The organism is Paraburkholderia piptadeniae, assembly GCF_900007165.1.
GTDB lineage: Bacteria > Pseudomonadota > Gammaproteobacteria > Burkholderiales > Burkholderiaceae > Paraburkholderia > Paraburkholderia piptadeniae.
Genome location: NZ_CYGY02000038.1, coordinates 57,672 through 112,170 on the forward strand (window position 1 = coordinate 57,672; position 54,499 = coordinate 112,170).

Sequence of the window (54,499 nt, forward strand, 5' to 3'; positions counted from 1 at the left end):
GCGCGGCGGCACGAATGCAGCCGCGAACTTTTTCGACGGGACCGCCCCTTTTCCGATTAAATCGAGCGGTGACAAGGATGCGCGCCTCCAGGCGAACGGCTATGTGAACCTGGCGGGCGTGAAGATCGGCGGGGGATGGCTGGGCCGTCGGGTGGAGTCGGGCGGAAGCGGAGGCGACGTCCGCTCCAATCTGTTCTACGTCGGCGCGCAGTACTACGTGACGCCCACGTTCGCAGTCGATGGAGAAGCGTATCGCGTCATCGTCCAGCAGCAGGATGCGCGTGCAACCATGGCGAGTTTGCGCGCGTCATCGTCCAGCAGCAGGATGCGCGTGCAACCATGGCGAGTTTGCGCGCGACTTACTTCCTGTCGAAGCGGACTGCGGTGTACGGTAATGTCGCGTATCTGTGGAATAGCGCGCACGCTCGCTATTCCGTTAGCGCGGGCGGCGGCGGCACGACACCCGCGGCGGGCGTGGGGCAACTCGGCGCGATCGTGGGCATCCGGCATTCCTTCTGATCTGGCGCGGCGTGCGGAACGCCGCGATACGTCGGATACCATCGACTCGACGTATCGCGGCGGTTGACGACGGGGGCACTCCGTGACTCGCCGTGTCGTCTGCCGTAGTCAATCGGTCAGGAATCGAATCCGAGGAAACTGGAAAAGCCTTGGACAGGCTCACGCGCCATATCGAGACTGTTTAGCGCCGACCTTTCGTCCGCGAACCCAAGACTCATGCCGCAGACAACGTCGAAACCCGCAGGAAATCCCAAGTGCGTCGATATGACGTCCTGATAGCGCGCGAATGAAACCTGCGGACACGTATTCAAACCGACGGCGCTCGCTGCAATCATCACGGTTTGAATAAAGATGCCGCAATCGAGCCAGCTGTACTTGCTTAGAGAAGAATCGACGGCAAATATCAGGCCGACGGGTGCGCCGAAAAAATCGAAGTTCCTTGCCGTCGCACGAGCACGCTCCTGGATGTCCGTCTTCGAAATCCCTAGCGCGCCGTAATACGTCGCGCCAAACGCTTCCTGCCTCGTTCGCATGGCATCGGGCAACGGGTCGGGCAAGTGTCGCAATGGCGGATGGCGATCTTCAATTTGGGCTCGCCTCAATGCATCGCTAAGCGACAACTTATCTTCGCCCGCCAATACATAGACCCGCCAGGGCTGTGTATTCGAGTTACTGGGCGCGGATCGTGCGACATCGAGAATCTGTTCGATAACGTGACGTGAAATGGCATCCGGCTTGAAGCATCTGACGGCGCGACGCGATCTGATGACTGCGTCGACGATGGATGCGTTCGGATGAGAGTGGCGGTCGAGTTCCATGAGTAGATCGTGCTTGCCAGGTTCATTGCGATGATGACATATCGAATGCATTGATCGCTGTGAAATCTGTGCAAGCCAGAAATGAATGCGGCAGGGGCGGACGTAACGCGATGCGGCCGAACTGCTCGGCGACGGCCGCCAGTAGACCGGGCATCTCACTGCAACGAGCGCACGGGAGTCTGCTTACGGCTCACTCGTGCGCACGAGCCTTCCCGTTCAGGTGGACAGAATCGTGACGAGTGCCACAGCGGAATCGCCGGCCAGTTGGCCACCGTTGTTTTCGGCGAGCGCCACCTTCGCGCCAGGGCGTTGCCGCGCGCCTGCTGTGCCGCGCAGCTGCCGCGTGAGCTCGACGATCTGCGCAACGCCCGTCGCGCCGACGGGATGGCCCCGCGACAGCAGACCTCCGCTGGGATTGACCGACACGCGGCCGCCGATACCCGTATCGCCGGAGCGGATCAGCCGTGGCGCATCGCCGGGCGCGCACAGGCCAAGGTTTTCGTAGTGGATGAGTTCAGCGGGCGCGGACGCATCGTGCAACTCGACGACGTGTACATCCGATGGACCGATGCCCGCTTCTTCATAGGCGGCATTCGCCGCGCGGACCGCGACGAGTTCGCCCGACCCGTCGGCCTTCGCGACAGACGGGGACGTTCGTTGAAATTTCGATGCAGGACGTAGCCGCGTGGTGCGCGCTGTTTGCGTCGGGCACTCCCGCGCCTCGCGGAATCGTTGTCTTGTGTATCGACGGCCATGTGTGGCTCGAGAGCGACGAGCGTCTCGCGGCGGATGCCCTCGTCGAGTGCGCGAAGCGGGCGCGGTGCGCTTCGCCGACACGAACGTCCGCCGTCGCCGCGCTGGCCGATGCTGGCGTACGCGCCGTGCCGATCGCGCGCGTGCACGAACTCATCGCAGACGGCGATTTTCTCGCGGATGTGCTGAGCGTCGCGCGCGACGCCAATGGCACCTTCTGGCCGGTCCTGAAGATGCCGTATCGGCTTTCGGACACGCCGGCCCGCATTTGCAACGTACCGGGCGAACCACGCTCCCCGATGGTATCGGCCGCATGCGGGAGCCTGACGTAGGTTCTCCATGACACGAATCGCTGACCGGCTCGCTTGTCGAATGCGTGACAACGTGCATGTGCCGAAATGCAGCTTGCTGGTTCATCGCGGCATCGGCAGGTCCAGCCGCCACGTCAGATTGCGGCGGGCGCGCGTTTCGCAGCGAGCATGGAAAAAGTCCGTGAGATAGATGCGGGGACGTGCCAGCAGGCCGCCCAGGATGTTCCGTTCGTGCAGGTCGTACGCGCGATCGTCGAGGTCCGGACGCTCTGCACGCAGGCGTCCCCCATCCCGGCAAAAGCGGCTGCGCGAAGCGCCGAGCACTGCGAGGTCGATATCGCACGCGAAACGTTCGTCCAGTCCGTCCGGCACACGCGTATGCCGCGTCGCGAGAATCATGTCGCAAATGCGCTCACCCGCCGCGATACGGCCGTCCGCCCATTGCCGGAACCAGTTCGTGCTGCGTTGCTCGTTGTCCCGCGCGCCGGGCGTGTAGATCACGTCGTGGCACCACAATGCAAGCTCGACGGCATCGGGATGCGGAATCTCGTCGCGCGCCCGGTCGAGATCGCGCAAGCAGCGGCGCACATGCAGCAACGTGTGGTAATGACGCGCGGGTTCCGCGTAGCGCTGCGCGAGGTCGGCGCAAACGGCCTCGGCACGCGCGCCGCCGCTGCGTGACCACAATTCGATGAAGCGCGCCTGCGTCTGCGTCATTCCGTTCGATTCCCGTCATGTGCCGATGCGCACTCTTTCGGCGCGGCGCGCAACGCGGCGTCGCCGTCCTGTGCTGAGCGCGTCGCGATGTTCAAAGAAACTCCCTGCGAATGTCGATGCTCGATCGTTGCCCGATGTTGCGGTAGTGATGCATGAGCCACATATCCGCCTCGTGCCGCCCCTTGTCGTGCAGCCCGCACAGGAAATCCCAATCGGCGTTGTACTTGCTGGACACGCTCAGCGTGCACATCGCGTCGTCGGATCGAATCGAATGGATCAGCATTTCCTTCATCTCGCCGCGCTCGATCTTGCCTTGCTGGATCAGCTCGGTCACGAATGCGACCGCTCGCATTTCGCGCATCAGCGACGAGTTGAAGCTGATTTCGTTGATGCGATTGAGAATCTCGGCGGCCGAGGTCGGCACGCCCCGGCGAACGAGCGGATTGATGTGGACGATCACGATGTCGCGCGTATTGCAGTTGTAGATCAGCGGGTAGATGGCAGGGTTGCCCATGTAGCCGCCATCCCAGTAGTGCTCGCCGTCGATGGAGATTGCCTGGAACAGCGTCGGCACGCACGCGGACGCGAGCACGGCGTCCACACAGACGTCGTCGCCCGTGAAGAGGCGGATCTTCCCGGTCTCCACGTTGGTCGCGCACAGGAAGAGACGAATAGGGCAGTGCTTTCGCAACGCGGCGAAGTCGACCTGGCTTTCGAGCACCTCGCGCAGCGGATTCAGATTGTTTGGATTGAACTGGTAGGGCGAGAAGATGCGCAGCATCATGTCGGCAAACGCGTAGAGCGGCGAATGGTCGAGTCCGAAGCTATGCGTCCCTTTCAGCCAGGGCATCCAGCGCAGCGGGTTGTAGCGGTCGGCGGAATGCGAGACGGCGCGCCAGAAGTCGTGCAGCGCCTGGCGTGCCCCGTCCGCGCCGCCTTTCGACAACCCGTACGCGAGCACGGTGGCATTCATCGCGCCGGCGCTGGTTGCACTCACGCCCTCGATCGTCAGACGGTCGTCCTCGAGCAGCCGGTCGAGCACGCCCCACGTATACGCGCCGTGCATCCCGCCGCCCTGCAACGCCAGCGCGACCGGCTTGCGCGCGTCGTCGCCTTGAGCTCTTGTGTTCTTCGTCGTCATTTTCTGTCTCGTCGATCGCTGCGGAACGTATTGCGCATCCGGCGCGGTGCGCCAGCCAGTCTCGCGCCGATGCGCCGCTCGACAGCCGGCGAGATCGGCTCGATCAAGGCCCGATCAAGGCCCGATCAAGGCCCGGTCAGGCCCGTCATCCTGCACCCGACGCCAGTGCATCGAGCAATGCTTTGGCCTCTCGCATATCGGCGGTGTCGAATCCCTCCGACAAGCCGTCGTACACCTGGGACAACACCTGCCGCGCGTCGGCCGCCTTGCCCTCGTCCTGCCACAGACGGGCGAGGCTCGACGCGGCGCGCAACTCGAGCGATCTCGCGCCCAGACGGCGAGACACGTCGAGCGCCTTGCGAAAACAGTGTTCGGCTTCGTCGCGGCGAGCCGATGCGCGATCGCCGTCACTCTTCGCTCCGAGCAACAGGCTGCCCTTGATCCGATGCAGTTCCGCCTCGTACCAATGCTCGCCTGACTTTTCGACGATCGCCATTGCTTCTTCGAGTGCTCCGAGGCCGCTCTTCGTGTCACCCGCGCGCCGGTAGCTGTCGGCAAGGAGCGCCAGAAAATACGGGCGATGGTCTTCGCCACCGGCGGCGCGATCGGCGGCGAGGCCTTGCCGCATCTGGGCGATCCCATCGTCGATATCTCCCAGCTCGCTCAACACCCAGCCGCGGAAAATGGTTCCCCACGCGAGCCAGTAGGCCAATCCCTGTTCGGTCGAGAGCGTGATGACGGCTTCGGCATGCTCGCGGGCCAGCGGCGATTCGCGCCTAAGCTGATGCAATTCGGCAGCGTAGGCGAGGGCGAATGCGAGATTCGGGCCGTAGGCGAGCTTATGCGCAAGGACAAGCGCCTCCTGGCAGCGCTTGCGGGCCTGATCTGGGCATCCCTGAAGCCACAAGGTCAGGGCGAGGAAGTTCAGCGCACGGATGCCGGGGTCCACGCCGTGCGAGAAGGAATGAGCCTGATGCTGCTCCGGATCGTAGATCGCAAGCGCCTGTTCGGTATGGTTGCGGGCGTCGTCGAGGTTCCCCTGCAGGAACTGGCACGCGCCGAGAGCGCCATGCGCCTCGACGAGCAGGGCAGGGTCGTTTGCATGCCGCGCCACGTCGAGCATCTGCTTGCCCAGTTCGCGCGCCGTCGCGTATTCACCGTGCGTCATGAAATGGATTCGCAGGCCCAGTTGCGCCGCGAAGCGCTGCGCCGCGTCGCCTGTCTGCTCGCACAACGCGAGCGCGCGGGTATAGGCCGCAGCGACTTCCGGCGAGCCGTAACCTCGCACGGACATCAACGCCGGCCCCAATGACAGCCGCAGCGCCAGTTCCCTTTGCCTGCGCTCCGGCGTGTCGGGCAGACGTTCGAGCAACGTCAGCGCCGCTTCCAGGTGATGCATCGCATCGAGATGTGCGGCATGGCGGAGCGCCAGTTGCGCGGCGCGATGCAGATACTCGACGGCCTTCGGAAGGTTTCCGCTCAAGCTGTAGTGATGCGCCAGTTCGCTGCTGTAATCGGCGATGCTGGCGGGAAACAGCGCCTCGATCGCCTGCGCGGTTCGCTCGTGCAGCGCGCTGCGCCGCTCGGTGAGCAGCGAGTGCCCGGCAACTTCCTGCGTGAGGGCGTGCTTGAACGAATAATCCACTTCCGGAAACGCGGGCCGCTCGTAAATGAACTCCGCGGCTTCCAGATGAGAGAGAAGCTGGCGCAGATCGTCGTCCGCACGCGCGATCTGGTCGCCGCAGATGAGCCGCACCAGGCTGAACGAAAATTCCTTGCCGATCACGGCGAGCGTCTGCAGCAGTTCCTTCTCGGCGACGGGGAGCCGATCGATACGGCCCGCAAGCACGCCTTCGACGGTCGTCGGAATATGCAACGTCGCGGGAGGGCGCTCGATCCGGTAGCGGCCGGGCTCGCCGAGCAGCGATTTTTCCTCCGCGAGCGTCTGGACCACTTCCTCCATGAAGAACGGATTGCCTTCCGTCTTCTCCAGGATCAGCTGCTTGAGCGGCGCGAGGCCAGGATCATCGCCGAGCAGCGCTGCAAGCAGTCCCTGTGCTTCGGCGGGACCAAGAGGCTCGAGCCGTAGCCGGGTGTACTGATTCTCGTGTTGCCAGCCAGGCCGGTACTCGGGCCGATAGTTCACGAGAAGCAGAATCCGCGTTTTCGGCACGCGTTCGATCAGGTAGGCGAGGAAGGCTTCCGTTTCGCTGTCCAGCCATTGCAGGTCCTCGAACAGCAGCTCGATCGGCTGGTCCTGGCTCTCGCGCGCGAGAAGCTGCGTGATCGCGTCGAAGGTCCGGTCGCGACGGATCTTGGCGTCCATCTCCTCCAGTGCCGAACCGGGTTCGCCGATGCCCAGCAGAAAGAGCAGGTAAGGCACGAGATCCTCGAAGCTGCGCTGGAGTATGAGCGCCTTGCCCATCATCTTTTCGCGACATCGACGCTCGTCGTCCCGCGCGGTGATCTGGAAGTAGTTCTTCAGGAGTTCGATCAGCGGCAAATTGGCAAAGGCCTTGCCATGCGATACCGAGAACGTTTCGAGCACCAGGCAGCCGTGTCGCGAACGCTCTTTGAATTCATGGAACAGCCGCGACTTCCCGACACCGGCTTCACCGACCACGCCGACGACCTGCCCGCGCCCCTCTCGGGTCATCTCGAGCGCCTTGTTCAGGTGCTCCATTTCGACCTCGCGGCCGACAAACCGGGCCAGTCCGCGATGCGCTGCCAATTGCAGGCGCGTGCGCAGTGCGCCGGGGCCGAGGACTTCGTACACCGACAGCGGCGCGCGAATGCCCTTCAGTTGGGTAGCCCCCAATGCCTTGAACTCGAAATAACCTTCGGCCAGCTTGTGGGTCGACTCGCTGACCAGAATCGACGTGGGGGCGGCGATCCCTTCCATGCGCGACGCAATGTGGATCGTATGCCCGACGGGGTCGTAATCGGTGTGCAGGTCATCGGTGCGGATCGAACGCACGACGACTTCGCCCGTATGGACGCCGACGCGGATCTGCAGCGGAATGCCTTTCTCCAGACGGATACGGTCGGCGTGGCGGCGCATCGCCGCCTGCATGCGCAGCGCCGCGAAGAGTGCGCGCTGCGGATGGTCCTCATGGGCGATCGGCGCGCCGAACAGCGCGAGGATGCCGTCACCGAGCGACTTCGCCACATAGCCTTCATAGTAGTGAACGGCCTCCATCATCAGCGCGACGACGGGTTCGATCAGGCGATGCGCCTCCTCCGGGTCCAGATCGTGGATCAACGCGGTGGAGCCGGCCATGTCCGCGAACAGCGCGGTGACGGTCTTGCGCTCGCCGGCCGTTTCGCCCCGCGCGTCCATCGCCGCCTGCTCGGCCAGGATACGTTCGGCGAGGTGGTGCGGCGTGTAATGGATAGGCGCCGGGGACGGCGACGAGACAGACTGCGGGCGCGGGACAGGCGGCGCGGATGCATCGGTTAGCGGCGCGCCGCATGCATTGCAGAATCTGGCTGAAGGACTCGCCTCATGGCCGCAGCGCGGACATGCGCGCGACAGCATGGCCCCGCACGCCTCGCAGAATTGCGCCCCGGTGAGGTTTTCGAATCCGCAGTTTGCGCAGCGCATACTCCCTTCCCATGCCGAGCGCCATTATTTGAAGATTATGCTCCTCGTCCGTTTGCGGCAAATCCCGGTTGAACCGCAAACGCGGGTGAACTGCGCAGTCGGAGTCGAGGCGCGGGGAGGGAGGTCCAACGTGCTGAATGAACGGCACGCCGGTGTGTCGATCGAGAGGGTATTGCAGGGAAAGAAGTCACGGTTCGCGCAGGCGTCGACGATCTGTACCCGGACGTGAAGTGACGATCGCCGTGCCGCGTGGTGCGACGGGGCGCTGGCTGACCTGCGCCCCGCGACCAGTCGATCAATTGCCGCGATACATCGGGTTGGCGTTATCGGCCATGGACGGGCCACCCGACTCATAGCTAACGGGCTCGCCCCCGCCGACACCACTATGGCGTTCGTCCATCATGCGTCCCTGGTCTTCTTCCACGGCCAACGTTTGAGCGCTTTGTCCGCGTTGCGATGCAGGTGCGCCGGCATCGGGGCGATAGTACGGCGCGGGGCCGTAGCCGCTCGCGAAGGCGGGCGCGGCCAGCGAGGCGGAGCTTGCAATCAGCAGAGTGGCGATAAGTTTCGTCTTCATGGGTAGTCCTATATTAATAATTGAATGCCCGAATGCAACCGGATCAGGATCATTGGGGCGCGCTATTCAACGTTGATGGAATGATGTAAAGACCCGCCGCGCGCAGACAGAGAGGCTCGAACGAACAAGACCATCGCGGGAATCCAGTCAATGTTGCTGACGCCGCAGCGAAAGCACGGAATCGGTCGTTGTCGCGTCCATCGCTGCAAATGCACGGGTTGTGCCAAACCGGACCGATAAGGCTCGTGAACGACCGCAAGCCCAGAAAAACAAAAAGGTTTCGGGCTCGACCGCAACCTCTTCCGGCGAACCCGAGGCGCGACGATGTCCGGCTGCCAGCTAACACTTCCCAGTTCGCTGTCTGATCTGATCCAACAGAGCCCGCTTGCGTCCACGCGTTGGCGGATTCGACTCAGTGAGCGTTTTTTCGTGGGGTCGTGATGCGACAGAACAGATTTGGAAAAGACCGATACACCGAGGCTCGTATGCCGAGTAAATTTGGACCGCTAAACTTAGGATAACTTCACGCGAGAGTTTTAAAAACAAAGAATCAATTCAGCCAAAAAAGCATACCAAAATCAATAAGCGACTTTTGAATCTGGGATTGATTTGATCTGTCGGGAATGGACGTTTCAAGCCCCTCGGGGACCTCTCGCCTTACGGGCCGCTAACTTGAAAGCCGCGTCGGAGAAGGCGGTCGCGGCAGATCTTCGTATGACAAAACACGCTCTATCATCGATGTGGTTCTAATGCATTATTTTCATGCCGTATCGTCCCGAATTCCGATTTAACATTTGGGTCCCGGCCTGAGCTACCGGATTCGCAGGTCCGGAATAAAAGAGACTGGAACGAACTACTGAAATATCAAGCGGCGTTTGCATCAATGGGTAATTAATGCTTGCAGGCAACGTTTAATCCAGAGAATACGGAGCGAGACAAACATGCTGAGCCCTCACGAATTCGCTACTCTCATGCTGGTCAAGGCCGCGCACGAACAGATCGACTTTAGTCGCGAAGAACTGGATACGCTTCTGGAGCGGCAGCTGGTAGCGCTGGAAAGATTGGCATCCGGAGTGCAGCGTCCTCGTCTTACCATCCACGGGGTTTCGGTCCTTCAGGCCGTTACCCGAAAACACTAAGTTCGCGCGGACCCGGAACCCTATCCGCGGAATCATCTCGCAAGGCCTTAGGGGCAGGTGTATCGCCGTTCGTCGTACGCGTGATGTGTTCCGAAGATGGGCGACGAACGAATCAATCTCGCTTCACCGCCTGAAAACACCCGTCATGCGCGTGCCACTTCCGGCGCGCATCATTGGTTTGCGTATGTCATCCGCAGTGTGACGCTCGACTCGGACATTCGAACTGGCGCAGAACTCGTTGTCGGTGAAGGAGCCTCAGGATTGGCTCGCGTTGCAGAACAGCCTTGCTGCGCCGATGGCGGAGAAGGTGCAGGTCTACAGCCGTCATGCATTCGACATCGTGTTGGCAACGCAAGCCGAACTTGCACGGATTACACAGGCGCAATGTGAAGCCGCTTACCAGGAGACGTTATGCACTTCTATCACCACGGTGTAGCGATACAACCGTTGATTGCAAGAAGCGGCAATACTTTTGTCGCGCGCGTATCCATTCTCGAGGAGGATGGCGAGATCACCTCGCTTGGTGATCTCGGGCATTTCGCGAACCGGCAATCGGCGTTCGCGTTTGCCGTGAAGTGCGGTACTGCATTCGTCGACGAAGAGCCGATGCCGCGCCCTCCCTGTGATATCCGGCACGCTTGAAGCGTAGCGGCAGGCTGCCGTTCAAATTCTTCTGGCGGCGTGGGTTCTGCGGCTGGCGCCGCGAACCGGCGAAAAAGGCGCCGCATATACGCCGGGTGCAGGCTTCGTCCTGTGCGCACAATAGGTTCAACCCGCCACTGGCGGCACGACCCCTTTCTTGAGCAGCAGATTGCCGTAGGGCCGCGTTTCACCCGTCTGCACGATGGCAAAACCGGCTCTCGCCCGCGCGTAGAACTCATTGCGCGCGAGCCCCTCGGCATCGGGGGCGCCATGGAGCTTCAGCACGCGTTGAAGGTCGAGCGTTGCGGGCGGAGGCGCGGGCAACGGGTCGATCGGCGTCATGACCCAGGCGGCGCAAGGCACTGCTTCGTCTAACGGAAATAGGCGTAGCACCTCGTTCGCGAGTTCCGCCGATTTGCAGCACGGCAACCGGATCAACTGACGCGCGTGAGAAGCAGCGGGGAAATTGGCGTCGACCAGCGCGATCTCGTCGCCGTGACCCATCGAGGCAAGCGTGAAGAGCAGATCCGGCAACAATAGCGGAGAGATTCCCTTTAGCATTTTCGATTCACCTCGTGCTATTTCGGAAGGCGGGTTTCGACCGGCATTCGGACAGCATGCCGCACGCCGACGAAAACAAAGCGACGGGACTCAGGTGATGGCCCCGAGTTGCCACGGCACGAACTCGTTCTGGCCGTATCCGTGCAGTTCGCTTTTCGACTTCTCGCCGGAAGCGGTCGCCAGCATCAGCTGGAAAATCTCCTCGCCCAACTCGTCGACGGTGCGCGTACCGTCGATGACCGCGCCGCAGTTGAGATCGATATCCTCCTGCTGCCGCTGCCAGAGCGCCGTGTTGGTTCCGAGCTTCAGCGATGGCGACGGCGCGCATCCATAAGCCGATCCGCGTCCCGTCGTAAAGCAGATCAGGTTCGCGCCGCCCGCAACCTGTCCCGTGGCGGAGACGGGATCGTAGCCGGGCGTATCCATGAACACGAGGCCGTGCGCATCGACCTGTCCGGCGTAACTGTAGACATCGACCAGGTTCGTCGTGCCGCCCTTGGCCACTGCCCCGAGGGATTTTTCGAGGATCGTCGTGAGGCCGCCCGCCTTGTTGCCCGCCGACGGGTTGTTGTCGAGACTCGCGTCCATCCGCGCGCAGTACGCTTCCCACCAGCGGATGCGGGCGATCAGCTTCTCGCCCACTGCCTGCGAGACGGCACGGCGCGTGAGCAGGTGCTCGGCGCCATAGATCTCCGGCGTTTCAGAGAGAATCGCCGTGCCGCCGTGCGCGACGAGCCGGTCCACGGCTGCGCCCAAGGCGGGATTCGCGCTGATGCCCGAGTAGCCATCGGAGCCGCCGCATTGCAGGCCCACCACCAGGTGGCTCGCGTCGACGGGTTGACGCCGCACCTGATTGGCCTCGGCGAGCATGGCCTTGACCTGTTCGATGCCGGCGGCCACCGTGCGCGCGGTGCCGCCGCTGCTCTGGATCGTCAGCGTCTTCAGCGACGCGCCTCCTTCCAGCCCTTGCCCCTGCATCAGCCCGTCGATCTGGTTCGTCTCGCAGCCCAGCCCCACGATCAGCACGGCGGCGAAGTTCGGATGGCGCGCGTAGCCGCCGATCGTGCGCCGAAGCACATCGAGCGCTTCGCCGTTGGCGTCGATTGCACAGCCTTGGCCATGCGTGAGGGCCACCACGCCATCGACGTTCGGGTAGTCGGCAAGCGCGTGGGGGTTGATGTCGCGCCGGAAGTGATCGGCGATTGCGCGCGCGGCCGTGGCCGAGCAGTTCACTGACGTCAGAATGCCGATGTAGTTGCGCGTCGCCACGCGGCCATCGCCGCGGACGATGCCCTGAAACTGCGCGGGCGGACTTACGTGTGCTGTCGGCCGGATGTCGGCGCCGAACGCATAGTCCCGCTCGAACGAACCGATCGCGAGGTTGTGCGTGTGCACGTGCTCGCCCGATGCAATGGCGCGCGTCGCGAATCCGATGATCTGCCCGTAGCGTCGCAAGGGCGCGCCGGATTCGACAGCGCGCACCGCGACCTTGTGTCCAGCGGGAATCAGGCCGCGCACCGTGACGTCATCGCCGAGACGCATGCCCGCAACGAGCTGATGCCGCGCGATCACGACATCGTCGTTCGGATGCAGCCGGATGACGGGGTCCGTCGATGCGGCAGGCGCGCCCGCTGCAAATTCCGTGGTCGTAGCCATCAGATGGCCTCCATGCAGTTGTCGACGGACGCAAAGCCGCTTGTCGCGATGCCGTCGACGAGTCGCGGCAGCTTCCACGGATTCGCATCGCGCAAAGCGGGAGGAAGGCTGGCGTCGGGATAGTTCTGGTAGCACACGGGGCGCAAGAAGCGCTCGATGGCTGCGCTGCCCACCGACGTGCCGCGCGCATCCGTCGTGGCGGGATAAGGCCCGCCATGGACGATCGCATCGCTCACTTCCACGCCGGTCGGATAGCCGTTGAACAGCAGTCGCCCGACCTTGGTCTCCAGCGCCGCGAGCAACCCGGCTTGCTGCGCGAGATCGGTCCCGTTCGCAAGCACCGTCGCGGTCAGCTGGCCTTGCATCTTGTCGGCGAAGGCGACGAAATCGCGCTCGTCGTCGAGCTCGACCAGTATCGTCGAAGGACCGAATACTTCTTCTTCGAGCGCGTCGCCGGCGAGCAATGCATCGCGGTCGGCGATGAATAGATGTCCGCCGACGCGGCCATCCTGCCCGGCTGCCAGCAGTTCTTCGACGCCCGGCAGCGCACGCAAACCCGCCACACCTCGCCGGAAGTTCTCGCGAATGCCCGCGCCGAGCATCGGTTGCGGCGCGGCCTGCTCGAGCGCGTCGCGCAACGCAGTCTTGAACGTATCGAACGCCGGCGAGCGCACGCCCAGCACCAGACCGGGATTCGTGCAGAGCTGGCCGCAGCCGAACGTGACGGATGCCGCCAGTTCCCGCGCGATCTGCGCGCCGCGCTCGGCGAGCGCCGAAGGCAGCAGGAAGACGGGATTCACGCTGGACATCTCCGCGAAGACGGGGATCGGCTCGGGCCGCGCCTGTGCGAGATCGAAGAGCGCGCGGCCCGCGGCAAGCGAGCCGGTGAAGCCCACGGCCTTGATCGGCGGCGCCTTCACGAGCGCCGCGCCCGTCGCGGCCGTGCCGTAGACCATATTGAAGATGCCCGCCGGAAGGCCCGACTTCGCGACGGCGCGTACGATCGCGTCGGCCACGAGTTCGGACGTCACCATGTGGCCGGGATGCGCCTTGACCACGACGGGACAACCGGCCGCGAGCGCCGATGCCGTATCGCCGCCCGCGACCGAAAAGGCGATCGGGAAATTGCTGGCGCCGAAGACGGCCACGGGGCCCACGGCGACGCGATATTGCCGTAGATCGGGACGCGGCAGCGGTGTGCGCTCCGGCTGTGCGCGATCGATGCGAACGTCGAGAAAGTCGCCGCGCCGAACGGTGGCGGCGAACATCCGCAGTTGATTGCTTGTGCGCTTGCGCTCTCCTTCGAGACGGGCAACGGGCAACGCTGTCTCGCGGTTCGCCTCGGCGATGAACGACGCGTCCAACGCGTCGATTTCATAGGCGATCGCTTCGAGCAGCGCGGCGCGCACGCTTGGGCTCGTCGTGCGAAAGGTGCGGAACGCCTGCTGCGCCGCCTGCGCGGCTGTCGTCACTTCGGCTTGCGTGGCCTCGTAGAAGCTGACGGGATAGCGCTCGCCCGTAATCGCATCGACGCTGTGCAACGGGGTGCCGGCCGCATGACGCTCTCCGGCGATGTAGTGGTGTCCAAGGATCATCGAATCAAAACGTGAAAGTGAAATCTGTGGAGCAAGGCCGTGATGCCGTCCCGCGCCCGGACGAACGCTGCTCGATTGCGAACGAACGGTAGCCAGGGCTGAATTCAGAGCGGCTTGCCGAGCAGTCCTCGTTGCGCGAGATTGTTGATCAGCGCGCGCGCGCCGAACTGCCACGGCGCGATACGGTCGCTGCGGCCGACCCGGTTCACAAGCGTGCCTAGCGACGGCGTGGCAATCCGCACGATGTCGCCTTCCTTGTGCGTAAAGCCGCCGCCGGGCGCATCGCGGTCTTCCACAGGCGCGAACAGCGTGCCGAGGAACAACATCGCGCCGTCGGGGTACTGATGGATCGCGCCGATCGTCTGCGCGACGAGATCGAGCGGATCGCGCGTGATCTGGTTCATCGAGCTCGTGCCGACCAGCACGAAGCCGTCCTCGCCTTCGACACGCAAGCCAATTTCCGCCTGGCGCACGTGATCGATCGAAAAGCTCTCGTCGAAAAGGCGCAGAAACGGACCGATGGCCGTGGACCCGTTGTTGTCCTTCGCCTTGCCGAGCAGCAGCGCGCTGCGGCCTTCGAAGTCGCGGAGGTTGACGTCGTTGCCGAGCGTCGCGCCGAGCACCTGGCCCCGGCTGTTGATCGCGAGCACCACTTCAGGCTCCGGATTGTTCCACTCCGATTTCGGATGCAAGCCGATCTCCGTCCCCGTGCCCAGTGCGGACAGCACGGGCGCTTTCGTGAAGACCTCGGCATCCGGACCGATGCCCACTTCGAGATATTGCGACCACATGCCTTGCGCAATCAGCAGCGCCTTGAGCTCGCGCGCCTCGGTCGAGTCCGGGCGAATGCTGGCGAGGCTGTCGCCGACCAGCGCCTGGATCTTCGCGCGAATCTGCGCGGCGCCCGCGGGATCGCCCTTGGTCTGTTCTTCGATCACGCGCTCGATCAGGCTGCCCGCGAACGTGACGCCCGCCGCCTTGATGACCTGAAGGTCGCAGGGCGCGAGCAGATGCGCGCTGGTGTCGCCGCTGGCATCACCCGTGCTGGCGGGAGCGCCCGCGAGGATCGACTCGAGACTGCCGATCAGGCGGCCAGTGGCTTTGCGCACCGTGGCCACCGGGTCGTCGTGTTCCAGCAGGCTGCTCATGGTCGGCGCGACGTCGGAAATGTCGAAAACGCCATCGGCGCGCAGCACGACCACGGCCGGGCCGCCCGGCGTCGTATCGGTCGGCGGCAGCCATGCGCGTCCGACCAGCGTGCCCGTGAAGCCGTCGTCGGGAAGCGTGTCTTTGGCGTCCAGCACTAGCGGGGTAGTCATCGTTATCTCCATGGATTCTTGTTGTCGCCCGGTCGCCCGCCAGAATCGTGGCGGCACAACGGCAAGGTGCAAGGCTAAGTATGCAAGGCTAAGGTGCAACGGTACGCGCGGCTCCCATAAACATCCAATCGTTTATTCGGTAATATCGATTCCGTTTCGTTATGAGTAAGGTGTGGTTTACCTGTATGGCCAAACATCCCGCTTCCGCCGTTCCGTCGGTGTCCGTGTTGACCCGATTGCGCTTCAGGCATCTGCAGTTGCTCGATATTCTTGGGCGCACACGCAACCTGCGCATTGCCGCCGAGCAGATGCACATCACCCAGCCCGCCGCGACCAAGATACTCGGCGACACGGAGACCATATTGGGTGCGCGGCTGTTCGAGCGCCTGCCTCGCGAGATGCGTCCCACCGAACTGGGGATGTTTGCGTTGCGCTACGCCGGCGCGGCCGTCGCCGATCTCGGCAAGTTCGTGAACGAGCTGGATGCGTTGCGGATGGGCGGCCACGGTCATCTGACGGTCGGCGCGATTTCGGCGTCGGCGGCCGGGGTGGTGGCCGAGGCGATGCGGGATATCCTGCGCAAGCGCCCGCTGTTGCGAATCCGGCTCGTCGAGCAGAGCAGCGATCAACTGGTCGTGTGGCTCGAGGAAAGAAAGATCGACGTCATGGTCGGTCGCCTGACCGAGCCACATCATCAGGCGCTGTTCGATTTCGAGAAGCTGTCGCTCGAGCCCGTGTGGGTCGTATGTGGCAAGCGCCATCCGTTGCTGGACCACGCGAGGCCCGAAGTGGCCGACCTCGCCGGATGGCCGTGGATTCTGTATCCGCCAGCGACCGCTATCCGGCATCTGTTCGAAGAGACCATGGCCGCTGCCGGCATCCGTTCGCTGGTCGGCATGGTCGAGACACCGTCGATCTTCTCGGCGCTGGCGCTGCTGCAGACAACCGACATGCTGTCGCTTCAGCCGCGTGCCGCCGTCGAGAAGTACGTCGACGAAGGGTTGCTCGGGCAACTGGACGTGCCCATCCGCCGGACGATGCCGCACTACGGCATCGTCACGCGCAAGAACGAGCCGCTGTCGGAGCCGATGCAGGAGTTCATTTCGATCCTGCGCTCAGTCGCAGAGAAATCGCACGCGTGACGGCAACGCAGCAGTGCGGGCGTAGTGCGGGCGCGGCGTCTGTTCGTCCTCGCGGACGTGAAGAGCGTGCCGCAGCCCTCGCCACTAAACGGGCTCGTGTGTCGTCGCGTGGAGCGCGCCGCCTGAAGCAAGGGGCTCCGGCGCATCGGCGGGAATCAGGCCATCGGCCTTCAATGCCGCCCAGAATGCCGCCGGAATCGGCTCGGTCATTGCCGCGCAGTTCTGTCTGATCTCGCTCGCGTTTCTCGCGCCCGCGATCACGCACGCGACCGCTCGCGGCGCATCCGTGAACTGCAGCGCGGCCGCCTTCAGGTCCACGCCGAAGCGCTCGCAGTGCGCGAGAAGTCTGCGCCGCTTCTCGAGCATTTCCGCCGGCGCCTCGGCATATTCGAACGTCGTGCCGCCCACGAGCAGCCCCGAGTTGAACGGACCGCCCGCGACCAACTGCACGCCGCGAGCATCGCAAGCCGGGATCAGCGCATCGAGCGCCGACGTGTCGAGCAGCGTGTATCTTCCGGCGATCAGAAACACGTCAGGGTCCGCGTCGTTCAACGTCATCATGCACGGCTCGACCCGGTTGACGCCGAGCCCCCATGCGCCGATCACGCCCTGATCGCGCAGATCGCTCAGCGCCCGCATCGCGCCTTCGACGGCGATACGGTATTGCCGCAGCCAGTCCTCACGATGCGCATCTTCGGCGACGTCGTGGATATAGACGATATCGATGCGATCGAGTGAAAGACGCTTGAGACTCTCGTCGATGGAGCGGAGCACGCCTTGCGCCGAATAATCGAATTCGACGCGAAACGGCAGCGCGCCGACATAGCCGTGCTGGACTTCGGGAACGGACGCATCGGGAATCAGCAGGCGGCCCACTTTCGTCGAGACGACGAATTCGTCGCGCGCACGGTGCGCGAGCGCGCGGCCGAGGCGCTGTTCGGACAGACCCATGCCGTAGAACGGCGCGGTATCGAAATAGCGCATGCCGGCTTCCCATGCCGCGCTCAATGTCTCTTCAGCCGCTTCTTCGCTGACGCGCGCAAAGAGGTTGCCCAAGGGGGCCGCGCCGAAACCCAACGGTCCCGGCGGAATCAGGGCTTGCCTGTTGTTCACGGATTGCCTCGCAACGTTGATATAGGTCTCGCTCGCCGCGCCTGTGCGCCGATTCATGCCGATTCATGCGTCGGAGAGGTGCGCCTTGCTTGTGCCTTTTGATCGCCGCGCCGCGGGCTTCGCGGGCGCTTTCTGTGCGGCAAGAGCAAGCCCGCCCGGTACAGGCGGCGCGACGCACGACTGCCGGATCACCAGCTCGGGTGCGAACACGAGATGCTTGGGCGCGGCGCTCGTCCCGTTGATGCGCTCCAGCAGCAGATTGAACGCGGCTTCGGCCATTGCGTCGACGGGTTGGCGAACGGTTGTCAGCGCGGGAGAGAATGCGGCGGCCCAGGGGAAGTCGTCGATTGCGGCAACCGACACGTCGCGCGGACAGGACAAGCCCGACTCGGAGATCGCGCGCATCACGCCGATCAGCATCTGGTTGTTGGTCGCGAAGATCGCCGATGGCCGATCGTGCAACGCGAGGAGGGCGTGCGCGCAGTCGAACGCATCGTTTCCGTTGAACGCGCCGTGCCGCACGAACTCGGGCACCACGTCGAGACCGGCGCCGCGCAATGCCTCGACGAATCCGGCCAGGCGATCGCGGCCGGGCACGAGGTGCTGCTGTCCCGCGATGATCGCGACGCGCGTGTGGCCGAGGCTGATGATGTGCTGCATGATCATCCGCGATGCCGCGACGTTGTCGAGGACGACCGAGTCGTAGTCGTCGGCGCGGATGATGTGATCGACCGTGACGATCGGCATGATGCCGACGTCATTGTGCAAGTCCTTGTATGAGGCGTCGGGCCCGGCTGCGCAAATGATCGTGCCCGTGGCGAGATGCGCGCGAAGCATCTTCAGATACGAGCGCTCCTGCTCGATATCGCGTTCGCTGTCGCAAAGCAGGACCGCGTAGCCCTGCTCGCGCGCGCGCTTTTGCACCGAATGCACGAGCTCCGTGAAAAACGGGTTCGTGACGTCGGGGACGACGAGCCCGATGATCCGGGTCGCGCCTTTCTTGAGGCTGCTCGCCACGGTATTGGGCGCGTAGCCGAGCGCGGCGACAGCCTTCTTCACGCGAGTGGTCAGCTCGGGACTGACATAGGACGAGCCCGACAGCACTGCTGAGACTGTCGCGAGACTGACCTGCGCAAGGCGCGCTACATCCTTCATCGTTGATGCCACGTCGTTTTCCGATATCAGTGAATGCCCGCCATCGCGGGCTGCCGCACCTGACGCCGCCCGTCGTCGAACGGGGAAACGTCGCCACGCTGTTGCAACAGCTGTCGTCATGCGCGCGACGATCTTGCGCGAACGCTGCATGAACCGCAGCCCTTTTTATGGGGCGTCAACGAATCATATCTGCTTTCGAATCGCTCGGTAAAGCGTTTAGCGAAACGTTTCGTTTTATTGATGGATATGGTTAACCCGATCATGCCTAAGACCGTGTTGACATCGGCAAGAAGGCCATCTACATTCTCGCCGAAACGTTTCACTAAACGTTTCGCTGGAACGTTCGGCGTCGAGACCTGCACGCCGCAAAAACTGGACGAGAAGAGATGAGTGAGACAGAAACACGACAGGACAGCCGTCCTCGTCGCGCGCTGGTGTCGATCCGCAATCTGAGCAAGTCGTTTCCTGGCGTGCGGGCGCTCGACAATTGCCAGTTCGAGTTGCTGCCGGGCGAAGTGCACGCGTTGATGGGCGAGAACGGCGCGGGCAAGTCGACGCTGATGAAGGTACTGTCGGGCGTTTATCAGAAGGACGAAGGGGAAATCCTGATCGACGGCCAACCCGTCGAGATTCCCGATCCGCGCTCGGCGCAGGCGCTCGGCATCGGCATCGTTCATCAGGAGCTGAACCTGATGAACCACTTGAGCGCCGCGCAGAACATCTTCATCGGGCGCGAGCCGCGCCGCGGCATCTTCATCGACGAACGCGCGCTCAATCGCAAGGCCGCCGGGATTTTCGAGCGCATGCATCTGAAGCTCGACCCGCGTACGCCCGTCGCCCAGCTCACCGTCGCGAAGCAGCAAATGGTGGAAATCGCCAAGGCGCTGTCCTTCGATTCGCGCGTGCTGATCATGGACGAGCCGACGGCCGCGCTGAACAACGTCGAGATCGACGACCTGTTCCGGATCATTCGACAGCTTCAGTCGAACGGAGTCGGCATCGTCTACATCTCGCACAAGATGGACGAGCTCAAGCAGATCGCCGGCCGTATCACGATCATGCGCGATGGCCAGTACGTCGGCACCGTGCCGGCGGAGTCGACGCCGATGGAGACGATCATCAGCATGATGGTCGGCCGCCAGCTCGACACTTCGCCGCGGCGTCCCGTGCAGCGCGCGAACGGCGAGCTAGCGCTCGAAGTGAAGGGGCTGACGCGCGGCTCCGTGATCCGCGACGTCAGCTTTACGTTGCGCAAAGGCGAAGTGCTCGGCCTCGCGGGCCTGATGGGCGCGGGCCGCACGGAAGTCGCGCGCGCCGTCTTCGGCGCCGATCCCGTCGAGCGCGGCGAGATCCGCGTGCATGGCAAGAAGGTATCGATCAGGTCCACACAGGATGCCGTGCGGCAAGGCATCGGATATCTGTCGGAGGACCGCAAGCAGTTCGGGCTGGCGACGGGCATGGACGTGAAGACCAACGTCGCGCTTGCAAGCATGAGCCGGTTCGCGTCGCTCGGCATGTTTCTCGACGATTCCGCGATTCAGCGCACCGCCGATCAATACGTCGGCCAGTTGCGCATCAAGACGCCGTCCGTGCACCAGCAGGTGCGCCTGCTGTCGGGCGGCAACCAGCAGAAGATCGTGATCGCGAAGTGGCTGCTGCGCGACTGCGACATTCTCTTTTTCGACGAACCGACGCGCGGCATCGACATCGGCGCGAAGACGGAGATCTACAAGCTGATCGATGCGCTCGCGGCGGACGGCAAGGCCATCGTGATGATCTCGTCGGAGCTGCCCGAGATTCTTCGCATGAGTCACCGCGTGCTGATCATGTGCGAAGGCCGCATCACGGGCGAACTCGCGGCCGGCGAGGCCACGCAGGAAAAAATCATGCAGCTCGCGACGCAGCGCGAACCTGTCGTTACCGAATGAATTCACGAGGATGACCATGACCAACACACCTAACCCCGTCCCGTCGGCCGAGCAGGCTATGCCCCTTGCGCGCGAGCGCAACGCCTCGAATGTCGCCGCAAAGCTGTTTCATTCAGGTGCGCGCCAGAAGCTCCTCGCGTTCGCGAGCCTCGTTGTGCTCATCATCTTCTTCGGCGTTGCGTCGCCGCAGTTCCTGCAAGTCGACAACCTCGTCAGCATCCTGCAGGCCACCGCTGTCAACGGCGTGCTCGCCATTGCGTCGACATTCGTCATCATCACGGGCGGCATCGATCTGTCGGTCGGCACGTTGATGGCGTTCTGCTCGGTCATGACAGGCGTCGTGCTGACCAACTGGGGCATGCCGCTCTATGTCGGGATTCTGGCTGCGATCTGCTTCGGCGCGTTGAGCGGAGCCGTGTCGGGCGTTCTGGTCGCAAAGCTGCGCATCCCGCCGTTCATCGCCACGCTCGGCATGATGATGCTGATGAAAGGCCTCGCGCTCGTCATCTCGGGAACGCGGCCCATCTACTTCAACGACACGCCGGGATTCACGAGCATTTCGCAGGATTCGCTGATCGGCAATTTCATTCCCGCGCTGCCGATTCCGAACTCGGTGCTGATCCTTTTCGGTCTCGCGATCTTCGCCGCCGTCGCGCTCAACAAGACGCTCTTCGGGCGCTATACGTTCGCGCTGGGCAGCAATGAAGAGGCCGTGCGGCTTTCGGGCGTCAACGTCGACGGATGGAAGGTCGCCGTCTATACGATGGGCGGCGCGATCTGCGGCATTGCCGCGCTCGTGATGTCGTCGCGTCTCAATTCGGCTCAACCCGCTCTCGGCCAGGGGTACGAGCTCGATGCGATCGCGGCTGTCGTGATTGGCGGCACGTCGCTGTCGGGCGGCGTGGGGACGATCACGGGCACGATGATCGGCGCGTTCATCATGAGCGTGCTCGTCAACGGCCTGCGCGTGATGTCGGTCGATCAGGAGTGGCAGATCGTCGTGACGGGCGTGATCATCATCTCCGCCGTGTATCTCGACATGTTGCGCCGGAAGAAGCAGCGGTAACAGCAGTGGCAAGAGCAGCAGTGGCAAGAACGTGAGGCCGGCCCGCTGCGCGATGCGCTGGCGGGCGAGCCGCGAGTCAAGCCGGGCGCAACGTATCGCCTACGTCGCGTTCGCACCGGGTGACGGCGCGCGCATCGTCGCGTGCCGTACTTTCAACCATAGAGGAGACTTGTAGATGATCAAACCGAAACTGATCGGCGCGGCGCTCGGACTGAGCCTGGCGTTGGGATTTTCCACGGGCGCATGGGCCGACGTTCCGTATGTCGCGCTGGTGTCGAAGGGATTTCAGCACCAGTACTGGCAAGCCGTGAAGAAAGGCGCGGAGAAAGCGGGACAGGACTTTCACGTGAAGGTGACGTTCGAGGGCCCCGAGACGGAGGCGATGGTCGACAAGCAGATCGACATCCTGTCGGCCACGCTCGCGCGCAAGCCGGCCGCGATCGGTCTCGCCGCGCTCGACAGCCAGGCCGCGACGCCGCTGCTGAAAAAAGCGCAGGCGGCGAAGATTCCCGTGATCGGATTCGATTCGGGTGTCGACAGCGACATTCCGCTTTCGACGGCAGCAACCGACAACAAGGCGGCAGCGGCCGTCGCGGCGGACAAGATGGCCGCGCTGATCGGCAACGAGGGCGAAGTCGCCGTCGTGGCTCACGACCAGACGAGTCGAACGGGCATTGACCGTCGCGATGGCTTCGTCGAGCGCATCAAGGCGAAGTATCCGAAGATCAAGGTCGTCACGGTCCAGTACGGCGGCGGTGATCAGCTGAAATCGACGGACATCACGAAGTCGATCATCACCGCGCATCCGCATCTGAAGGGCATCTTCGGCACGAACGAAGGATCGGCGATCGGCGTCGTCAACGGTGCCCGCGAAATGAAGGTGAACGGCAAGATCGTGCTGGTCGGCTTCGATTCGGGCGAGAAGCAACTCGACGCGATCCGCAGCGGCGACGAGGCGGGGGCCGTCACGCAGAATCCGATCGGCATCGGCTACGACACGGTCCAGGCGGCAGTCGAGGCGCTTCAGGGCAAGAAGCTGCCCAAGCGCATCGACACGGGCTTCTACTGGTACGACAAGAGCAACATCGACGATCCGAAGATCGCGGCTGTTCTCTACAAGTGATGTGCAGTTAGCTCGCGGCGGCCGGTAGCGATGCATGCTGGGCGCCGCGAGCCCTGCAATTCTCCGGGCGTGCGAGAAGCGCTGCCCGTCGATGCAGTCTCTCGCGCGCCTAGTGCGCGGGCGATGCGCGCGCACGTCCGCGATGCACGCCGTCGATACCCGGCGGCATGCGCCGCTCCATGTGGCGCTGACCGTTCCCATGACTGCCGCGCCGGTCTCGCGCACCGCCGGCGGCCGCGACGGGATCGGCTGGCGTGTCCGCCGCCGTGCTCGATGCGACCGGCTCGTCGTGGGCAGGCGGCTGAGGCACGGGAGGCAACGCGCTGCTGCGCTCCAGTTCGGCCGTCACTTCAGCGCGCGCATGCGGCAGGTACTGCGGATAGTGATTCAGGATGAAGCAGAGCAGTCCTTCGCGTACACGGCAGCGCAAGTCCCAGTTGAGTCCTGAATCCATCGAGCTGACCAGCACGCGCAATTGCAACGCGCGCTCGGTCGCATCCGTCGCTTGCAGCACCTGAACGCTGCCGTCCCATTCGGGTGCGTCCTTCAGCAGCCGTCCCAGTTCTTCGCGCAGCGGCGCGAGCGGCATGTGGTAATCGACGTATAGCACCACCGTGCCGATGATCTGCGAGCTGCTGCGGGTCCAGTTGGTGAACGGATGCTCGATGAACCACTGGAGCGGCACGACCAGCCGCCGCATGTCCCACAGACGCACCGACACGTACGTGCCCGTGATTTCCTCGATGCGACCCCACTCGTTCTCGATCACAACGACATCGTCGTGCCGGATCGGCTGCGAGAGCGCGATCTGCAGTCCCGCGATCAGATTGCCGAGCACCGGCCGTGCCGCGATACCGGCGATCAGTCCCGCGACGCCCGCCGACGCAAGCAGGCTCGCGCCGATCTGTCGCACGGCGGGGAACATCATCAGCGCGCCGCCGACGCCGACGATCACGATCACCACCATCACCGAGCGCGCGAGCACGCGCGCCTGTGTGTGGATGCGGCGTGCCTGCAGATTGTCGGCCGTGTCGAGGGGATGCGCCTCGATGATCGCCTCGCCGATCGACGCGGCGAGGCGCATGGCCAGCCATGTAACGGTTGCGATCAGCGCGAACGCCGCGACATCGCGCAACGGGACGATGTAGCGCAGCGCGTCGGGCGCTTCCCAGAACACGAATTCGAGCGCCAGCACCATCAGCAGCACGCGCGTCGGCACGTCGATATGCGCGAGCACGATGGTTGCGAGCGGATAGGGTCGCGCAATGCGCGTCACGATACGCGCGCCGACACGTTGAACCGCGAGCGCAATGGCCATCGCGATGATCGACACGACGGCGCCGCCAGGCCAGGAGTGCATCGGCGCATCCACGACGCGCTCGATGTCGTCAAAGGAAATCATCAATGCAATGTCCTCGTGTCTTCTCTTCGTAGCGGGAGAACGGGAGACAGTTCCCGACAGCGATGTCGATCCCTGCACGACGCAATAGCGTGCGATGCGGACTACATGAGAATGGCGCACAACGCTGCCGGCAAGTCTCGAACAACTCGTCGCTCTTCAGCGTCATCCCGGTTCGCACAAACTGTGCCGCATCTTGCGACTCAGGCGTTCTCACACGCTATATGTGGCGGCAACGATAAAACGATTTGCGGAACAGGAAGCGTGGCCCGATCTGAAGCTCAACGCGCGGGGACGTGTGATTCGCGCGGTGGCTCGCGCATCTCGTTCATCAGCCGGATCACTTCGCCGCGCACCCAGCGGTTCGCCTGATCCTGCTCGCCACTGCGATGCCAGTACAGGTGCCATTCGAGCTTCGCAAGCGGAAACGGCAGTTCGAGAATGCGTGCGTCGTAGCGCTGCACCAGTTGCACGGGCGCGGTGAGCGCGAGATCGGTGCGCAGCGCGATCAGCGGCGCGACCATGTAGTGCTGCACGCGCATTTGCAACTGCCGGCGCTTGCCGAGCTTGTGCAGCTCGGCATCGACGAGCCCGCTGCCCTGGCGGCGGCTCGATACCTGGATGTGGCCGAGCCCGAGGTAGTCGTCCATCGTCAGCGTGTCGCCCGTAAACGGATGATCGTGGCGCAGCATGCACGCGTAGCGGTCGCTGCCGAGCGGCGTCTGATGCAGTTGCGGATCGTCGATGAGCGGCACGTCGATCGCGAAATCGATCTTGCCTGCCGCGAGCGCGGCGGCCACTTCGCTGCGCGGCGTGAAATAGCTTTCGATGCACATGCCCGGCGCCTGTTGCTGCAAGACTTCGCCGAGCGCGGGCAGCAGGATCGCTTCCATCAGATCGGGCATGCTCAGGCGAAACGTGCGCTCCGATGCGGCGGGCACGAACACGTCGCCTTCCGTCGCGCTCGTCTCCAGCAATTGAAGCGCTTCGCGCACGCGGCCGATGATGTTTTCGGACAACGGCGTCGGCACCATGCCCGACGGCGTGCTGACGAAGAGGGGATCGTCGAACGCCTTGCGCATTCGCGCGAGCGCATTGCTGACGGCGGGCTGAGTGATGAACAGCATCTCCGCCGCGCGCGTCAGGTTGCGCTTGTCGTAGATCGCTTCGAATACGACGAACAGGTTCAGATCGAGCTTCGGTGGACGCATCGCACAGTCTCCTTTCGCCCGACATCATAAGCGACGGGGCCGAGGCGATGCGTCCTCGCGCAGTGCTGCAACGATCAATCGCGCGGCGGCACGTTCAGATACGCAGCGCACGCGCCCAAGGTCTCCTTGCTCGCCTTGATCTCCATGCGCGCGATCGCCTGCAGATGCACTTCGTCGGGACCGTCCGCGTAACGCAGCGCGCGGCCCCAGGTCCAGTGATCGGCGAGCGGCGTATCGGGGCTCACGCCCATCGCGCCGAACACCTGCATCGCGCGGTCGCAAACAGTTGTATGCAGCTGCGGAATCAGCGCCTTGATCATCGAGATCTCCTTGCGCGCCGCCTTCGCACCTACTTCGTCGATGAGCCACGCGGTCTTCAGCACGAGCAGCCGCGCCTGGTCGATTTCGATGCGCGACTTCGCGATCCACTCGCCGACCGTGCCGTGCTGATGCAGATACTTGCCGAACGTCTTGCGTTCCTGCGCGCGCTCGATCATCAGTTCGAGCGCGAGTTCCGCCGCGCCGATCGAGCGCATGCAGTGATGAATGCGCCCCGGCCCGAGCCGCGCCTGCGCGAGCGCGAAGCCGCCGCCTTCTTCGCCGAGCAGATTCGATGCGGGGACGCGCACGTTCGTGAACGTGACCTCGCAATGTCCTTCCGGCGAGATATGGTTCAGCACGGGGATGTTGCGCACGACCTTCAGGCCCGGCGTGTCGGCGGGCACGAGAATCATGCTTTGCTGCCGATGGCTCTCCGCATCCGGATCGGTCTTACCCATCACGATGAAGATCTTGCAGTTCGGGTGAGCGGCGTTCGTGATGAACCACTTGCGTCCGTTGATCACGTAGTCGTCGCCGTCGCGGCGGATCGATGTCGTGATGTTCGTCGCGTCCGACGAAGGCACGTCCGGCTCCGTCATCGCGAACGCCGAGCGGATCGTGCCTTCGAGCAACGGCACGAGCCACTGCTCGCGTTGCGCGGGCGTCGCGAACATATGCAGCAACTCCATGTTGCCGGTGTCGGGCGCATTGCAGTTGAAGACCTCGGATGCCCACGAAATGCGCCCCATGATCTCCGCAAGCGGCGCGTATTCGAGGTTCGTCAGGCGCGTGCCGGGCTCGTCGTCCTTCAGATGCGGCAGGAACAGATTCCACAGGCCTTCGGCTTTCGCCCTTGCCTTCAGCTCTTCGATGAACGAGACGGGATAGCGGCCCGCGTGCACCTCGTCGAGCCATTGACGCTGGCGCGGCACGATGTGCTCGTCCATGAAAGCGCGCACGCGGCGGCGCAAGTCTTCAACCTTGGGGCTGTAGCCGAAATTCATGATGTGTGTCCTTTGAGTGTCCTTTGCGTGTCCCTTGCATGGGCTAGATCGTCAGGCCGCCGTCGACGACGATGCATTCGCCGTTCGTATAGCTCGCCGCGTCGGTCACGAGATACAGCACCGTGCCCGCCATTTCTTGCGGCTCGCCGTGGCGGCGCAACGGGATGTTGTTGATCCAGTGGTCGTAGATGTCCTTGTTCTCGAACAGCGCGCCCGCGAACTTCGTTTTCGTGAGACCGGGCAGCAGCGCGTTCACGCGGATGCCGAGCGGCCCGCATTCCTTCGCGAACGCTCTCGTCATGTTGACGACGGCCGCCTTCGTGATCGAGTAGATGCCTTGCATGTCGCCGGGCTGCAACGCGTTGACGGACGCCGTGTTGACGATCGCGCCGCGTCCTTGCTCCTTCATCAGCTTGCCCGCTTCCACCGACATGAAGAAGTACCCGCGCACGTTCACTTCGACAGTCTTGTTGTACGCGGCGAGGTCCGTGTCGAGGATATGCCCGAAGTACGGATTGGCCGCCGCGTTGTTCACGAGAATGTCGAGCCGCCCATGTTTTTCGCGGATATACGCGAACGTCGCGGCGATGTCCTCCATGCGGCCGACGTGACACGCGAGCGCTTCGGCGCGGCCGCCTGCATCGCGTATGCCCGCCGCCACCTGCTCGCAGTCTTCGATCTTGCGGCTCGATACGATCACATGCGCGCCCTGTTCGGCGAGCAGTTTCGCGACCGCTTCGCCGATGCCGCGGCTTGCGCCCGTGACGAGCGCGATGCGGCCCGTAAGGTCAAAAAGGTTCGTGCTCAAAGGTGTCTCCTTCGTGTCTTTGTCGATGAACGGGATGAATGCGATGAACGGCTAGGCGATCAGCTCGGCGCCGAGTTGCGCGAGCGGCTCGACCATCGCGCCGACGACGTGTGCCTGCGCACTCGACGCATTGCCTTGCAGCGCGCGCGCCTTCACGCCCTGTGCAATCGAAGCGAGCCGGAAGAAGCTGAACGCGAGAAAGAAAGGCCAGTTGTCGATCGCGGGCAGGCCGCGCAGCGCGCAGTATTGCGCGACGATCTCTTCCTCTTCGGGCACGCCGAGCGCCGCGCGGTCCTGGCCGCGCAGCCCCGGAATATGGCCATCCGACGGCAGGCGCAGGCACATGCAGAAGTACGCGAGATCGGCGAGGGGATGGCCGAGCGTCGACAGTTCCCAGTCGAGAATCGCGCGCACGCGCGGTGCGTCGTTCGCGAAGATCAGGTTGTCGATGCGGAAGTCGCCGTGAACGAGGGAAGGGCGCTGCATGTCGGGTTTGTCATGGGCCTGCGCGGGACAGTGCGCGGGCAGCCAGTCGATCAGCGCTTCCATCGCCGCGATGCGTTCCGTTTCGGCGGCGCGATATTGCTTGGTCCATACGCCGATCTGACGCTCGAAGTAGTTGCCGGCGCGTCCGTAATCGGTGAGGCCGACTGCTTGCGGATCGACGTCGTGCAGCGCCGCGAGCGTCTGCACGATAGCCGCGTAGTAGCCGCGCCGCGCGTCGCGGTCGACTTCGGACAGCGCGGGGTTCCAGAAGATGCGGCCTTCCTCGTAGCTCATCAGATAGAACATGCTGCCGATCACGTCACGGTCCTCGCACAGATGCAACGCGCGCGCGACGGGCACGGGCGTGTCGGCGAGCGCGCGCAGCACGCGATATTCGCGGTCGACGGCATGCGCCGACTTGAGCAGTTGTCCGGGCGGCTGGCGGCGCAGCACATAGCGCTCGCCTTGCGCTTCGATGAGCCAGGTCGGGTTGGACTGGCCGCCCGCGAATTTCGTCGCGCTCACGGGGTCGCGAAAGTCCGCGATGTGCTGCTTCAGATAGTGCGTAAGGCGCTCGATATCGAGCGTGGTGTCGTGTCGATCGCGAGTCATGTCGTTCGGTGCGTTGCTAAGGTCTGTTTACATATGAAACGTGCATGCGAACACCCGAAACCGGCCGCATGGCGGCGTCGCGCGTCGCTTGTTTGGCTCGGCCAAACAGCGCTCCTTGCTCCTTGCCCTGCGGCCGGTTTCGGGTGTTCGCCAATAACAAAATCAATAAGTCAGGGGTTGCCCTGTAAAGGGCCGCTCGCGGCGTCACGCTCCTTGCGAATACGTCCAGTATTCGCTGCGTCGCAATCCTTGCGAGCGGCCCTTTACGGGGCAACGCATGCACGTTTCATATGTAAACAGACCTTAGGCTAACCGTAGGTTTGAAAAGCGCGGCGCTGCGGATCGTCGAGATGGCCGATGCCGTTGAAGCTCGACAGCTGCAGCGTGTCGCGATTGAAGAAGTAATGGCTGACGCTGCTATTGCGGATCTGCATATTGAGCGCGATGGCCGTCGCGGCGGGCGCGTGCAGGATCTGCTGCGTCAGCGCGGCGATCACGCCGCCCGAGCTGACGACCAGCACGCGCCGTCCGCCGCCGTGCTGGATCGCGGCGCGCGCATCGGCGACGCGTTGCTGGAACGCGCTCCACGTTTCGGGCGCGCAGCCATCGAGCGCGCCTTCCGCCCACAGATGCAGCACTTGCCGCAGCACCTTGAAGAAATCGCGCGAACTTCGGGTTGCGCGTTGGGCGAGATCGGCGTGCTGGTCGCCGAGCGCGCGAAAGAGCGCGTGGAAGTCGTATTCGTCGAGGCCCTGATGGACTTCGCATTCGACGGACGGCGCGCCCAGGCCGCGCCAGATCGCGTCGACGGTTTGCGCGTGCCGTCGCAGCGTGCCCGACATCACGCGGTCGAACCCGATGTCGCGCTGCGCGAAGTATTCGCCTAGCCAGATGCCTTGCTGTTCGCCAGTCGCCGAGAGCCGGTCGTAGTCGTCCGCGCCCAGCGACGCCTGGCCATGCCGTACCAGATAGAGTTCCGCCATCGCTTGCTTCGCCTTGCAGAAGATGAGGCCAGCATAGCGGCGGGTCGCGTATTCCTGAAGTTTATTTGGTGAATCTGAGGTTATTCATTGTGATGATAATTGCTCGCAACTAACGGTCAGTCGCTTTGGAACCCCGCGTTCCCCGCGGCGAGCGCTCGGTGAGCGTTACGCGCTTCGCCCGCGAAAAGCGCCCAACGCTATCAACGTCCGGCGCGAAGACCGTTTAACGATTGCCGTCAAGCAGATCGTTGAGCAGCGCATCGAACTCGGATTGCGCATCTTCGAGTTCCTGTAGCGCGGCGTCGAAGGTCTGAAGCGCCATCTGTGACGGATGGCCGCTGCCGGACGGAGGGAACTGCGATTGCAACGCGGCGAACGCGGTTTGCACCTGTTTCGTCGCGTTCAGGACGCGCTCCATCGCGCGGGTTTCTTCGGCTCGCGCCGCTTCGTGATCCATGCTCATGCTCCGTGATTCGGTGTGTGCCTCGATGGCGAGGCGCCCACTATGCCACGAGTTCGCGACGCGTCGCCGCGCGTTTCGCCTCGGCCGCGTCTTGCGATGCGTCGTCGTCAGAGAAGCGGCAAGCCACCGTTGGCCTTTACCTCGCGTAACGACAGCGACGATTCCACCGACGTCACGCCCGGCAAACTGCGCAATTCGTCGCGCATGAACGTGCCGTAATCGTCGAGGTCGCGCGCGACCACCTGCAGGATATAGTCCGCGCTGCCCGACACGTTGTGACACGAGAGGATGCGCGGGATCGCGAGTATTTCGCGCTCGAAGCGCGTTGCCGTCGCGCGATCGTGCACGGCGAAGCGCACATATACGAAGGAGACAACGCCGAGCCCCAGTGCCGGTCGCGACAGCACCGCGCGATAGCGCTCGATAATGCCGTCGTTTTCGAGCCGCTTGAGCCGCCGCGCGCACGGCGTTTCGCTGAGCCCGACCGTTTCGGCGAGCTTCGCGTTCGACATCCGGCCATCCGATTGCAAGGCCGCGAGGATTGCGAGGTCTGTTTTGTCGAGGTCGTTCATGTTGGGTGGAATGCCGTTGAACATTTTAGAATCTTAGGGCATTCCACTAATCATGGGGGGTTGTCAGACTGAAAATCGCCAGCATTCGCTAGCGGGGCGAAGGCATCATGAATGCCTCTAAACGTGAGGTCGTCATGGTTTCCGCTCATCTTCTGATCATGTATGTGGCCGCACTTGTCGTGGTCTTCGCGCTGTCCGGCCCGGACATGGCGCTCGTGCTTCAGACGAGCATCGGCCGCGGCGCGCGCAACGGTTTCGCGGCCGCCGCCGGCCTCGGCATTTCACGCGCGACGCACGTGACGCTGTCCGCGTGCGGCGTCGCCGCGCTGCTGCGCAACGCGCCGTGGCTGTACGAAGTCGTGCGCTATGGCGGCGCGATCTATCTGGCGTGGGTGGCCGTGCAGATCTTCCGCTCGCCCGTGTTCGCGATGCCGACGGATGGCGCGCAGCCGGGCGGAAGCCGTCCGCTGCGATCGGCGTTCGTCAAGGGCCTGCTGACGAACCTGCTGAATCCGAAGGCGCTTCTGTTCTGCTCGGTGCTGCTGCCGCAATTCGTGCGTCCTGAGGCAGGGCGCGTCGCGTGGCAGGTGATCGAGCTGGGTGTCGTGCTGGTGGCGATCGGCGCGTGCTTCGATGCCGCCTATGCCGTCGGCGCCGCGCGCATCTCCGGCTGGGTGCGCTCGCATCCGCTTGCGCAGACGCTGCAGCGCTGGACGTTCTCGGCGGCGCTGATCGGCTTCGCGGTGCGGCTATCGCTCGACTGAGCGGCTCGCGCTCTGCGTGGCTTCCGCCTACTTGCGAATCATCGCCGCACGCTCCGACTTCTGGTCGATGACCTTGCGGCGATGCTTGTCCTTCATCTTCTTCCACCCTTTGCACTCTTCGCGGGTGCGCAGACAGCCGACGCAATAGCCGGTCTTGCTGTCGAACTTGCAGACGTCGATACAGGGCGATTTGACACTCATGCTGGCTTGCTCGTGATCGTGGAAAGGGCGGGGAGCGACGACTGTCGCACGGCGCTCCGGGCACGGGCAAAGTGATTGTGTTAATAAGAGCGATAGACGGCGGGGCCGAAGTCCTTGCCGACGCCGTTGCGTACGTATCGACCGATTACTCCGACACCTGCCGATGAAGACCCTGTTGCTCTATGTCGTGACCGCGATCGCCGAGATCGTCGGCTGCTATCTGCCCTGGCGCTGGCTCAAGGAGGGCGGCCCCGCGTGGCTGCTGGTGCCTGGCGCGTTGAGCCTCGCGCTGTTCGCGTGGCTGCTGACGTTTCACGGCACGGCTGCCGGCCGCGTCTACGCGGCATATGGTGGCGTCTACGTGGCCGTCGCGATCCTCTGGCTCTGGGGCGTCGATCACGTGCGCCCGAGCGCGTGGGATCTTGCGGGCGCGGCGCTCACGCTGGCGGGCATGGGGATCATCGCGTTCCAGCCGCGGGTTTGATGTCCCGTCGGAGGGCTCGTTTGACGGCCTCGTTTCGCGACCCGCTTCACGCGTCCCCTCGACGGCTACCCATTCAATGCCACGGTTCGCTGCCTCTTCATGATGTGAGCGCAAACGGGCGGCAAGCCGGTTCGCGCTTCCAACAGCGGTAAGAGTCTGCGTTAGCTGTTCGGCTTGCCGAGGTAATCGAGCTTGCCTAGCTCGACGCCGTTGTGACGCAGAATGTCGTATGCCGTCGTGATGTGGAAATAGAAATTCGGCATTGCGAAGCCAAGCAGATAAGACAACCCGGTGAACTCGACCGGGCCACTGCGCATTTTTAGCGTCACTTCGCGCGTTTCCGAACCGTCGATCTGCGCGGCGTTGAACTCCTTCAGATAATCGATCGTTTTCTGAATGCGAGCGTGCAGTTCGTCGAACGCGAGCTCCACGTCTTCGTACTTCGGCGCTTCGACGCCTGCGAGACGTGCCGCGCAACCCTTCGCGGTGTCCGTCGCGATGTACACCTGACGGGCCAGCGGGAGCATGTCCGGGAAGAGCCGCGCGCCAGTGAGCACGGACGGATCGATCTGTTTTTCCGCCGCGTGCGCCTGGCCCTTGCCGAGAATCGCCTGCAGGTTCGTGAGGCCGCGAATCAGCACGGGAATGGATGCCTGATACATCGAGATGGTCATGGGTGGTCCTCGAATTCGTGGTTCTCGCGCGCCCTCCGGCACGCGGTCGCATAGCGTAACGCAACAGCGCAATTGCTGCTGGAGCAGCGTACCGCGATTCCGATGCACGACAAAGCTAGCCGTTCGGCCAGGTGTCGAGCGTGCAGGAACTGTGTTCGAATCGATTGGTCGGACGGTTGGTTTTCTGTCTCATGACGAAGGCGTGTTCGCGGCGCGACGGGTTTTGCAGCGTGCCCGTCCGCATGTGCCCGTCATGCGCCCGTCGTGTGTCCAACCCGTGGCCCCCGCCATCCACCTGGGAGAATCGAAACCATGACGAAGCATCCGTTGCCCGGCAGCGAACGCCAGGTCGCAGCCGGTTCGAAGGTCGTCGCGCAATGCGACCCGTCGGAAACGATTCAGGTCGTAGTCGTGCTGCGCCGCAAGGACGAGCAGCAATTCACGCAGTTGATGAAGAAGATCGAGGCGGGCGCACCGGACGCAAAGCCGTTGTCGCGCGACGAGCTCGAGCAGCGGTTCGGCGCGGCCGCTGAAGATGTAGCGAAGCTGAAGGCCTTCGCGTCGCAGCATGGGCTTGCCGTCGTGCGCGAGGACGCATCGGCGCGCACGGTCGTATTGAGCGGCACGATTGCGCAGTTCCAGGCCGCGTTCGACGTCAAGCTGCAGCACTACGAGCATCATTCGATGGGCCGGTTTCGCGGCCGCACAGGCGCGATCAGCGTGCCCGACGATCTGCATGGTGTCGTGACGGCCGTGCTCGGCCTCGACAACCGTCCGCAGGCAAGGCCGCACTTCCGTATCCGTCCGCCGTTCGCGCCGGCCAAGGCGCGCCAGGCGGCGTCGTTCACGCCACTGCAGCTTGCGTCGATGTATCAGTTCCCGCAGGGCGACGGCAGCGGCCAGTGCATCGGCATTATCGAACTGGGCGGCGGCTATCGCACTGCCGACCTGACCAGCTATTTTTCGAGCCTCGGCGTGGGCTCGCCGAAGGTCGTCGCCGTCGGCGTCGACCAGGGCGGCAACCATCCGACGGGCGACCCGAACGGACCGGACGGCGAAGTCACGCTCGACGTCGAGATCGCCGGTGCAATCGCGCCTGCCTCCACGATCGCCGTGTACTTCACGACCAACAGCGACGCCGGCTTTATCGACGCCGTCAGCCGCGCGGTGCACGACACGAAGAACAAGCCTTCCGTGATTTCGATCAGCTGGGGCGCGCCGGAAAGCGTGTGGACGGCGCAATCGATGACGGCTTTCAACGACGTGCTCCAGTCGGCGGCGGCGATCGGCGTGACGGTGTGCGCGGCGTCGGGCGACAGCGGCTCGACGGACGGCGTGGGCGACGGCGGCGATCACGTCGATTTCCCCGCGTCGAGCCCGTATGTGCTCGCGTGCGGCGGGACGAGCGTGCAAGGCTCGGGGCAAAAGATTTCACATGAAGTCGTCTGGAACGATGGCGCGGACGGCGGCTCGACGGGAGGCGGTGTGAGCGGCGCATTCCCTGTCCCCGCCTGGCAGGAAGGTCTGTCCACGTCAGGCACGCAGGGCGGAAAGACGGCGCTGACGGGGCGCGGCGTGCCCGATGTCGCAGGCGATGCGTCGCCGCTCACCGGCTACGACGTGCTCGTCGACGGCAACAACACGGTGGTCGGCGGCACGAGCGCCGTCGCGCCGCTGTGGGCGGCGCTGATCGCGCGCATCAACGGTGCGAAGGGTACGCCTGTCGGCTTCGTCAATCCGAAGTTGTATAAGGCGGCGGGCGCCTGCAACGACATCACGCAGGGCAATAACGGCAGTTATGCGGCAACCACGGGGTGGGATGCCTGCACGGGATTGGGTAGTCCCAATGGTGTGAAGGTGGCGGCGGCTTTATAGTCTGATGAGCGGGCGCTCGTATATCGGGCGCCATGCTTCAGGCGGCGATGAACGCATCGCAACACAAGACCAGGCAACATGTGTACGCATTCGATGGAGCGATCATGACGAATACCGAATCAGCTTCCGGCAGTTTGCAGTCGCCTCACAATTCTCAGGCCGCGCATGGGTCGACGGCTGCGAGCGTGCCGCACGCGACCGGCGACCAGCCGTTCTTCGATCCCGTCGCCTACGGCAACGGGCCCGACGACTCGGTCTCCGACACCAGCGAGGGTGCCGCGATCACGAAACACACGGTCACGATCGGCGGCAAGAAGTTCAACTACACGGCAACGGCGGGCCATCTGGTGACGGTCGATCCGTCCAGTTCGCAGCCAAGCGCGAAGATGTTCTACGTCGCGTTCACGCAGGACGACCAGAAAGAGGAGACGCGGCCCCTCACGTTCTTCTATAACGGCGGGCCGGGGTCGTCGTCGGTGTTCGTGCTGCTCGGGTCGTTCGCGCCGCGCCGCATCAAGACCTCGATGCCGGGCTTCACGCCGCCCGCGCCGTATCAGATGGAAGACAACCCGGACAGCCTGCTCGACAAGAGCGACCTGGTGTTCATCAACCCGGTCGGCACGGGCTACTCGGCGGCCGTCGCGCCGCGCAAGAACCGCGACTTCTGGGGCGTCGACCAGGACGCGGACTCGATCAAGCAGTTCATCAAGCGCTTCCTGACGAAAAACAACCGCTGGAATTCGCCGAAGTTCCTGTTCGGCGAGTCATACGGCACGGCGCGCAGCTGCGTGCTCGCATACAAGCTGCACGAGGACGGCGTCGATCTGAACGGCGTCACGCTGCAATCGTCGATTCTCGACTATACCCAGGCGGGCAACCCGGTCGGCGCGCTGCCCACGGCCGCCGCGGACGCGTGGTATCACAAGAAGCTCGGCGTCGCGCCACGGCCGACGAACCTCGGCCAGTTCGTCGAAGAAGTGGCGCAGTTCGCGCGCACCGACTATCTGAACGCGCTGCGCAAGTTCCCGACAACCGACAACGCGGTGGTCGAAAAGCTGAGTGAGTACACGGGCATCGACAAGACGACGCTGCTCGCATGGAGCCTCGACATCGCCGGCTACGACAGCCGCGGCAATTCGCTGTTTCTGACCACGCTGCTCAAGTCGCGAGGGCTCGCGCTCGGCGCGTACGACGGTCGCGTGACGGCCATCGACACGGGCATCGCGGGCAAGATCGACCCGAACTCGGGCGGCAATGATCCGACCATGACGGCCGTCACGGGCGTCTACACGACGATGTGGAACGTCTATCTGAACGAGCAGCTGAAGTTCACGTCGAACTCGGCGTTCACGGATCTGAACGACCAGGCGTTCAAGTACTGGGACTTCAGCCATATCGATCCGACGGGCGAGCAGAAGGGCGTCGACAGCAAGGGCAACATCATCCTGTACACGGCGGGCGATCTCGCGGCCGTGATGGCGCTCAACGTGGACCTGAAGGTGCTGTCGGCGAACGGCTTCTGCGATTTCGTCACGCCTTTCTATCAGACGGTGATCGACTTGCAGCAGATGCCGCTTCTCAGCCAGCAGGTGCGGGACAACCTGTCGGCGCGCTTCTATCCGTCGGGGCATATGGTGTATCTCGACGGCGGCTCGCGCACCGCGCTCAAGGCCGATCTCGCGACGATGTACGAATCGACGGTGAGCAACACGGAGGCGCTCGGACGCGTGCGCGCACTGCAGGCGCGAACAGCGGCGGCGAAGACGCCAGGCACGCACTAGTGCCTCGTTGCGTCGGGGCGCGGCCGCGCTGGCGCCGCGTTCGGAGCGCGAGGCAAGGGCATCGCGGGTTGTTTCGCGATGCCCCCTCTGTGCGCTCGATGCCCCGGGCATCGAAAATCCGAAGCGATTCAAAGCGGTGGTATTTACGTCAAGCACCCCGGTTGTGTTTTAATTGTCTGCCGAATTAACTCTTCCGCGTCGTGACGGCGCGCGCTGATTAATGAATGCAGCGAAGGCGAACGCGCTCGACCAGGCGCGCGCGAGTCGAATCGAATCAACCACCCATCGCGCCTCGCGTGCTGCGCGCGTCGCGCAAACGATGCGCAATCGCTGCATCATGCTCGCCGCGATGGCGGCGGGCTTGCATCTGCATGTGCCGGTCGCGTTCGCACAGGACGCGTCGATGCTCGACGAGCGCGTCACGCAGCAGACCATCGCCGATACGATCTGCAAGCCGGGCTACGCCGATACCGTGTCGCCGCCGTTCGACGACCTGATGGCGGACAAGGACCGGATGCTCTCCGAGCGTGGCATCGATCCCGACCACGGCACGCGCTATGCGTTGGACCGTCGCGTGCCCGTCGTGCTCGGCGGCTCGCCGGATGCGCCGGACAATCTCGATCTTCTGCCGTGGAGCGGGCATCGCGGGGAGCGCCGCAAGGCGCTGCTGACGGCGAAGCTCAAGCGCTGCGTCTGCGAAGGGCGCATGTCGCTGAGCGACGCGCAGGCCGCCATCGCGGGCAACTGGTCCGCTCACTATGCGGGCTTCGGCAGCGCGCCTTGCGGCGACGATCGGGGCGTCGCGTTCAGCGGCAACAATGGCTCCTGAGGCTCGCTGCATCGGGTGTCGGATGCGGTTTCGCCTTCCTGGCGGCCGGAACACCGGCGAACCGTCACTTTCTGGAGAATCGACATGAAGCAACTCTTTCGCGCAACCGTCGCGGCCATCGTGGCCGCGCTCGGCAGTCTTGCCGCCAGCCACGCGTTCGCGGCGACACCGTCGCCGTGCGGCAAGGACGACGCATTGCAGATTCGCGGCGATACGCCCGGCGCGATCAGCTACGACGTGTATAGCCAGCTGCGGCCTCTCACGGCGCGGCGTCTCGCGCTCTTTCAGGACGCGGGCACCGTGAAGCGTCTGCCTGATGGGCTCGACGTATGCGAGATCGCCGACGACGGCGTCGCTGATCCGACAGCCGTGCTCGTGCATGTGCCGCGAGGCAGGATGGCGTGGTGGGTGAGCGCGGCGAACGTCGAAGAAGCGGATTGATTTCGCACGCGCGAGCACGAGCGCCGTTTGCCGCGCGGCGCGATTATGGCTACGCTGGGAGACTGCTAGTCGAGGTTGACAGCGTTGCATGGAACCCGAGTAAGGCGCTGAAGTACCGACGCTGGTCGACCGCTCTGCGTGGGACCGGAGTAAGTGCTCTGCATGGGGCTGAAGTAGGTGCTAAAGCACTAACTCCAGCCGACAGCTAAAGCGCCGACTCCGGTCGACCGCTCTGCGTGGGACCGGAGTAAGTGCTCCGCATGGGGCTGGAGTAAGTGCTAAAGCACCAACTCCGGCCGACAGCTAAAGCGCCAACTCCGGTCGACCGCTCTGCGTGGGACCGGAGTAAGGCACTAAAGCGCCAACTCCGGTCGACAGGCAAAACCATGAGTCGCTGGGCTGCGTCACCATCATCAACGGAGGGCGTCGCGCGTATGAAGATCATCGTGTGGAACATTCCCGAGTCCTGCTCCGAGCAGGAAGTGCGCGATTTTCTCGGCCGCGAGCTCGGCCATTACGCAAAAGAGATCGAAGTGTTCGAGCAGGGCACGCCGAACGCGTACGCGAACGTGGACGTCGACGCCGACGAACCGTACGTCGCCGATGTCATCGCGCGGCAGTTCAACGGCAAGCTCCTGGGCGGCGTTCCGCTGCAGGTCAGCGCCGTGCCGTTCGGTAGCAACGAGACGCCGCCGACGCCGCCGCATCGCGAATAGCGCCTGCACGCGGCTCCGCGAAACGAAACGCGCGCTCAGCCGAACGGCGTGTAAGGCAGCGCGCGCTTGTGCCGGGTGCTCTCGTAGAAGTGCATGATGGTTTCGAAAACCGCTGCGCTGACGGGCTTGCCTTCGAGGAAATCGTCGATGTCGTCGTAGCGGATGCCGTATGCGTCCTCGTCCGGACGTTGAGGGCGCAACATCTCCAGATCGGCGGTCGGCACCTTGTGCGCGAGCGCGTCGCTGGCGCCGAGCGCAGCCGCGAGCGCGCGCACGCGCCGCTTGTTCAGGCCCGCGAGCGGCAGGACGTCGGCGCCGCCGTCGCCGAACTTCGTAAAGAACCCCATCACCGACTCCGCCGCGTGATCCGTGCCGATCACGATGCCGTGCCGCGCGCTCGCCGCCGCGTACTGCGCGATCATCCGCTCGCGCGCCTTGATGTTGCCGTGCACGAAGTCCCGTTGCGAATCGTCGTCAAAGCGCAAGCCGCTCGCCAGGAGCGAATCGAGCATCGCGTCGGCGGCGGGGCGGATGTCGACGGTCAGCGTTTCGTCGGCTCGGATGAACTCGAGCGATTGCTGCGCGTCCGTCTCGTCGTGCTGGACGCCGTGAGGCAATCGCATCGCGACGAAGCGCGCGTCGTACCGCGTGCTGCGCAGCCGCTCCACCGCGAGTTGCGCGAGGCGTCCCGCCGTCAATGAATCGACGCCGCCGCTGATGCCCAGCACATAGGTCGAAAGCCCGCTTGCGCGAAGGTAGTCGGCGAGAAACGCGACGCGCTGTTCGATTTCGCGCGCGGCGTCGAACGTGCCGGCAACGTGCAGTTCCGCTGCGATCTGCCGCTGACGCGCGGCGCGTTCGTGCTGGTCCATCGAAGCCCCCTGAAAAGCGCGCTGACACGAGCGTCGATGATTGCATGAAAGCGCCGAATCGGGTGCGCTGTCATGCGTTGTCTGGTTTAATGTCGAATAACCATAATCAAAGCTCAACGATTAAGGCTTTAAATCGATGATGCATAGCCGTCAATCATCATCGGAAAGCACTGCGTTATGCGTTTGTCATTTTTGAGCAAGCGGGATTCGGGCGCATCGCCGCCGAATCCGGAAACGCCCGACGGCACGCCATAAGCGGCTGTGCGGGTTGGGCAACGGGCAGTGATGTTCGACCACAATGAACAGCAAAAAAGAGAACATGGCAGTTCGTCCGCCTGCACGAGAGAGGGCGGGATCACAAAACGATGAAGAGCGCAGTGTCGACGGGGCAAGGCGAAGCGCGAAGGTCGCGGCAGCGCGGCGTGTGCGCCTCGTCGCGGCGCGGCTCGCGTTGAGCTTTTTCTCCGCGTCGGCGCTGGCCGTGCCGGCGTTCGTCGCAAGTCTCCATGCCGCTCATGCTGCCGATGCGCTGCAAGACCCGGCGAATCCCGCCATCGATGCATCGGCCGTCGCGGCGCGCGACGCCGCGGGTGGCGCGGACCCGCGCCGCGCGCTATTGATGCGCGACCTATTCGCGCGCGACGTGTCGCGCCGTCTGAAGGTGCCCGTCGCCGAGCAGCGCGCGTATGGCGATCGCGTGCAACGGGCGCTCGGACAGAACGAGCTGGGCAATCTGTCGGGCGAGTACGTGGTGCTCGTCGATCGCAACGAGAACGTGCAGGCGCTCCTCATCTACTTTCGCGCGACGCCCGCCGACACGTGGCAGATGATCGGCGCATCACCCGTCGCGACGGGACGGCCGGGCCGGTACGATCACTTCATCACGCCGCTCGGCGTGTTCGAGCACACGCCGGACAACATGGATTTCCGCGCGGAAGGCACGATGAACGATAACGGCATCCGTGGCTACGGCGCACACGACATGCGCATCTTCGACCTCGGCTGGGCGCAGGCCGAGCGTGGCTGGGGCAAGGGCGGCATTTCGCAGATGCGCTTTCAGATGCACGCGACCGATCCCGACAAGCTCGAACCGATTCTCGGCATCCGGCACTCGAAAGGCTGCGTGCGGATGCCGGCCTCGCTGAACGTCTTTCTCGATCACTACGGCATTCTCGACCGCGAGTACGAGGCGCTCGTCGACGAAGGCAGGTCGCTGTGGGTGCTGCATTCGGATCGCGTCGCGACGCCGTGGGCGGGACGCTATATCGTCGTCGTCGATTCGCAGCGCAAGGCGCGGCCCGTCTGGTCGCCGCCGCCGAGCAGGAAGGTACGCGCACGGGTGCCGCCTAACGCCGATACGGCGGATTGACGGCGGATGGGCCTTCGGCGGTGCATCGCGGCCGCGTTCCCGCAATCACAACTTCGGAAGCACGACCGCAAATACACGACCTCGCATTCGCGGCTGCACATTCAGGGCCACGCAATCACAACCACGCAATCACAGCAGCCCACTCACGACCGCGCGAGCAACACGCCGATCAGCGCGACGACAAAGCCCGCCACCTGCACGGCACTCAGCGTTTCGCCGAACCCGGCGTAGCCCTCGACGGCCGCGAGCGGCGGCGCGAGAAACAGCAGCGCCGTCGCGCGCGATGCGTTGCCGCGCCGGACCATCCAGACGAGCAGCGTGACGCTCACGCCCGACAGCATCACGATGCCCCACGCCAGCGACACCCACAGCGCCAATGACGGAATCCATTTGTGCTCGCCGAGCGCCAGCGCGAACACGAGCACGACGATGGCCGCGCCGAAGTTCTGCACGGCGCTCGCGCTGCGGATATCGGCTTTCGATAGCGACGTCTTCTGGATCAGCGTGCCCGCCGTGATCGCGCAAACGGCGAGGATCGACACGGCGACGACCAGCGACTGAGGCGCATTGCCCTGCGCGACGCCCAGATCCGTGGCCGCGAGCTTCGGCTCCAGCACGAGCGCGACGCCTGCGAGGCCGAGCAGCATCCCCGTCCAGCCGCGCGCGGACAGACGCTCGCCGAACAGCGGCGCGGCGACGGCGGCTGTCAGCAGCGGCTGCAACGCACCGAGCAGCGCCATGATGCCCGCGCTCATGCCTTGCGCGACGGCCCAGTAGCCCGCGCCCAGATAGACGCCTTGCAGCAGCGCGCCCGCGATCAGGTGCTTGCCGAGCGCGCGGCCCGTCGGCCATTCGACGCGCGCGAGCAGTGCAGCCGCCATGAACAGCAGCGCGGTGCCGCCGAAGCGCGCGAGCAGAAAGAGATTCGGATCGGCGTAAGGCTTGATCGCGCGGGCGACCACGAAACCCGTCGACCACAGGACGACGAACACGACTGCATTGACGAAAGCCAGCATCGGAAAGCATGGGAAGCGGACGAAGCCCGCAGTATCGGTGCAAGCGGGGCGGGCCGTCTTGTTCGAGGCTGCACCGGCGCGGCCGGCGCGAGCCGTGCGAACCGTCGCGCGCGTGCGTCGCATGCGCCGATCAGCGCCTTTCAGCGCGCGCTCAATACGTGAGCGGCACCGATCAGAAAGCGCCGTTCAATACGTGAGCAGCACCGCCACCGCGCCGAGCACCCCGCCGCAGATCGTGCATGCCCACAGCAGCACTCGTGTTCTGCGATATTCGGTCAGCACGTCGCTGACAAGCTGCGCCTGTTGCCTCGCGTTCGCCGCTTCGTGCTGATGCTGCAGATAGCGCACGGCAAGCTGCGGAATGCGCGGCACCAGATGCGCAAGATGCGGCAGCTCCTGCGCGATGTGCCGCGCCCAGCCGCGATGATCGAACTCGCGGCGCGCGAGCGTCGCCAGCACGGAGCGCGCGATCTTCCACGAATCGACGCCCGGATGCAGCGCGTTCGCCAGCATCTCGGCCTGCTCGAACGTGCGTTGCGCGGCGACGAGGCGCGGCGGCACGTCGCCGCCGAACGGCCGCACGGCGAACAGCAGATGATGGAACAGCGCACCCGCCGAGCGCTCGTGCGATTGCGGCGCGAAGTGCGCTTCGGCGCGCGTGCGCAGTTCGGCTTCGAGCTTTTCGGGGCGCGTCTCGCTCGACACGTGCCCGGCTTCGTGATGCAGATGCGCCAGCCGTCCGTAGTCCTGGTCAAAGAGGGCCGTCGCGCCTTGCACGAAGAACTCGCGCTCGTGCGTCGACAGGCTCGACATCACCGCGAAGTCCGCGAGCACGATACGGCCCAGCGTGTCCGGCTCGATGCTCACGCGCACGCGGCGTGCGTCGAGCGTCGCGTGGAAGAAGCCGTGCTCGAACGCCTGCTCGGTGACGACTTCGATGATGTGCTCGGCAAGCGGCACCAGCTTCACGCCGCGCGCCGACAGGCCGGCGAGATCCAGCGCGGGCAGCGACTCGACATGCTGCATCGCGAGCGTGCGGTCGGTGCAGAGCTCCCAGATCACGGCGGGAATTGCGAGGCGCTTGTCGTCTGCGAAGTGATGCGCGGTCTGGCTCAGGTTCGCGGCCTCGGCGCGCAGATCGAAGCGCCGCAGAATGTCCTGCGTGAAGGCGTCCGCCAAGTCGCGCAGCCGCAGGCGCCGCGCGTTCTTCGACAGCTTTTCCATCCAGCGTGCGACCCAGCGCAGCAACGCGGCTTCGTCGGCGATTTCCTGGACCTGCGCGGCGCGCACGAGCTTGATCGCGATGTCGCGATGTCCGTTGATCGCCTCGGCGAGGCGCGCGACATGCGTCTGTTCGGCAAAGCCGTTGCGCGCGGGTGTGAGATCGATCGACGCGAAGAGCGTCGGTACGGGACGGCCGAGTGCCGCGGCGAGCGCCTGTTCGACTTCTTCCGGCGGCAACGGCGTTTCGAGGTGGCCGACGGCGTCGATCGCATCGTGCAGCGTGCCCGTCGCGAGTTCGGGGCGGCGCGCGAGCGCTTCGGCGAAAGCGCTCGCGAGCGGGCCCAGATTGGGCAGCGCGCGTTGCACGCCGGCGCGCCCGCCCGGCGACGCGTGCACGCGCGACGCTAGCGTGACGAACCAGTGCAACTTGTGATGCTCGGGCGCGGCGAGCCAGACGAGACGCGCGCCGTAGCGCAGCGTGTGGAACAGCAGTCGTAGTCGGCGAAACAGGGGAGGCATCGGCGGATCGTTCGGCAGGACGCATCGGCGATGCGTGAAAAGACCGCTCAGATTAGCAGGGATGCGCCGCCAGGAACACCCGCACGGCGATTGCCGCGCGCCGGATGCGGCGGGAATCGGCATATGGCCAGCCTCGACATACGGCCAGGATATCGGCATATGACCAGCCTCGACATAGGGCCAGGCCATCGGCATACGATCACCCGACAGGCGATGCGCCGCCTGCAAGCCTTTCGTTACATTCCGTCCGCGTCGGATTCCCATGCGTAATACAATACCGGCGACAATCCGGCGGGCCGATCCCATCCCTGAACCCCTGCTCGCCGCCTCGCGGCGGCCACTAACCGATGCTGGCAGAACAACGTCACCAATACATTCTGGCCAAGGTCACCAAGACGGGCGCACTGTCGGTCGCCGAGCTGGTTCGCGAGCTGAACGTATCGCGCGAAACGATTCGCCGCGATCTGAACGCACTCGCCGAGCGCGGCCTGATCGTCACGACGCATGGCGGCGCGCTGTCGAGCGACCGGCGCGAGCCCGATCTCGACACGCGCGAGGCCGCGAACGCGAGCGCGAAGCGCGCGATCGGCGAGTGCGCGGCGCAACTGGTGCCCGACGGCGCGTCGGTCATCATCGATTCCGGCAGCACGACGCACGCCGTCGCGCGCGCGCTGACGGACCGCCACCGGCTGGCCGTCTACACGAACGACTGGCGCATCGCGCTTTTGCTCGGACGCCGCAACGACAATCGCGTGACGCTGCTGGGCGGCGAGCTGTCGGACAACGAAGACGCCGCGTTCGGCCTCGATACGATTCATCAGTTGTCGCACTATCACGCGGACTTCGCGCTGATCGGCGCGGGCGGCATCACGCCGGACGCGCAGCTGTCCGACTACTCGCGCATGGCGGCCGAGGTGCGCGGCCAGATGATCGCGGCCGGCAACACGGTGATCGTCGTCGCCGACAATTCGAAGTTCGGCCGCGTGACGCCCGTGCGCATCGACGGGCTGGAGAAGGCGCGCTACGTCGTGACGGAACTCGCGCCGGATCGCACGCTCGCGAAGGCGATCACTGCACGCGGCCCGGAAATCCTGATCGCGTGAGTGAAGCGCGTCGCTTCATTTCACGCTGAGGCCGAGCTGCGCCAGCGTCCGGCCGATGGCGGCGACGGCGTTGTGCATCTCGTTGGTGTCGATCGAGCCGATGCAGCCGACCCGGAACGTCTCCACCTCCGTGAGCTTGCCCGGGTACAGGATGTAGCCCGCTTCCCTCACGGCTGCATAAAACTCCGCAAAACGCCACTTCGGATCGCGCGGCGCATGAAATGTGACGATCACGGGCGCCTGCACGTCGGCCGGGAGGAACGTGTCGAAACCGAGCGCCTTCATGCCATCGACGAGCGCCGCGCAGTTGCGCGCATAGCGCGCGCCTCGCGCCGGCTGGCCGCCTTCCGCGATGAACTGGTCGAGCGCGGTGCGCAGCGCGGCCATCACATGCGTCGGTGGCGTAAAGCGCCATTGTGTGGTCTTTTGCATGTATGCGTACTGATCGTACAGGTCGAGCGCAAGCGACGGCGAGCGGCCCTCGCATGCCTCCAGCACACTGCGCCGCACGATCACGAAGCCCATCCCCGGCACGCCTTCCAGACACTTGCCGCTCGCCGACACCAGCGCGTCAATGCCGCCGTTGCGCAAGTCGATCGGCAGCGCGCCGAACGAGCTCATCGCATCGACGATCAGACTCTTGCCGTGGTGCTTGCACACGGCCGCGATCTCGTCGAGCGGATTGAGCAGGCCCGCGCTCGTCTCCAGATGCACCTGCGCGACGTGCGTGATGCGCGGATCGCGGTTGAACGCGTCTTCGATGGCGAGGGCGCTGGTCGGCTCGTCTTCGCGCAGAGGCAACTCCACCCATGCGATGCCGAGGCGTTGCAGCACCTTGATGATGCGGGCGCAATACGCGCCGTTGTTCGGCACCAGTACGCGGCCGTCGCGCGGCACCAGCGTGCCCAGCGCGGCCTCGACAGAGAACGTGCCGCTGCCCTGAAGCGGCACGCAGACGTACTCATTTGCTCCGTGTACGATCTCGACGAGATCGTTGCAGACGCTCTGCGTGATGCCGTTGAACGCGGCGTCCCACGAACCCCAGTCGCGCAGCATCGCTTCGCGCGTTGCAGGCGAGGTCGTCAGGGGTCCTGGCGTCAGCAGGATAGGGTCGTTTCCAGGAATCACACAGCCTCCTTCAAAATCAGTGAAATGCGAGCGAAACGCGCATTGGCCGGCGCGTGTTGCATTGCATATTATTGGCTGATTGTGTCATTTTGTGGAAATGTGCAGACTCTTCATGTCGCTGTCACAAAAAGAGACGATCCTTGCCGTGCCCGTTCAGGCAAGGCAGTCCGGAGCGAGTAATCGTCAAAGGAATGTCCTGGCGCAAACGCCGCAAAAAAAAGTTGTCAGCAATCTGCAATTTGCACGGCTTCGGCCGCGAGGTCGGGCGGATGCCCCTTTCGGGGCGCCGCACGGACACCACCACTATCGGGTTACCACAGGTTTTTTTGCCTTTCGGAGAGAACGACATGAAAAAGACGGATCACCTTCGCTCGACGGGCCGCATTGCGCGCAAGCTGCTGCCCGCACTCGTCGCGGCAGCGGCGTTCGGCGGCGCGATGTCCGCGCACGCGGCGGGCGCGGTCGTGCTGTACACGGCTGACGGCCTCGAAAACCTCTACAAGGACGTGCTGCCCGCGTTCGAGAAGCAGGAAGGCGTGAAGGTCAATATCGTGACGGCAGGCAGCGGCGAAGTCGTGAACCGCGCGACCGTCGAAAAGGACGCGCCGAAGGCGGACGTGATCGTCACGCTGCCGCCGTTCATCCAGCAGGCGGCGCAAGCGGGCCTGCTGCAGAACTACGAGAGCGTGAACTACAAGAACGTGCCAGCGATCGCGAAAGCGTCCGACGGCGCGTGGGCCACGTTCGTCAACAACTACTTCTCGTTCGCGATCAATCCGGAAGTGGTGAAGAACCAGCCGAAGACGTTCGCCGATCTGCTGCATCCCGACTACAGCGGCAAGGTCGCGTATTCGAACCCGGCGACGGCGGGCGACGGCATGGCCGTGATCATCCTGACGACGTCGCTGATGGGCGAAGACAAGGCTTTCGACTATCTGAAGAAGCTGGAGCAGAGCGCCAAGTTCCACACGAAGGGCACGGGCTATCTGGACGTGCTGCTTTCGCGTAACGAAATCGCCGTTGCCAACGGCGATCTGCAGATGGATCTCGACGACGCGGCGAACGGCGGCCTGTCGCTCAAGCCGATCTTCCTCGCCGCCGAGCCGGGTGGCCAGCCGACCACGTTCCAGTTGCCGTACGCGATCGGCCTGATCAAGAACGGCCCGAACCAGGCGCAAGGCAAGAAGCTGATCGACTATCTGATGTCGACGGAAGTGCAGGCGAAGGTGCCCGACATCTTCGGCATTCCGGGCCGCACCGACGTGCCGCTCGCCGGCAAGAACGGCACGGCCGTCAAGCAGGCGATCTCGGGCGTGAAGCTGATCTCCGTCGACTGGAACCAGGTGATGTCGAAGAAGGCCGACTGGACGGCTCGCTGGAAGAACGACGTGATTGGCAACTCGGGCAAGCAGCTCGAAGTCGTCAAGCCGAAATAATCACGGCGTCTGATGGAAGGGACGCGCGGCGTGACGATAGTCGCGCCGCGCGCAAGGCATTTGATGCACCGGATGTGCCTGACGCATCCGGTGCTGCAATACAAGCTCACCAACGCAGGAGGATGGACCCGGTGAACACTGCAACAACCCTTGCTGGTTCAGGCGCGCTGGACGCCACTCCGCGAGCGGAAGGCGTCGCTCGCACAAGCGAGCCCGGCGGCGTGCAGATCGAGCATCTGACGGTGCGCTTCGGTTCGCGCACGGTGCTCGACGATCTGTCGCTGACGATCGAGCGCGGCGAACTGTTGACCGTGCTCGGCCGCAGCGGCTGCGGCAAGACGACGTTGCTGCGCTTCATCGCCGGTTTCATCGAGGCCGACGGCCTCGCCGGCACGCTGACGGTCGCGGGCCGCGACCTCACGCACGTGCCGCCGCACAAGCGCAATCTGGGCCTGCTGTTCCAGAGCTATGCGCTGTTTCCGCATCTGTCCGTATTCGAGAACGTCGCATTCGGCCTGCGCGCGCGCCGCATTTCGACGAAGGAAATCGCGCGACGTGTCGCCGATTCGCTGAAGCTCGTGCAGCTCGGCGATGCCGGTCACGTGATGCCCGCGCAACTGTCGGGCGGCATGCAGCAGCGCGTGGCGCTCGCGCGCGCGCTCGTGATCGAGCCGGACGTGCTGCTGCTCGACGAGCCGTTGTCCGCGCTCGACGCCAATCTGCGCGCGTCGGTGCGTTCCGAACTCAAGGCGCTGCATGAGCGCCTGCCGAATCTGACGATCGTCTGCGTGACGCACGATCAGGACGACGCACTCGTGTTGTCCGATCGCACGCTGCTGATGCGCGACGGCTACATCGCGCAGCTCGGCACGCCGCAGGATCTGTACGACAAGCCGAGCGACGCGTTCGTCGCGCGCTATCTCGGCGCGGCCAATCTGCTGCCGCCGAACGTCGCGTTCGCGCTCGGCGATGCGCGCCATGCGGAGCGCGAGCGCGTCGCGTGCCTGCGTCCCGAGGCGATGCGCATTGTGCCGCTCGGCGAAGGGCAGTTGCACGGCACGATTGCATCCGTCGAATGGTACGGCTCGGTGCTGTCCGTGCAGGTCGCGCTCGACGCGATGCCGGGCGAGCCCGTGCACGTTTCGATGCAGCGCGGCAGCGGTGTGATGCCCGAAAAGGGCGCGCGGATTTCCTTGCGTTACGAGGCAGACGATGTCGTCCTTATCAAGCCCTGACGCGCTCGCCAACCGCGACGCACTGCGCGCCGCAACGGCCGCGTCGCATGCGGCGGCGAAGCGCCGGCGCGAACGCATGTCGCAATGGCATTTGCTGTTTCTCGCCGTATTCGTGCTCGGCCCGCTCGTGATCTATCCGCTCGTGCGTCTCGTGATGCTGAGCCTGACGGGCGCGCATGGGCTGAGCTTTCACGCGTACTCGGCGTTCTTCCGGAATCCGGAGACGAGCGGCGTGATCGGCACGACGCTGTGGATCCTGTTCGCGAGCGCGGGCCTCGCGTCCGTTCTCGGCGTCGCGCTCGCGTCGCTGCTGTTCTTCAAGCCGTTTCCGGGCGCGCGGCTCGTCACGCGTTTTCTCGAGCTGTTCGTGGCGTTCCCGTCGTTTCTCGTCGCGTTCACGCTGATCTTTCTGTACGGCTCGCAAGGCTCCGTCAGCATCGGGCTGCAACGGCTCTTTCATCTCGAAGCGCCGCCGCTCGATTTCCTGTTCGGCATCGGCGGCGTGATTCTCGCGGAAGTGGTGTTCTACGCGCCGTTCGTCGTGCGTCCGACGCTCGCGTCGTTCGCGATGCTCGACATGCGTCTGATCGAAGCGGCGCGCAGCCTCGGCGCGAATGGCTGGATGGTCGCGTTTCGCGTGATCGTGCCGCTCGCGTGGCCGGGCATCGCGGCGGGGACGATCCTGTGCTTCCTGCTGACGCTGAACGAGTTCGGCATTCTGCTTGTGCTAGGCAGCGCGCATCTGATCACGCTGCCCGTGGCGATCTACAGCTCGGCCACCGTCGATCTCGATCTGCCGACGGCGGCCGCGGGCGCCGTCGTGATGCTCGCGATGTCGCTGTCGTTGTATGCGCTGTACCGCCAGGTCAACCGGCGCAAGGTGGGAGGGGCGAAGTAATGTCCGACGTCGATCAAACCGTGCTCCCGGCCGTGCATCATCGCGCGCGGCCCGTTCAACACAGGCTCGTCACGCGCATTGCCAGCGGTCTCTTCATGGCGTTCGCCGCATTGCTGTGCTTCTGGCTCTTCGTGCTGCCCGTGATCGTCGTTGCGCTGTCGAGCGTCGCCGCGCACTGGTCGGGCACGATCCTGCCCGACGGCTTCAGCATGCGCTGGTTCGAGCGCCTCGGCGGCAGCGATTTCGATGCGCTTGTGACCAGTCTGCAAATCGGCTTCGGCGTCGCGATTCTCGGCACCGTGCTCGGACTGTGGCTCGCGCTCGCGCTCGAAGGGCGCGACCGGCGCGGCCTCGGCGCCCTCGTCGATACGATCGCGATGGTGCCCAACGGCGTGCCGAGCGTCGTGCTCGGTCTCGCCGTGCTGATTGCGTATCACAAGAAACCGCTCGATCTGTCGAGCTCGGCCGCCATCGTCGTGTTCGTGCAGCTGGCGCTGGTGCTGCCGTTCTGTTATCGCTGCGCGGCGGCGGCGTTGCGGCCGGAACTGACGATCCTGCGCGAAGCGGCCGCGAGCCTCGGTGCGCCGCCGTCGATGGTGCTGCGCCGTGTCGTGCTGCCGCAACTGGTGCCCGCGATCCGCGCGTCTCTTGCGCTCGGCTTCGCGCTGTCGCTCGGCGAGCTGGGCGCCACGCTGACTGTTTATCCGCCGGGTTTCGCGACGGTGCCGATCGTCGTGGTCGGCCAGGTCGAACGCGGCTATTACCTGCCGGCGTCCGCGCTGTCGCTGGTTCTGCTGCTCGCGTCGCTGGCTGCGCTGCTGCTGATCGCCGCGCGCGTGCCGCGCCGTCGCGTGGACTGACGACAACGTTTCCTGATTTTTCGTGAGGTGTGTCTGCGTCGGCACGCCTCGCATCGTGATGTGGCAAACATTGTCGAAATGACCGAAAATATGGAAATCGTGTCGGATGATCGGATCGAGGTAGTCAGGCGGCATTCGCTGACGGCGCTGGTGCGCGACGAGATCGAGCGCAACATCGTCGACGGCAGGCTGGCGCCTGGCGACAAGCTCAACGAAGCCGACTGGGCCGCGCGTCTGCAGGTGTCGCGCGGTCCGGTGCGCGAGGCGTTTCGCGCGCTGGAGCAGGCCGGCCTCGTGCGCAACGAGAAGAACCGCGGCGTGTTCGTGCGTACGGTTTCGCTGGCGGAGGCCGACGAGATCTACGCGGTGCGCGCAGTGCTCGAACAGGCGGCGTGCCGGATGCTCGCGCAGCGTATCGACGCCGCGCAACTGGCCGCGCTGCGGGCGCATGTCGATGCGATGCATGCCGCGCTCGAGGCCGGCGATCACGATGTGTATGCGCGAGAGAACGTCGCATTCCACGATGCGATCGTCGCGATGGCGGGCAACGGCAAGCTGTATGAGACGTATCGCAGGCTGGTCGGCGAGTTGAGTCTTTTCAGGCGCGCGGCGCTCGGCGCGCGCGGCGACGCGATGGAGCGTTCGCTCGCCGAGCATCGCGCGATTCTGTCGGCGCTCGCCGCGCGCGATGCGGACGAAGCCGCGCGGCGGATGCTCGCGCACGTCGACGGCGGCAGGCAGCGCGCGCATGAAGCGGCCGAGCCGCATCGATCCGGTGAACGCGATGGTCGCAACGAACGGGACGACGGCTTGAGCGCGCTGCTCGCCTGAGTCGCCGGAACCAATGAAGAACACGCGTCAGCGACGCGTAGGGAAGAGAACAATGGCAATCCAATCCGAACGTAGTGTTGAAGTGAATGGCCGCAGTTACCGGTTGCCGGCGACGCCGACAGTGGTCGTGTGCGTCGATGGCTGCGAGTACGACTATCTGGAAGCGGCCGTGAAGGCGGGCGTGGCGCCGTATATCGGCAAGATGCTGCGCGACGGCGCGGCGTTCAGGGGCGACTGCGTGATTCCGTCGTTCACGAACCCGAACAACCTGTCGATTGTGTGCGGCGTGCCGCCTTCCGTGCATGGCATCTGCGGCAACTACTTCTGGGACCCGCAGGCCAACGGGGGCAAGGGCGCGGAAGTGATGATGAACGATCCCGCGTATCTGCGCGCGCCGACGCTGCTCGCGGCAGCCGCCGATGCGGGCGCGGCCGTCGCCGTCGTCACCGCGAAGGACAAGCTGCGCCGTCTGCTCGGCAACAAGATGAAGGGCATCTGCTTTTCTGCGGAGAAGGCCGACAAGGTGACGCTCGAAGAAAACGGCATCGGCGAAGTGCTCGATCTGGTCGGCCTGCCGTTGCCCGATGTGTACAGCGCGGGCCTTTCCGAATTTGTATTCGCCGCGGGCGTGCGGCTTGCGCGGACGCGCAAGCTCGACCTGATGTATTTGTCGACGACCGACTACATCCAGCACAAGTGGGCGCCCGGCACGGAGGGCGCGAACGCGTTCTACGCGATGATGGACGGCTATCTGGCGCAACTCGATGCGCTCGGCTGGGTGATCGGCTTGACCGCTGACCACGGCATGAACGCGAAGCACGATCCGCAGACAGGCGAGCCGAACGTCATCTATTTGCAGGACCTGATGGACGAATGGCTCGGCGCGCGCGCGGCGCGCGTCATTCTGCCCATCACCGATCCGTACGTCGTGCATCACGGCGCGCTCGGGTCGTTCGCGACGATCTATCTGCCTTCGGATGCGAATGCGCGTCAGGTGATCGAGCGTCTGGGCGGCCTGAAGGATATCGAAGCCGTGCTCGACAACAAGGCCGCGTGCGAGCGCTTCGAACTGCCGAACGATCGCGTCGGCGACATCGTCGTCGTCAGCAGGAAGAATACTGCGCTCGGCACGCGTCGCGAAGAACATGACCTCTCGGGACTGACGGTGCCGCTGCGCTCGCACGGCGGACTGTCCGAGCAGGAAGTGCCGCTGCTCTTCAATCGACGCATCAGTGAAGCACGCGTCGCGGGCAAACGTCTGCGCAATTTCGACGTGTTCGATCTCGCGCTCAACCATCTGGCGACATCATGAACGCAATGACCCCGTCCAACGATCACCCCGCGTTTCGCGCGGAAGCGCTGCGTCTGAAGGGCGAGCGCGCGGCGCGCCCGCGCGCGCTCGATGTGTTCGATCCGTACACGGACATGCGCGTCGGCACGGTGCCGATGGCGAGCGTCGACGATGTGCGCGCGGCGTTCGACTACGCAGCCGCTTATTCCGCGAAGCTCACGCGCTATGAGCGCTCGCAGATTCTCGAGCGCGCGGGCATGCTGCTGCGCGAGCGGGCGGAAGAAGCGTCCGATCTGATATCGCTCGAATCGGGTCTGTCGAAGCAGGACACGCTGTATGAAATCGGGCGTGTCGCCGATGTGCTGAAGTTCGCTTCGATCGAAGCGTTGCGCGACGACGGCCAGAGCTTCTCGTGCGATCTGACGCCTCATGGCAAGAAGCGGCGCGTGTTCACGCAGCGCGATCCGCTGGCAGGTGTGATCGTCGCGATTACGCCGTTCAATCACCCGATGAACCAGGTCGCGCACAAGATCGCACCCGCGATTGCGACGAACAATCGCGTGATCCTGAAGCCGTCGGAGAAGGTGCCGCTGTCGGCGCTCTATCTCGCGGATGTGTTGTATGAGGCGGGGCTGCCTGCGCCGATGCTGCAGGTGCTCACGGGCGACCCGCGCGAAATCGCCGATGAGCTGATCACGAATCCGCTTGCCGAACTCGTGACGTTCACGGGCGGCGTCGCGATCGGCAAGCACATCGCCGAGCGCGCGGGCTATCGGCGCGTCGTGCTGGAACTCGGCGGCAACGATCCGCTGATCGTGCTCGAAGACGCCGATATCGAGCGTGCCGCCGCGCTGGCGGTGCAGGGCTCGTACAAGAACTCCGGTCAGCGCTGCACGGCCGTCAAGCGGATGATCGTGCAGAAGAGCATCGCCGCGCGCTTCACGGAGCTGGTCGTGGAGAAGACGCGCGAGTGGACATACGGCGATCCGTTCGATCGATCGAAGCAGATGGGCACGGTGATCGACGAGGCGGCCGCGCGGCTCTTCGAATCGCGCGTGAACGAAGCGGTTGCGCAGGGCGCGCGTCTGCTCGTCGGCAACGAGCGCAAGGGCGCGCTGTATTCGCCGACGGTCGTCGATCGGGTCGATCCGTCAATGACGCTGATTCGCGAGGAAACGTTCGGCCCCGTCTCGCCGATCATCACGTTCGATACGCTCGACGACGCGATCCGCATCAGCAACGGCACGCCGTTCGGTTTGTCGTGCGGCCTGTGCACGAACAGGCAGGACGCGATCCCGCGCTTCATCAACGAATTGCGCGTGGGCACGGTGAACGTGTGGGAAGTGCCGGGGTATCGCGTCGAACTGACGCCGTTCGGCGGCATCAAGGATTCGGGCCTTGGCTACAAGGAAGGCGTGCAGGAAGCAATGAAGAGCTTCACGAACCTCAAGACCTTTTCTCTTCCGTGGGAGTGATGTTGTGGCATTGAGTCTGGACGACATTCGCGGGTTGTTCGAACAGTATGGCGGGCTCGCATACAGCGGCGAGCCGGTGACGCAGCTCGAACATGCATTGCAAAGCGGCGCGCTCGCGGAAGCGGCGGGGGCCTTCGATGAACTGGTCGCTGCGGCGTTCCTGCATGACCTCGGACATCTGCTGAACCGTCAGGGTGAAACACCGACTGCGCGCGGCATCGACGATCTTCACCAATACTTCGCGTTGCCGTTTCTGCGGCCCGTGCTGCCGGAAGCGGTGCTCGAGCCGATCCGTTTGCATGTCGACGCGAAGCGCTGTCTGTGCGCAATCGACGCGACTTATTTTGGGCAGTTATCGGCGGATTCCGTGCGCAGTCTCGAACTGCAGGGCGGCATCTTCACTGATGACGAAGCGCAGGCGTTCCTGAAGAAGCCTTACGCCGAGGACGCTTTGCGTTTGCGTCGTTGGGACGATCTGGCGAAGGAAGCGAATCTCGCGACGCCTGATCTCGATCACTATCTAAACGTCGTATCGCGTGTGATGGAAAGGCATGCTGTCGTTTGATCTTTTGTCTTTGTCTGTAAGACAGATCGCGTGAGGCGCGGGCATCGCGTTCATATGTCATGCGTTTTACGCTCGTCGAAAAACCGCTTGCAACAACGGTGTCCGCCGCGCGAAAGCGCGGAATTCTAGGCGCTTGCCACCGCGGTTGCAAGCGGCCATTCGACGAGCGTAAAA

50 protein-coding genes and 2 pseudogenes (1 of these 52 running past the window's edge) are annotated in these 54,499 nt (G+C 64.3%); 26 read left to right on the forward strand and 26 right to left on the reverse strand.

Annotation, left to right across the window (positions count from 1 at the left end; genetic code table 11):
- Nucleotides 1–519, forward strand: a pseudogene (locus BN2476_RS21115) (porin) (it extends 662 nt beyond the left edge of the window).
- 116 nt (nucleotides 520–635) lie between these two features.
- On the opposite strand, the gene BN2476_RS21120 reads toward BN2476_RS21115, so the two are convergent.
- Nucleotides 636–1,337 (reverse strand): nitroreductase, encoded by a 702-nt coding sequence (locus BN2476_RS21120; protein WP_087736160.1) that lies wholly within the window; start codon nucleotides 1,335–1,337, stop codon nucleotides 636–638.
- 216 nt (nucleotides 1,338–1,553) lie between these two features.
- Nucleotides 1,554–1,988: pseudogene (locus BN2476_RS21125) on the reverse strand (thiolase C-terminal domain-containing protein); the annotation flags it as partial.
- Nucleotides 1,989–2,005: 17 nt separating this feature from the next.
- Between BN2476_RS21125 and BN2476_RS21130 the strand changes: the two are divergent.
- Nucleotides 2,006–2,422 carry a hypothetical protein gene (locus BN2476_RS21130; RefSeq protein WP_235850917.1) on the forward strand — a complete coding sequence of 139 codons (417 nt, stop codon included), beginning with the start codon at nucleotides 2,006–2,008 and terminating at the stop codon, nucleotides 2,420–2,422.
- Nucleotides 2,423–2,503: 81 nt separating this feature from the next.
- On the opposite strand, the gene BN2476_RS21135 is transcribed toward BN2476_RS21130, so the two are convergent.
- The 4 genes from BN2476_RS21135 to BN2476_RS21150 all read right to left on the reverse strand — a co-directional run bounded on the left by BN2476_RS21135 (nucleotide 2,504) and on the right by BN2476_RS21150 (nucleotide 8,440).
- Nucleotides 2,504–3,118 carry an HD domain-containing protein gene (locus BN2476_RS21135; RefSeq protein ID WP_087736110.1) on the reverse strand — a complete coding sequence of 205 codons (615 nt, stop codon included), beginning with the start codon at nucleotides 3,116–3,118 and terminating at the stop codon, nucleotides 2,504–2,506.
- Nucleotides 3,119–3,209: 91 nt separating this feature from the next.
- On the reverse strand, nucleotides 3,210–4,259 hold the full coding sequence (locus BN2476_RS21140) for a patatin-like phospholipase family protein (protein ID WP_087736111.1): 1,050 nt from the start codon (nucleotides 4,257–4,259) through the stop codon (nucleotides 3,210–3,212).
- 145 nt (nucleotides 4,260–4,404) lie between these two features.
- The gene (locus tag BN2476_RS21145) at nucleotides 4,405–7,863 is read right to left on the reverse strand and encodes an adenylate/guanylate cyclase domain-containing protein (protein WP_087736112.1); all 3,459 of its coding nucleotides are present in this window, start codon (nucleotides 7,861–7,863) and stop codon (nucleotides 4,405–4,407) included.
- A gap of 295 nt (nucleotides 7,864–8,158) precedes the next feature.
- Complete coding sequence (locus BN2476_RS21150; protein ID WP_087736113.1) at nucleotides 8,159–8,440, reverse strand: hypothetical protein; 282 nt, start codon at nucleotides 8,438–8,440, stop codon at nucleotides 8,159–8,161.
- Nucleotides 8,441–9,381: 941 nt separating this feature from the next.
- On the opposite strand from BN2476_RS21150, the gene BN2476_RS21155 reads away from it, so the two are divergent.
- The 3 genes from BN2476_RS21155 to BN2476_RS21165 all read left to right on the forward strand — a co-directional run bounded on the left by BN2476_RS21155 (nucleotide 9,382) and on the right by BN2476_RS21165 (nucleotide 10,221).
- Nucleotides 9,382–9,579 (forward strand): hypothetical protein, encoded by a 198-nt coding sequence (locus BN2476_RS21155; protein ID WP_087736114.1) that lies wholly within the window; start codon nucleotides 9,382–9,384, stop codon nucleotides 9,577–9,579.
- Nucleotides 9,580–9,802: 223 nt separating this feature from the next.
- Complete coding sequence (gene phaP, locus BN2476_RS21160) at nucleotides 9,803–10,015, forward strand: TIGR01841 family phasin (protein ID WP_087736115.1); 213 nt, start codon at nucleotides 9,803–9,805, stop codon at nucleotides 10,013–10,015.
- Complete coding sequence (locus BN2476_RS21165; protein WP_087736116.1) at nucleotides 9,991–10,221, forward strand: hypothetical protein; 231 nt, start codon at nucleotides 9,991–9,993, stop codon at nucleotides 10,219–10,221. The genes phaP and BN2476_RS21165 overlap by 25 nt, the downstream gene beginning before the upstream one ends.
- A gap of 126 nt (nucleotides 10,222–10,347) precedes the next feature.
- Here the strand turns inward: BN2476_RS21165 and BN2476_RS21170 are convergent, their stop codons facing one another.
- The 4 genes from BN2476_RS21170 to BN2476_RS21185 form a co-directional block, all read right to left on the reverse strand.
- On the reverse strand, nucleotides 10,348–10,782 hold the full coding sequence (locus tag BN2476_RS21170) for an RbsD/FucU family protein (RefSeq protein ID WP_087736117.1): 435 nt from the start codon (nucleotides 10,780–10,782) through the stop codon (nucleotides 10,348–10,350).
- A gap of 90 nt (nucleotides 10,783–10,872) precedes the next feature.
- Nucleotides 10,873–12,438 (reverse strand): UxaA family hydrolase, encoded by a 1,566-nt coding sequence (locus BN2476_RS21175; protein ID WP_087736118.1) that lies wholly within the window; start codon nucleotides 12,436–12,438, stop codon nucleotides 10,873–10,875.
- Nucleotides 12,438–14,033, reverse strand: coding sequence for an aldehyde dehydrogenase (NADP(+)) (locus BN2476_RS21180; RefSeq protein WP_087736119.1), 1,596 nt, complete (start codon nucleotides 14,031–14,033; stop codon nucleotides 12,438–12,440). Before BN2476_RS21180 ends, BN2476_RS21175 begins: the two co-directional genes overlap by 1 nt.
- A gap of 104 nt (nucleotides 14,034–14,137) precedes the next feature.
- The gene (locus BN2476_RS21185; protein WP_087736120.1) at nucleotides 14,138–15,352 is read right to left on the reverse strand and encodes a fumarylacetoacetate hydrolase family protein; all 1,215 of its coding nucleotides are present in this window, start codon (nucleotides 15,350–15,352) and stop codon (nucleotides 14,138–14,140) included.
- A gap of 185 nt (nucleotides 15,353–15,537) precedes the next feature.
- Here BN2476_RS21185 and BN2476_RS21190 point away from each other — a divergent pair, with 185 nt between their 5' ends.
- Entirely contained in the window at nucleotides 15,538–16,494 is a 957-nt protein-coding gene (locus tag BN2476_RS21190) for a LysR substrate-binding domain-containing protein (RefSeq protein ID WP_087736121.1), read from the forward strand.
- 84 nt (nucleotides 16,495–16,578) lie between these two features.
- Here the strand turns inward: BN2476_RS21190 and BN2476_RS21195 are convergent, their stop codons facing one another.
- Together BN2476_RS21195 and BN2476_RS21200 are read right to left on the reverse strand one after the other, a co-directional pair.
- Nucleotides 16,579–17,664, reverse strand: a complete 1,086-nt coding sequence (locus BN2476_RS21195; RefSeq protein WP_087736122.1) for an aldo/keto reductase — start codon at nucleotides 17,662–17,664, stop codon at nucleotides 16,579–16,581.
- A gap of 6 nt (nucleotides 17,665–17,670) precedes the next feature.
- On the reverse strand, nucleotides 17,671–18,774 hold the full coding sequence (locus tag BN2476_RS21200; RefSeq protein ID WP_160111740.1) for a LacI family DNA-binding transcriptional regulator: 1,104 nt from the start codon (nucleotides 18,772–18,774) through the stop codon (nucleotides 17,671–17,673).
- A gap of 374 nt (nucleotides 18,775–19,148) precedes the next feature.
- Between BN2476_RS21200 and BN2476_RS21205 the strand changes: the two genes are divergently transcribed.
- From BN2476_RS21205 to BN2476_RS21215, 3 genes are all read left to right on the forward strand, one after another.
- On the forward strand, nucleotides 19,149–20,690 hold the full coding sequence (locus BN2476_RS21205) for a sugar ABC transporter ATP-binding protein (RefSeq protein ID WP_087736124.1): 1,542 nt from the start codon (nucleotides 19,149–19,151) through the stop codon (nucleotides 20,688–20,690).
- Between the two features lie 16 nt (nucleotides 20,691–20,706).
- Nucleotides 20,707–21,756, forward strand: coding sequence for an ABC transporter permease (locus BN2476_RS21210; protein WP_087736125.1), 1,050 nt, complete (start codon nucleotides 20,707–20,709; stop codon nucleotides 21,754–21,756).
- 175 nt (nucleotides 21,757–21,931) lie between these two features.
- Nucleotides 21,932–22,879, forward strand: a complete 948-nt coding sequence (locus tag BN2476_RS21215; protein WP_087736126.1) for an ABC transporter substrate-binding protein — start codon at nucleotides 21,932–21,934, stop codon at nucleotides 22,877–22,879.
- Between the two features lie 109 nt (nucleotides 22,880–22,988).
- On the opposite strand, the gene BN2476_RS21220 is transcribed toward BN2476_RS21215, so the two are convergent.
- The 8 genes from BN2476_RS21220 to BN2476_RS21255 form a co-directional block, all read right to left on the reverse strand.
- Nucleotides 22,989–24,281: a mechanosensitive ion channel family protein gene (locus BN2476_RS21220; RefSeq protein ID WP_087736127.1), complete on the reverse strand. Its 1,293-nt coding sequence runs from the start codon at nucleotides 24,279–24,281 to the stop codon at nucleotides 22,989–22,991.
- A gap of 278 nt (nucleotides 24,282–24,559) precedes the next feature.
- Nucleotides 24,560–25,489, reverse strand: coding sequence for a LysR family transcriptional regulator (locus BN2476_RS21225; RefSeq protein ID WP_087736128.1), 930 nt, complete (start codon nucleotides 25,487–25,489; stop codon nucleotides 24,560–24,562).
- 74 nt (nucleotides 25,490–25,563) lie between these two features.
- Nucleotides 25,564–26,814 carry an acyl-CoA dehydrogenase family protein gene (locus BN2476_RS21230; RefSeq protein WP_087736129.1) on the reverse strand — a complete coding sequence of 417 codons (1,251 nt, stop codon included), beginning with the start codon at nucleotides 26,812–26,814 and terminating at the stop codon, nucleotides 25,564–25,566.
- A 43-nt stretch (nucleotides 26,815–26,857) separates the two neighbouring features.
- Complete coding sequence (locus BN2476_RS21235) at nucleotides 26,858–27,622, reverse strand: SDR family oxidoreductase (protein ID WP_087736130.1); 765 nt, start codon at nucleotides 27,620–27,622, stop codon at nucleotides 26,858–26,860.
- A 51-nt stretch (nucleotides 27,623–27,673) separates the two neighbouring features.
- Complete coding sequence (locus BN2476_RS21240; protein WP_087736131.1) at nucleotides 27,674–28,720, reverse strand: phosphotransferase family protein; 1,047 nt, start codon at nucleotides 28,718–28,720, stop codon at nucleotides 27,674–27,676.
- A 308-nt stretch (nucleotides 28,721–29,028) separates the two neighbouring features.
- Nucleotides 29,029–29,703, reverse strand: a complete 675-nt coding sequence (locus BN2476_RS21245) for a histidine phosphatase family protein (protein WP_087736132.1) — start codon at nucleotides 29,701–29,703, stop codon at nucleotides 29,029–29,031.
- Between the two features lie 223 nt (nucleotides 29,704–29,926).
- Nucleotides 29,927–30,160: a hypothetical protein gene (locus BN2476_RS21250; RefSeq protein ID WP_087736133.1), complete on the reverse strand. Its 234-nt coding sequence runs from the start codon at nucleotides 30,158–30,160 to the stop codon at nucleotides 29,927–29,929.
- Between the two features lie 113 nt (nucleotides 30,161–30,273).
- Nucleotides 30,274–30,738 (reverse strand): Lrp/AsnC family transcriptional regulator, encoded by a 465-nt coding sequence (locus BN2476_RS21255; RefSeq protein WP_087736134.1) that lies wholly within the window; start codon nucleotides 30,736–30,738, stop codon nucleotides 30,274–30,276.
- A gap of 134 nt (nucleotides 30,739–30,872) precedes the next feature.
- Here BN2476_RS21255 and BN2476_RS21260 point away from each other — a divergent pair, with 134 nt between their 5' ends.
- The gene (locus BN2476_RS21260) at nucleotides 30,873–31,502 is read left to right on the forward strand and encodes a LysE family translocator (protein ID WP_087736135.1); all 630 of its coding nucleotides are present in this window, start codon (nucleotides 30,873–30,875) and stop codon (nucleotides 31,500–31,502) included.
- Nucleotides 31,503–31,529: 27 nt separating this feature from the next.
- Here BN2476_RS21260 and BN2476_RS21265 read toward each other — a convergent pair whose 3' ends face one another.
- Nucleotides 31,530–31,703 (reverse strand): DUF1289 domain-containing protein, encoded by a 174-nt coding sequence (locus tag BN2476_RS21265; RefSeq protein ID WP_087736136.1) that lies wholly within the window; start codon nucleotides 31,701–31,703, stop codon nucleotides 31,530–31,532.
- A 163-nt stretch (nucleotides 31,704–31,866) separates the two neighbouring features.
- Between BN2476_RS21265 and BN2476_RS21270 the strand changes: the two genes are divergently transcribed.
- Nucleotides 31,867–32,187 carry a YnfA family protein gene (locus BN2476_RS21270; RefSeq protein ID WP_087736137.1) on the forward strand — a complete coding sequence of 107 codons (321 nt, stop codon included), beginning with the start codon at nucleotides 31,867–31,869 and terminating at the stop codon, nucleotides 32,185–32,187.
- Nucleotides 32,188–32,348: 161 nt separating this feature from the next.
- Here the strand turns inward: BN2476_RS21270 and BN2476_RS21275 are convergent, their stop codons facing one another.
- The gene (locus BN2476_RS21275) at nucleotides 32,349–32,861 is read right to left on the reverse strand and encodes a DUF1993 domain-containing protein (protein ID WP_087736138.1); all 513 of its coding nucleotides are present in this window, start codon (nucleotides 32,859–32,861) and stop codon (nucleotides 32,349–32,351) included.
- Nucleotides 32,862–33,173: 312 nt separating this feature from the next.
- Between BN2476_RS21275 and BN2476_RS21280 the strand changes: the two genes are divergently transcribed.
- From BN2476_RS21280 to BN2476_RS21300, 5 genes are all read left to right on the forward strand, one after another.
- Nucleotides 33,174–34,736, forward strand: a complete 1,563-nt coding sequence (locus tag BN2476_RS21280; RefSeq protein WP_087736139.1) for a S53 family peptidase — start codon at nucleotides 33,174–33,176, stop codon at nucleotides 34,734–34,736.
- A gap of 104 nt (nucleotides 34,737–34,840) precedes the next feature.
- Nucleotides 34,841–36,517, forward strand: a complete 1,677-nt coding sequence (locus tag BN2476_RS21285; protein ID WP_087736161.1) for a S10 family peptidase — start codon at nucleotides 34,841–34,843, stop codon at nucleotides 36,515–36,517.
- A gap of 220 nt (nucleotides 36,518–36,737) precedes the next feature.
- On the forward strand, nucleotides 36,738–37,346 hold the full coding sequence (locus BN2476_RS21290; RefSeq protein ID WP_087736140.1) for a hypothetical protein: 609 nt from the start codon (nucleotides 36,738–36,740) through the stop codon (nucleotides 37,344–37,346).
- Nucleotides 37,347–37,430: 84 nt separating this feature from the next.
- Nucleotides 37,431–37,787, forward strand: a complete 357-nt coding sequence (locus BN2476_RS21295) for a hypothetical protein (protein ID WP_087736141.1) — start codon at nucleotides 37,431–37,433, stop codon at nucleotides 37,785–37,787.
- Between the two features lie 434 nt (nucleotides 37,788–38,221).
- Nucleotides 38,222–38,503, forward strand: a complete 282-nt coding sequence (locus tag BN2476_RS21300; protein WP_087736142.1) for an RNA-binding protein — start codon at nucleotides 38,222–38,224, stop codon at nucleotides 38,501–38,503.
- Nucleotides 38,504–38,538: 35 nt separating this feature from the next.
- On the opposite strand, the gene nadE is transcribed toward BN2476_RS21300, so the two are convergent.
- The gene (nadE, locus tag BN2476_RS21305; RefSeq protein WP_087736143.1) at nucleotides 38,539–39,375 is read right to left on the reverse strand and encodes an NAD(+) synthase; all 837 of its coding nucleotides are present in this window, start codon (nucleotides 39,373–39,375) and stop codon (nucleotides 38,539–38,541) included.
- Nucleotides 39,376–39,694: 319 nt separating this feature from the next.
- Here nadE and BN2476_RS21310 point away from each other — a divergent pair, with 319 nt between their 5' ends.
- A complete protein-coding gene (locus BN2476_RS21310; RefSeq protein WP_235850915.1) occupies nucleotides 39,695–40,744 on the forward strand; it encodes a L,D-transpeptidase in 1,050 nt (349 codons plus the stop codon).
- A 143-nt stretch (nucleotides 40,745–40,887) separates the two neighbouring features.
- On the opposite strand, the gene BN2476_RS21315 is transcribed toward BN2476_RS21310, so the two are convergent.
- Together BN2476_RS21315 and BN2476_RS21320 are read right to left on the reverse strand one after the other, a co-directional pair.
- Nucleotides 40,888–41,760: a DMT family transporter gene (locus BN2476_RS21315; RefSeq protein ID WP_087736162.1), complete on the reverse strand. Its 873-nt coding sequence runs from the start codon at nucleotides 41,758–41,760 to the stop codon at nucleotides 40,888–40,890.
- A gap of 186 nt (nucleotides 41,761–41,946) precedes the next feature.
- Nucleotides 41,947–43,503: an ABC1 kinase family protein gene (locus BN2476_RS21320; protein WP_087736163.1), complete on the reverse strand. Its 1,557-nt coding sequence runs from the start codon at nucleotides 43,501–43,503 to the stop codon at nucleotides 41,947–41,949.
- Between the two features lie 347 nt (nucleotides 43,504–43,850).
- Here BN2476_RS21320 and BN2476_RS21325 point away from each other — a divergent pair, with 347 nt between their 5' ends.
- Nucleotides 43,851–44,606, forward strand: a complete 756-nt coding sequence (locus BN2476_RS21325) for a DeoR/GlpR family DNA-binding transcription regulator (RefSeq protein WP_087736145.1) — start codon at nucleotides 43,851–43,853, stop codon at nucleotides 44,604–44,606.
- Nucleotides 44,607–44,621: 15 nt separating this feature from the next.
- On the opposite strand, the gene BN2476_RS21330 is transcribed toward BN2476_RS21325, so the two are convergent.
- A complete protein-coding gene (locus tag BN2476_RS21330) occupies nucleotides 44,622–45,731 on the reverse strand; it encodes a 2-aminoethylphosphonate--pyruvate transaminase (RefSeq protein ID WP_087736164.1) in 1,110 nt (369 codons plus the stop codon).
- A 350-nt stretch (nucleotides 45,732–46,081) separates the two neighbouring features.
- On the opposite strand from BN2476_RS21330, the gene phnS reads away from it, so the two are divergent.
- The 8 genes from phnS (at nucleotide 46,082) to BN2476_RS21370 (ending at nucleotide 54,325) form a co-directional block, all read left to right on the forward strand.
- Entirely contained in the window at nucleotides 46,082–47,170 is a 1,089-nt protein-coding gene (gene phnS / locus BN2476_RS21335) for a 2-aminoethylphosphonate ABC transporter substrate-binding protein (RefSeq protein ID WP_087736146.1), read from the forward strand.
- Nucleotides 47,171–47,301: 131 nt separating this feature from the next.
- The gene (gene phnT, locus BN2476_RS21340; RefSeq protein ID WP_087736165.1) at nucleotides 47,302–48,405 is read left to right on the forward strand and encodes a 2-aminoethylphosphonate ABC transport system ATP-binding subunit PhnT; all 1,104 of its coding nucleotides are present in this window, start codon (nucleotides 47,302–47,304) and stop codon (nucleotides 48,403–48,405) included.
- Nucleotides 48,383–49,303 (forward strand): 2-aminoethylphosphonate ABC transporter permease subunit, encoded by a 921-nt coding sequence (locus BN2476_RS21345; protein WP_087736147.1) that lies wholly within the window; start codon nucleotides 48,383–48,385, stop codon nucleotides 49,301–49,303. Before phnT ends, BN2476_RS21345 begins: the two co-directional genes overlap by 23 nt.
- A complete protein-coding gene (gene phnV / locus BN2476_RS21350; RefSeq protein WP_087736148.1) occupies nucleotides 49,303–50,163 on the forward strand; it encodes a 2-aminoethylphosphonate ABC transport system, membrane component PhnV in 861 nt (286 codons plus the stop codon). Before BN2476_RS21345 ends, phnV begins: the two co-directional genes overlap by 1 nt.
- Nucleotides 50,164–50,241: 78 nt before the next feature.
- The gene (locus BN2476_RS21355) at nucleotides 50,242–50,994 is read left to right on the forward strand and encodes a phosphonate utilization associated transcriptional regulator (RefSeq protein WP_087736166.1); all 753 of its coding nucleotides are present in this window, start codon (nucleotides 50,242–50,244) and stop codon (nucleotides 50,992–50,994) included.
- 52 nt (nucleotides 50,995–51,046) lie between these two features.
- The gene (gene phnA / locus BN2476_RS21360) at nucleotides 51,047–52,306 is read left to right on the forward strand and encodes a phosphonoacetate hydrolase (protein WP_087736149.1); all 1,260 of its coding nucleotides are present in this window, start codon (nucleotides 51,047–51,049) and stop codon (nucleotides 52,304–52,306) included.
- The gene (gene phnY / locus BN2476_RS21365; RefSeq protein WP_087736150.1) at nucleotides 52,303–53,760 is read left to right on the forward strand and encodes a phosphonoacetaldehyde dehydrogenase; all 1,458 of its coding nucleotides are present in this window, start codon (nucleotides 52,303–52,305) and stop codon (nucleotides 53,758–53,760) included. Before phnA ends, phnY begins: the two co-directional genes overlap by 4 nt.
- 4 nt (nucleotides 53,761–53,764) lie before the next feature.
- Nucleotides 53,765–54,325 (forward strand): phosphonate degradation HD-domain oxygenase, encoded by a 561-nt coding sequence (locus tag BN2476_RS21370; RefSeq protein ID WP_087736151.1) that lies wholly within the window; start codon nucleotides 53,765–53,767, stop codon nucleotides 54,323–54,325.
- Nucleotides 54,326–54,499 lie beyond the last annotated feature (174 nt).

Bases quoted from the DNA above. Each gene is read 5' to 3' on its own strand.
- BN2476_RS21120 (WP_087736160.1), bottom strand. From the start codon at position 1,337: ATGGAACTCGACCGCCACTCTCATCCGAACGCATCCATCGTCGACGCA.
- BN2476_RS21130 (WP_235850917.1), top strand. From the start codon at position 2,006: ATGCAGGACGTAGCCGCGTGGTGCGCGCTGTTTGCGTCGGGCACTCCC.
- BN2476_RS21135 (WP_087736110.1), bottom strand. From the start codon at position 3,118: ATGACGCAGACGCAGGCGCGCTTCATCGAATTGTGGTCACGCAGCGGC.
- BN2476_RS21140 (WP_087736111.1), bottom strand. From the start codon at position 4,259: ATGACGACGAAGAACACAAGAGCTCAAGGCGACGACGCGCGCAAGCCG.
- BN2476_RS21145 (WP_087736112.1), bottom strand. From the start codon at position 7,863: ATGCGCTGCGCAAACTGCGGATTCGAAAACCTCACCGGGGCGCAATTC.
- BN2476_RS21150 (WP_087736113.1), bottom strand. From the start codon at position 8,440: ATGAAGACGAAACTTATCGCCACTCTGCTGATTGCAAGCTCCGCCTCG.
- BN2476_RS21155 (WP_087736114.1), top strand. From the start codon at position 9,382: ATGCTGAGCCCTCACGAATTCGCTACTCTCATGCTGGTCAAGGCCGCG.
- BN2476_RS21165 (WP_087736116.1), top strand. From the start codon at position 9,991: ATGCACTTCTATCACCACGGTGTAGCGATACAACCGTTGATTGCAAGA.
- BN2476_RS21170 (WP_087736117.1), bottom strand. From the start codon at position 10,782: ATGCTAAAGGGAATCTCTCCGCTATTGTTGCCGGATCTGCTCTTCACG.
- BN2476_RS21175 (WP_087736118.1), bottom strand. From the start codon at position 12,438: ATGGCTACGACCACGGAATTTGCAGCGGGCGCGCCTGCCGCATCGACG.
- BN2476_RS21180 (WP_087736119.1), bottom strand. From the start codon at position 14,033: ATGATCCTTGGACACCACTACATCGCCGGAGAGCGTCATGCGGCCGGC.
- BN2476_RS21185 (WP_087736120.1), bottom strand. From the start codon at position 15,352: ATGACTACCCCGCTAGTGCTGGACGCCAAAGACACGCTTCCCGACGAC.
- BN2476_RS21190 (WP_087736121.1), top strand. From the start codon at position 15,538: ATGGCCAAACATCCCGCTTCCGCCGTTCCGTCGGTGTCCGTGTTGACC.
- BN2476_RS21195 (WP_087736122.1), bottom strand. From the start codon at position 17,664: ATGAATCGGCGCACAGGCGCGGCGAGCGAGACCTATATCAACGTTGCG.
- BN2476_RS21205 (WP_087736124.1), top strand. From the start codon at position 19,149: ATGAGTGAGACAGAAACACGACAGGACAGCCGTCCTCGTCGCGCGCTG.
- BN2476_RS21210 (WP_087736125.1), top strand. From the start codon at position 20,707: ATGACCAACACACCTAACCCCGTCCCGTCGGCCGAGCAGGCTATGCCC.
- BN2476_RS21215 (WP_087736126.1), top strand. From the start codon at position 21,932: ATGATCAAACCGAAACTGATCGGCGCGGCGCTCGGACTGAGCCTGGCG.
- BN2476_RS21220 (WP_087736127.1), bottom strand. From the start codon at position 24,281: ATGATTTCCTTTGACGACATCGAGCGCGTCGTGGATGCGCCGATGCAC.
- BN2476_RS21225 (WP_087736128.1), bottom strand. From the start codon at position 25,489: ATGCGTCCACCGAAGCTCGATCTGAACCTGTTCGTCGTATTCGAAGCG.
- BN2476_RS21230 (WP_087736129.1), bottom strand. From the start codon at position 26,814: ATGAATTTCGGCTACAGCCCCAAGGTTGAAGACTTGCGCCGCCGCGTG.
- BN2476_RS21240 (WP_087736131.1), bottom strand. From the start codon at position 28,720: ATGACTCGCGATCGACACGACACCACGCTCGATATCGAGCGCCTTACG.
- BN2476_RS21245 (WP_087736132.1), bottom strand. From the start codon at position 29,703: ATGGCGGAACTCTATCTGGTACGGCATGGCCAGGCGTCGCTGGGCGCG.
- BN2476_RS21250 (WP_087736133.1), bottom strand. From the start codon at position 30,160: ATGGATCACGAAGCGGCGCGAGCCGAAGAAACCCGCGCGATGGAGCGC.
- BN2476_RS21255 (WP_087736134.1), bottom strand. From the start codon at position 30,738: ATGAACGACCTCGACAAAACAGACCTCGCAATCCTCGCGGCCTTGCAA.
- BN2476_RS21260 (WP_087736135.1), top strand. From the start codon at position 30,873: ATGGTTTCCGCTCATCTTCTGATCATGTATGTGGCCGCACTTGTCGTG.
- BN2476_RS21265 (WP_087736136.1), bottom strand. From the start codon at position 31,703: ATGAGTGTCAAATCGCCCTGTATCGACGTCTGCAAGTTCGACAGCAAG.
- BN2476_RS21270 (WP_087736137.1), top strand. From the start codon at position 31,867: ATGAAGACCCTGTTGCTCTATGTCGTGACCGCGATCGCCGAGATCGTC.
- BN2476_RS21275 (WP_087736138.1), bottom strand. From the start codon at position 32,861: ATGACCATCTCGATGTATCAGGCATCCATTCCCGTGCTGATTCGCGGC.
- BN2476_RS21280 (WP_087736139.1), top strand. From the start codon at position 33,174: ATGACGAAGCATCCGTTGCCCGGCAGCGAACGCCAGGTCGCAGCCGGT.
- BN2476_RS21285 (WP_087736161.1), top strand. From the start codon at position 34,841: ATGACGAATACCGAATCAGCTTCCGGCAGTTTGCAGTCGCCTCACAAT.
- BN2476_RS21290 (WP_087736140.1), top strand. From the start codon at position 36,738: ATGAATGCAGCGAAGGCGAACGCGCTCGACCAGGCGCGCGCGAGTCGA.
- BN2476_RS21295 (WP_087736141.1), top strand. From the start codon at position 37,431: ATGAAGCAACTCTTTCGCGCAACCGTCGCGGCCATCGTGGCCGCGCTC.
- BN2476_RS21300 (WP_087736142.1), top strand. From the start codon at position 38,222: ATGAAGATCATCGTGTGGAACATTCCCGAGTCCTGCTCCGAGCAGGAA.
- nadE (WP_087736143.1), bottom strand. From the start codon at position 39,375: ATGGACCAGCACGAACGCGCCGCGCGTCAGCGGCAGATCGCAGCGGAA.
- BN2476_RS21310 (WP_235850915.1), top strand. From the start codon at position 39,695: ATGGCAGTTCGTCCGCCTGCACGAGAGAGGGCGGGATCACAAAACGAT.
- BN2476_RS21315 (WP_087736162.1), bottom strand. From the start codon at position 41,760: ATGCTGGCTTTCGTCAATGCAGTCGTGTTCGTCGTCCTGTGGTCGACG.
- BN2476_RS21320 (WP_087736163.1), bottom strand. From the start codon at position 43,503: ATGCCTCCCCTGTTTCGCCGACTACGACTGCTGTTCCACACGCTGCGC.
- BN2476_RS21325 (WP_087736145.1), top strand. From the start codon at position 43,851: ATGCTGGCAGAACAACGTCACCAATACATTCTGGCCAAGGTCACCAAG.
- phnS (WP_087736146.1), top strand. From the start codon at position 46,082: ATGAAAAAGACGGATCACCTTCGCTCGACGGGCCGCATTGCGCGCAAG.
- BN2476_RS21345 (WP_087736147.1), top strand. From the start codon at position 48,383: ATGTCGTCCTTATCAAGCCCTGACGCGCTCGCCAACCGCGACGCACTG.
- phnV (WP_087736148.1), top strand. From the start codon at position 49,303: ATGTCCGACGTCGATCAAACCGTGCTCCCGGCCGTGCATCATCGCGCG.
- BN2476_RS21355 (WP_087736166.1), top strand. From the start codon at position 50,242: ATGACCGAAAATATGGAAATCGTGTCGGATGATCGGATCGAGGTAGTC.
- phnA (WP_087736149.1), top strand. From the start codon at position 51,047: ATGGCAATCCAATCCGAACGTAGTGTTGAAGTGAATGGCCGCAGTTAC.
- phnY (WP_087736150.1), top strand. From the start codon at position 52,303: ATGAACGCAATGACCCCGTCCAACGATCACCCCGCGTTTCGCGCGGAA.